General features: G+C 56.6%; 46 protein-coding genes and 1 tRNA gene (2 of these 47 only partly in view). 30 read left to right on the plus strand and 17 right to left on the minus strand.

Annotated elements, in window-relative coordinates:
* The 3 genes from PQU98_RS09030 to PQU98_RS09040 all read left to right on the plus strand — a co-directional run.
* Nucleotides 1-552 carry the 3' portion of an LLM class flavin-dependent oxidoreductase gene (locus PQU98_RS09030; RefSeq protein WP_272744617.1) on the plus strand. 600 nt of this gene lie to the left of the window's left edge, so only the last 552 of its 1,152 coding nucleotides appear in the window; its start codon lies beyond the left edge, outside the window; its stop codon occupies nucleotides 550-552.
* A gap of 12 nt (nucleotides 553-564) precedes the next feature.
* Entirely contained in the window at nucleotides 565-1,269 is a 705-nt protein-coding gene (locus PQU98_RS09035) for a class II aldolase/adducin family protein (protein ID WP_272744618.1), read from the plus strand.
* 208 nt (nucleotides 1,270-1,477) lie between these two features.
* A complete protein-coding gene (locus PQU98_RS09040; protein ID WP_272744619.1) occupies nucleotides 1,478-2,941 on the plus strand; it encodes a glycosyl hydrolase family 28 protein in 1,464 nt (487 codons plus the stop codon).
* A 42-nt stretch (nucleotides 2,942-2,983) separates the two neighbouring features.
* Here the strand turns inward: PQU98_RS09040 and PQU98_RS09045 are convergent, their stop codons facing one another.
* The 10 genes from PQU98_RS09045 to PQU98_RS09090 all read right to left on the minus strand — a co-directional run bounded on the left by PQU98_RS09045 (nucleotide 2,984) and on the right by PQU98_RS09090 (nucleotide 20,230).
* Entirely contained in the window at nucleotides 2,984-3,646 is a 663-nt protein-coding gene (locus PQU98_RS09045; protein ID WP_272744620.1) for a putative 2OG-Fe(II) oxygenase, read from the minus strand.
* Between the two features lie 12 nt (nucleotides 3,647-3,658).
* Complete coding sequence (locus PQU98_RS09050) at nucleotides 3,659-6,043, minus strand: heparinase II/III domain-containing protein (RefSeq protein WP_272744621.1); 2,385 nt, start codon at nucleotides 6,041-6,043, stop codon at nucleotides 3,659-3,661.
* A gap of 107 nt (nucleotides 6,044-6,150) precedes the next feature.
* Complete coding sequence (locus PQU98_RS09055) at nucleotides 6,151-9,036, minus strand: TonB-dependent receptor plug domain-containing protein (protein WP_272744622.1); 2,886 nt, start codon at nucleotides 9,034-9,036, stop codon at nucleotides 6,151-6,153.
* Between the two features lie 309 nt (nucleotides 9,037-9,345).
* On the minus strand, nucleotides 9,346-12,291 hold the full coding sequence (locus PQU98_RS09060; protein WP_272744623.1) for a TonB-dependent receptor: 2,946 nt from the start codon (nucleotides 12,289-12,291) through the stop codon (nucleotides 9,346-9,348).
* A 240-nt stretch (nucleotides 12,292-12,531) separates the two neighbouring features.
* Complete coding sequence (locus PQU98_RS09065; RefSeq protein ID WP_272744624.1) at nucleotides 12,532-13,371, minus strand: alpha/beta hydrolase family protein; 840 nt, start codon at nucleotides 13,369-13,371, stop codon at nucleotides 12,532-12,534.
* Between the two features lie 88 nt (nucleotides 13,372-13,459).
* Nucleotides 13,460-14,512 carry a LacI family DNA-binding transcriptional regulator gene (locus PQU98_RS09070; RefSeq protein ID WP_272744625.1) on the minus strand — a complete coding sequence of 351 codons (1,053 nt, stop codon included), beginning with the start codon at nucleotides 14,510-14,512 and terminating at the stop codon, nucleotides 13,460-13,462.
* Nucleotides 14,513-14,680: 168 nt separating this feature from the next.
* Nucleotides 14,681-16,423, minus strand: a complete 1,743-nt coding sequence (locus tag PQU98_RS09075; protein WP_272744626.1) for a glycoside hydrolase family 43 protein — start codon at nucleotides 16,421-16,423, stop codon at nucleotides 14,681-14,683.
* Entirely contained in the window at nucleotides 16,420-18,378 is a 1,959-nt protein-coding gene (locus PQU98_RS09080; protein ID WP_272744627.1) for a glycoside hydrolase family 97 protein, read from the minus strand. The genes PQU98_RS09075 and PQU98_RS09080 overlap by 4 nt, the downstream gene beginning before the upstream one ends.
* A complete protein-coding gene (locus PQU98_RS09085) occupies nucleotides 18,375-19,457 on the minus strand; it encodes a glycoside hydrolase family 43 protein (protein ID WP_272744628.1) in 1,083 nt (360 codons plus the stop codon). The genes PQU98_RS09080 and PQU98_RS09085 overlap by 4 nt, the downstream gene beginning before the upstream one ends.
* A gap of 2 nt (nucleotides 19,458-19,459) precedes the next feature.
* A complete protein-coding gene (locus PQU98_RS09090) occupies nucleotides 19,460-20,230 on the minus strand; it encodes a formylglycine-generating enzyme family protein (protein WP_272744629.1) in 771 nt (256 codons plus the stop codon).
* Nucleotides 20,231-20,682: 452 nt separating this feature from the next.
* Between PQU98_RS09090 and PQU98_RS09095 the strand changes: the two genes are divergently transcribed.
* The 11 genes from PQU98_RS09095 to groL all read left to right on the plus strand — a co-directional run bounded on the left by PQU98_RS09095 (nucleotide 20,683) and on the right by groL (nucleotide 32,928).
* On the plus strand, nucleotides 20,683-23,070 hold the full coding sequence (locus tag PQU98_RS09095) for a hypothetical protein (RefSeq protein WP_272744630.1): 2,388 nt from the start codon (nucleotides 20,683-20,685) through the stop codon (nucleotides 23,068-23,070).
* Nucleotides 23,071-23,086: 16 nt separating this feature from the next.
* Nucleotides 23,087-24,541 carry a glycosyl hydrolase family 28 protein gene (locus PQU98_RS09100; RefSeq protein WP_272744631.1) on the plus strand — a complete coding sequence of 485 codons (1,455 nt, stop codon included), beginning with the start codon at nucleotides 23,087-23,089 and terminating at the stop codon, nucleotides 24,539-24,541.
* Nucleotides 24,542-24,850: 309 nt separating this feature from the next.
* A complete protein-coding gene (locus PQU98_RS09105; RefSeq protein WP_272744632.1) occupies nucleotides 24,851-26,173 on the plus strand; it encodes an oligosaccharide MFS transporter in 1,323 nt (440 codons plus the stop codon).
* The gene (locus PQU98_RS09110; protein ID WP_272744633.1) at nucleotides 26,170-27,390 is read left to right on the plus strand and encodes a glycoside hydrolase family 88 protein; all 1,221 of its coding nucleotides are present in this window, start codon (nucleotides 26,170-26,172) and stop codon (nucleotides 27,388-27,390) included. The genes PQU98_RS09105 and PQU98_RS09110 overlap by 4 nt, the downstream gene beginning before the upstream one ends.
* Nucleotides 27,390-28,322, plus strand: a complete 933-nt coding sequence (locus PQU98_RS09115) for an ROK family protein (protein WP_272744634.1) — start codon at nucleotides 27,390-27,392, stop codon at nucleotides 28,320-28,322. The genes PQU98_RS09110 and PQU98_RS09115 overlap by 1 nt, the downstream gene beginning before the upstream one ends.
* A 187-nt stretch (nucleotides 28,323-28,509) precedes the next feature.
* On the plus strand, nucleotides 28,510-28,992 hold the full coding sequence (locus PQU98_RS09120; protein ID WP_272744635.1) for a hypothetical protein: 483 nt from the start codon (nucleotides 28,510-28,512) through the stop codon (nucleotides 28,990-28,992).
* Between the two features lie 27 nt (nucleotides 28,993-29,019).
* Nucleotides 29,020-29,529: a hypothetical protein gene (locus PQU98_RS09125; protein WP_272744636.1), complete on the plus strand. Its 510-nt coding sequence runs from the start codon at nucleotides 29,020-29,022 to the stop codon at nucleotides 29,527-29,529.
* The gene (locus PQU98_RS09130) at nucleotides 29,529-29,765 is read left to right on the plus strand and encodes a helix-turn-helix domain-containing protein (protein WP_272744637.1); all 237 of its coding nucleotides are present in this window, start codon (nucleotides 29,529-29,531) and stop codon (nucleotides 29,763-29,765) included. Before PQU98_RS09125 ends, PQU98_RS09130 begins: the two co-directional genes overlap by 1 nt.
* 39 nt (nucleotides 29,766-29,804) lie before the next feature.
* A complete protein-coding gene (locus tag PQU98_RS09135; RefSeq protein ID WP_272744638.1) occupies nucleotides 29,805-30,761 on the plus strand; it encodes a TraB/GumN family protein in 957 nt (318 codons plus the stop codon).
* A 130-nt stretch (nucleotides 30,762-30,891) separates the two neighbouring features.
* A complete protein-coding gene (gene groES, locus PQU98_RS09140) occupies nucleotides 30,892-31,182 on the plus strand; it encodes a co-chaperone GroES (RefSeq protein WP_189485402.1) in 291 nt (96 codons plus the stop codon).
* A 99-nt stretch (nucleotides 31,183-31,281) separates the two neighbouring features.
* Complete coding sequence (gene groL / locus PQU98_RS09145) at nucleotides 31,282-32,928, plus strand: chaperonin GroEL (RefSeq protein WP_272744639.1); 1,647 nt, start codon at nucleotides 31,282-31,284, stop codon at nucleotides 32,926-32,928.
* A 64-nt stretch (nucleotides 32,929-32,992) separates the two neighbouring features.
* On the opposite strand, the gene PQU98_RS09150 is transcribed toward groL, so the two are convergent.
* Entirely contained in the window at nucleotides 32,993-33,931 is a 939-nt protein-coding gene (locus PQU98_RS09150; protein WP_272744640.1) for a retroviral-like aspartic protease family protein, read from the minus strand.
* A gap of 170 nt (nucleotides 33,932-34,101) precedes the next feature.
* Here PQU98_RS09150 and PQU98_RS09155 point away from each other — a divergent pair, with 170 nt between their 5' ends.
* Together PQU98_RS09155 and PQU98_RS09160 are read left to right on the plus strand one after the other, a co-directional pair.
* Nucleotides 34,102-36,555, plus strand: coding sequence for a PhoX family protein (locus PQU98_RS09155; protein ID WP_272744641.1), 2,454 nt, complete (start codon nucleotides 34,102-34,104; stop codon nucleotides 36,553-36,555).
* A gap of 415 nt (nucleotides 36,556-36,970) precedes the next feature.
* Nucleotides 36,971-37,768 (plus strand): hypothetical protein, encoded by a 798-nt coding sequence (locus PQU98_RS09160; RefSeq protein ID WP_272744642.1) that lies wholly within the window; start codon nucleotides 36,971-36,973, stop codon nucleotides 37,766-37,768.
* A gap of 252 nt (nucleotides 37,769-38,020) precedes the next feature.
* Here the strand turns inward: PQU98_RS09160 and PQU98_RS09165 are convergent.
* Nucleotides 38,021-38,097: transfer RNA gene (locus PQU98_RS09165), tRNA-Arg, on the minus strand.
* Between the two features lie 181 nt (nucleotides 38,098-38,278).
* On the opposite strand from PQU98_RS09165, the gene ggt reads away from it, so the two are divergent.
* On the plus strand, nucleotides 38,279-40,015 hold the full coding sequence (gene ggt, locus PQU98_RS09170) for a gamma-glutamyltransferase (protein ID WP_272744643.1): 1,737 nt from the start codon (nucleotides 38,279-38,281) through the stop codon (nucleotides 40,013-40,015).
* Entirely contained in the window at nucleotides 40,012-40,722 is a 711-nt protein-coding gene (gene cobB / locus PQU98_RS09175; protein WP_272744644.1) for a Sir2 family NAD+-dependent deacetylase, read from the plus strand. Before ggt ends, cobB begins: the two co-directional genes overlap by 4 nt.
* 106 nt (nucleotides 40,723-40,828) lie before the next feature.
* Here cobB and PQU98_RS09180 read toward each other — a convergent pair whose 3' ends face one another.
* A complete protein-coding gene (locus PQU98_RS09180) occupies nucleotides 40,829-41,359 on the minus strand; it encodes a hypothetical protein (protein WP_272744645.1) in 531 nt (176 codons plus the stop codon).
* Between the two features lie 11 nt (nucleotides 41,360-41,370).
* Nucleotides 41,371-43,041 (minus strand): sensor histidine kinase, encoded by a 1,671-nt coding sequence (locus PQU98_RS09185; protein ID WP_272744646.1) that lies wholly within the window; start codon nucleotides 43,039-43,041, stop codon nucleotides 41,371-41,373.
* A 204-nt stretch (nucleotides 43,042-43,245) separates the two neighbouring features.
* Here PQU98_RS09185 and rpmH point away from each other — a divergent pair, with 204 nt between their 5' ends.
* From rpmH to yihA, 4 genes are all read left to right on the plus strand, one after another.
* On the plus strand, nucleotides 43,246-43,380 hold the full coding sequence (gene rpmH, locus PQU98_RS09190) for a 50S ribosomal protein L34 (protein ID WP_013479320.1): 135 nt from the start codon (nucleotides 43,246-43,248) through the stop codon (nucleotides 43,378-43,380).
* A 149-nt stretch (nucleotides 43,381-43,529) separates the two neighbouring features.
* On the plus strand, nucleotides 43,530-43,922 hold the full coding sequence (gene rnpA / locus PQU98_RS09195; protein WP_272744647.1) for a ribonuclease P protein component: 393 nt from the start codon (nucleotides 43,530-43,532) through the stop codon (nucleotides 43,920-43,922).
* Nucleotides 43,923-43,977: 55 nt separating this feature from the next.
* Complete coding sequence (yidC, locus tag PQU98_RS09200) at nucleotides 43,978-45,903, plus strand: membrane protein insertase YidC (protein ID WP_272744648.1); 1,926 nt, start codon at nucleotides 43,978-43,980, stop codon at nucleotides 45,901-45,903.
* Entirely contained in the window at nucleotides 45,904-46,551 is a 648-nt protein-coding gene (gene yihA / locus PQU98_RS09205) for a ribosome biogenesis GTP-binding protein YihA/YsxC (RefSeq protein ID WP_272744649.1), read from the plus strand.
* An 86-nt stretch (nucleotides 46,552-46,637) separates the two neighbouring features.
* On the opposite strand, the gene PQU98_RS09210 is transcribed toward yihA, so the two are convergent.
* A complete protein-coding gene (locus PQU98_RS09210) occupies nucleotides 46,638-47,618 on the minus strand; it encodes a glycoside hydrolase family 43 protein (protein WP_272744650.1) in 981 nt (326 codons plus the stop codon).
* A gap of 192 nt (nucleotides 47,619-47,810) precedes the next feature.
* Between PQU98_RS09210 and argB the strand changes: the two genes are divergently transcribed.
* From argB to PQU98_RS09240, 6 genes are all read left to right on the plus strand, one after another.
* Complete coding sequence (argB, locus tag PQU98_RS09215) at nucleotides 47,811-48,758, plus strand: acetylglutamate kinase (RefSeq protein ID WP_272745484.1); 948 nt, start codon at nucleotides 47,811-47,813, stop codon at nucleotides 48,756-48,758.
* Nucleotides 48,755-49,402: a pyrimidine 5'-nucleotidase gene (locus PQU98_RS09220; protein WP_272744651.1), complete on the plus strand. Its 648-nt coding sequence runs from the start codon at nucleotides 48,755-48,757 to the stop codon at nucleotides 49,400-49,402. The genes argB and PQU98_RS09220 overlap by 4 nt, the downstream gene beginning before the upstream one ends.
* An 88-nt stretch (nucleotides 49,403-49,490) precedes the next feature.
* A complete protein-coding gene (locus PQU98_RS09225; protein ID WP_272744652.1) occupies nucleotides 49,491-49,841 on the plus strand; it encodes a hypothetical protein in 351 nt (116 codons plus the stop codon).
* Nucleotides 49,838-50,650, plus strand: a complete 813-nt coding sequence (locus PQU98_RS09230) for a DUF2145 domain-containing protein (RefSeq protein ID WP_272744653.1) — start codon at nucleotides 49,838-49,840, stop codon at nucleotides 50,648-50,650. Before PQU98_RS09225 ends, PQU98_RS09230 begins: the two co-directional genes overlap by 4 nt.
* Nucleotides 50,651-50,727: 77 nt before the next feature.
* Entirely contained in the window at nucleotides 50,728-51,576 is an 849-nt protein-coding gene (gene dapD / locus PQU98_RS09235) for a 2,3,4,5-tetrahydropyridine-2,6-dicarboxylate N-succinyltransferase (protein ID WP_189485366.1), read from the plus strand.
* A 245-nt stretch (nucleotides 51,577-51,821) separates the two neighbouring features.
* A complete protein-coding gene (locus tag PQU98_RS09240; protein ID WP_272744654.1) occupies nucleotides 51,822-52,931 on the plus strand; it encodes an aminotransferase class I/II-fold pyridoxal phosphate-dependent enzyme in 1,110 nt (369 codons plus the stop codon).
* Nucleotides 52,932-52,986: 55 nt separating this feature from the next.
* On the opposite strand, the gene PQU98_RS09245 is transcribed toward PQU98_RS09240, so the two are convergent.
* On the minus strand, nucleotides 52,987-53,778 hold the full coding sequence (locus tag PQU98_RS09245) for a SapC family protein (RefSeq protein WP_272744655.1): 792 nt from the start codon (nucleotides 53,776-53,778) through the stop codon (nucleotides 52,987-52,989).
* A gap of 279 nt (nucleotides 53,779-54,057) precedes the next feature.
* A complete protein-coding gene (locus PQU98_RS09250; protein ID WP_272744656.1) occupies nucleotides 54,058-56,139 on the minus strand; it encodes a TonB-dependent receptor in 2,082 nt (693 codons plus the stop codon).
* 133 nt (nucleotides 56,140-56,272) lie between these two features.
* On the opposite strand from PQU98_RS09250, the gene PQU98_RS09255 reads away from it, so the two are divergent.
* A complete protein-coding gene (locus PQU98_RS09255) occupies nucleotides 56,273-56,761 on the plus strand; it encodes a transcriptional repressor (RefSeq protein WP_272744657.1) in 489 nt (162 codons plus the stop codon).
* A 131-nt stretch (nucleotides 56,762-56,892) separates the two neighbouring features.
* Nucleotides 56,893-57,671, plus strand: the 5' portion of a protein-coding gene (locus PQU98_RS09260; RefSeq protein ID WP_272744658.1) for a pentapeptide repeat-containing protein. Its footprint extends 424 nt past the window's final position; the window shows 779 of its 1,203 coding nt (coding positions 1-779); its start codon is at nucleotides 56,893-56,895; the stop codon falls past the right edge of the window.

Genomic DNA, 57,671 nt, shown 5'->3' on the forward strand with positions numbered 1-57,671 from the left:
TCCTCGGACGCGGCGTTGCAATCAGCGTCAAAGCACGCCGACTATTACCTGTCGTGGCTGGAACCGTTTGAGCAATTGAAGGCCAAGTTCGGTGCTGTAAAGGAAAAAACCGACGCTTTAGGCCGCAAGATCAAGTGCTCCGTACGCGTCGATCTGATCGCCCGCCCCACCGAAGAAGAAGCCTGGGCCGACGCCAAGGCGGGGTTCGAGGCCACCGCCCATAAACGTTCCGACAGCTTTAAACAGGCCTCCGATTCCGTCGGTGCCGCCCGTCAGGCCGCCTTCAAGGCCTCGGACGCCAAACACTATGATGAGCTGATTATCGGGCCGAACCTGTGGACCGGTTTCTCCCTCCTGCGCGGCGGGCCTGCGCTCGGCATAGTTGGTTCGTACGAACAGTGCGCCCAGAAGCTGGACGAGCTGATCGCGCTCGGCACCGACAGCTTCATCCTCGCCGGCACGCCGCACCTCGAAGAAGCTTACCGCGTCGGCGAAGAAGTTCTCCCCCTCGTCCGGGGTCGTCAGGCCTCATTATCCATTGCTGCTGAATAAGGAAACACCCTCATGACCACATTATCCCAAACCGTGCTCGATTTCGTCGCACAGGTTAAAACCGATGCCGCGATTGCCTTTCGGGGCCTGCGCGACACCCACACCATTTCCCCCGCAGGCACCGTCAACTTTGTCGAGCGCGTACCGGGTGAAAAGCTGATCGTCTCGATCGGCTATCCCGGCCCGTTCGCCCCTGATGCCGAACTCAAGCCCGCCGTCTATGACTTTGAGGGCAACCTGCTTTTGGGTGAAGTTAAGAATTCCGGCGGCGGCGGGCGTTACCTGCCGATCTTTAAGAAACATGACGACATCACCACCGTCAGCCACGTCCATTCGGTTTACTTAGGCGCCTGGTCGCAAAGCCACCGCACCCTGCCCATCCGCTATGTGCCGGTGCAGCGCTGGACCCGCATCCGCGAGTTGCCGGTCTATATCGACCGCCGCCAGGGTGAGGCCAACTACATCCTTGAGCGCCTTGAGGAAGACAACAGCCATTTTGCGATCTTAGAGGCCAATGGTGGCTCAACCGTCTGGGGCCGCAAGGGCATTCTGGCATTGGCCAATACCATCGTGAACCTTGAGGAAGGCGCACGACTGCAAGCCATTGCCGAAACTCTGGGCGGCTCGAAACTGTACGGCCCCGGCGTGCTGGAGCAACAATGGAAGATGAGCGGTCTTTGGCGTCCCGAAGACGACGTGGCAGTCGCCGCCGAGTAATCCCACCTGGCCGTCTGGGATAAAACTCAGGCGGCCAGGTCAAATCTTTCTTTTCTGATTCCCAATCCTGGACCTCCAGGCTCTATTTTCCATAGAGCGCTTAAAATCGACCCAGCACCTTCATGTGAAGGCAGATAATGCTTTTCCAACGACCATGAAAATGATATCGATATCAAAAATAAACCAAGAATCGAAACTGGGAGCACACATGAAACCTTTTAAATACTGCCTGACCACCGCTCTATCCTTAATCGCCATAAGCGGGGCGGGTCATGTCACAGCCTCTGAACTTCAGGTCTTTCCGTTCCCCCAACCTGTGCGTTACGCGCTGCATAATGATGACTATACGGTACGGGTTCGTGTCCCCGGAGGGCGCTGGAATGACCTGTTTGAGTATAAGGCCAAGGTGGACCTCGACAATCCGGACAGCGAGGCTTCCATGACCTTCTTCAATTTTGAGGGGCCAGTGGAAGTTTCCGTTCAAAAGAACAAAGGCAGCTTTCGCGACGTCACCATCCGCCCCACCTCAAAAGGGATAAAACCTAAAATCGAAGACGGAACCGTCTATTTCACCCTGACGAAACCGGAAAACCTGTCGATTGAGTTCGACAAAGACACCCTGAATAATCTGCATCTGTTTACCCAGCCGATCCGCAAAAACCTGCCGGTTAAGCGCATAACGCCCGCCTCTCCTTACGACATCGGCAATGTTGCTATTCCGGATACGTCCACGCCCGTCGTCTATTTCAAGCCCGGTGTCTATACGGGCGATATCCGCCTGAAATCGAACACAACCGTCTATATCGATGGCTCTGCCGTCATCAAAAGCCCCGTTTTGATGGAAAACGTAGAAAACGTCACGGTCATCAGTGATGGTCTGTTCGTCGATGCCGGTCAGACGATCATCCGCAATTCGAAAAACATCACAATCGATGGCACCATCCATATCAACCAGAAACACGGCACTCTGGCCTGCTTTAACTCAGTGAATGTCAAAGAAATCGGCATACGCTCGATCGGCGGTGGTCAGTGGTCAGACGGTCTTGGGCACTTTGCTTGTCAGGACGTCGAAATCCGTAATGTATTTCTGCGCACATCCGACGACAATATCACCATCTATAACCATCGCTGGGATACCTGGGGCGACAGCCGCAACATTCAGGTTAGTGAGGCGACTCTGTGGGCCGATGTGGCTCACAATGTCATGATCGGCATTCACGGAAATACGCCTTCTGCGCACCACCCTGATGCCGAAGTGATCGAAAACGTCACCTTCCGCAACATCGATGTGCTTGATCATGATGAGGATGAGCCCGATTATCAGGGCGCCATCGGCCTTATGGTCGGGGATGATAATCTGGTGCGTAACATCACCTTTGAGGACTGGCGCGTTGAACGCATCGAAGACGGTAAACTATTCAGCCTTCAGGTGTTGTATAACCAGAAATATAATACCAGCCCCGGACGCGGCATCGAAGACATCACATTCCGCAATATTCACTTTACCGGCAAAGGTGCCTTCGCGCCCTCATTGATCCGGGGCTATTCCCCAGACCGAAAAGTGCGCGGCATTTCCATAGAAAACGTCACGGTCGGTGGCAGAAAACTGACCGGCGCGCAGCCTGATTTACTTGAAATCGGCGATCACGTTGAGAATGTCTCATTCAAATGACAAAAACCCTGCCGCAGACGCCCGTCTGCGGCAGGGCCGCCATTAGGCCAGCGCCATATTGACGCTCATACTGCGCCGGACGCCCGCACCGCGAAACGGATAAACGCAGTGCAGCATCCATGATGGCCACAGGTAAAACTCCCCGACAACAGGCTTGACCATAAACAGGTTGCGAGTGCCGACGGCGGTGCGGCTGTCGATAAACTGCAAACAACCGACACTGTTCTGGCGGTGTTTATCCGCCTGAAATTCGGCCTCATAACCCTGCGGCACCTTCAGAAACAGGACACAGCTATAGATGCAGCCCTGATGGTAATGCACCGGATTGAAATCCCCTGCATACATGTCATTGACCCAGCCTTCCTTGATCTGGATCTCAAGTGTCTTGTCCTTCAGCTCTTCGGTTTCGCTGTAGTTGCCATAATTAAGAAGGGCATTTTCGCACCGGTAGGTATAGGTGCGCGCAACATCATAAAGAAAGTCCGTCAGTTCCGGCATCTGGCGGATAACGTCTGTCATCCGCACTTCGGTCGTCAGATTACCGGCGAGATGCTGCGACCAGTCGCGCGCCCGACGCTCCCCCTGCGCGCCCAGTATCTGATCAACGCGGACATTCAGTGCGGAAACCACCGCGTCAGGAGCCGTCGCCTTGATAATCAACGGGCTGAAGGGGGCTACAACCTGCATGCTATAGTCTGCGGCCATAATAAGCCCTCCTTAGCAACACTTCAGGCGCACAAAGCGATCCTTGCCGGTCACGGATATATTCTGATCATTGACCCTGATCTGGCCGGACAGGCGTGGCAGCCACAGACCCAGTTCGGCATCGCTCTGGCCCTGAACCCAGAATGCCGGCGCCCGTTTATAATCTGCGATCACAAAGCGCTTGGACAGGCTATCGAGCATAAGTTTATCACCATGCCGCAGATAGCTGCCATCGGCGATAAACAGGCGCTCAATCGTCTCAGGCGCAGGCTGCGCACCATCCTTATAGGTTACCGACAGCATATAGGCGTCGGTCTGCCACCCCATCAAGGTCGTGGTGGCGTTGCGGTGCTTGATACTGCCATCAGCTTTGAGGTTGATGTAAACATCCGTGATCCGCCCGTCCCGACGGATACGGGCACCGATCATATCCGGCCCGCTTAAGCGTTCGATCTGCGGCACAGGCCCGTCGTCCTGAGGGATAATGGCCGTGATGAATTTTTGCCGCTCTACCTTATCCTGAGGCCGAAAGGCATAGTAGGTCGTGCGCGTATCCGGGGCATGGTCTTTATAGCCCGACAACTCCTCAAGGCGCATATTCTCCGGATAATCCGTCGGCAGTCCGGCATCCGGGAACGGCGCGGGAAACAGCGGCCTGACCTGTACCGAAGCCTCACCATTTTTTACGATCAGGTTCTGGCCCTGACGCTTGGTTTCGCCTTCGGTGTGGAGTTGGAAGGCGAACTGTCCAGGCTCTCGGGCTTTAAGATCATCATAGATAAGGATCACCCCGTCGACCCAAAGAAAATGCCTGAAATTGCGCGCGAAGTTGGCCGACGTCGGCCCCGTGGCGTCCGCGAACACATAGCGAAGACCTGCCCCATCCAGCATGTTCGGAATCTGCCCCGATAAATGCGAAGAGATATAGGTATCCTCAGCCGGCTCGGCCTTACCATTAAACGTGGCGACATTGTGCGCCTGCGTCTGCCGGTAGTATCCGTCATATTCCTTGCGCCCATAGGACGAATTACCGGAATCAATCAGCAGGGGCTTGCCCTTATGGAACAGCACAAACGAACCGGCATCGGCATGGCTGTGATTCCACGTATAGCCGGATCTGATAGCCAATAAGGTCGCATCCGCGTCCCATGACGTCCGAAGCGTCGCCCAGCCCATACCGCGATACCAGGCACTGAGCGGCAGGTCAGGCTGCCGCCCCGCACCGTCCTTTTCCGTCGCCAGAGGCATCTGCACAAGATAGCGCGGCCGGTAGCGTATATCGACACCATCGCCTGCCGTTGCCGACTGCGTCATGTACCACAGATCCTGCGGACGCTTTTTACCCGTGAGCCAGTAATTGGCCGCTGTGCGCGAATAGTTCTTGTCGATATTGCCGTCGCCAAAATTGACGTGCAGCAATTTGGTGCGCGTCGGATAGGCGTTGTGGATCAGGAAATCGACGGATTTTTCCAGCACCGGAATATCGGCAGGTGCCTCTTTGAACATCTCCTGCCAGGCCAGACGGAACTCCAGATAGGTGCCGACCGCCAGTTCGGCATAGTTCACGCTCTCAAGGTTTCCGCCATCCGCATCAAAGGTCTCAACCTTGGATTCGATGCGGCTGCCCTTATAGCTCCACCACTCACTCCCGGCCGTTTCCAGCCGGTCAAGATAGGCCGCAGCGCGAGGATCATCGCGGGAAATAGCGACAAGACCTACCCCGGTGCCGAACACAATATGGGCCCACCAGTTATGCCCCATAGTATCGAGCGTATGGATGCGCTGACGGCCATCGATCCAGTCGTTGAACACCGGCGTGACCAGCTTTTGAATATAGCCTGAGGTCAGTTCGCGCCGTTCAGCCGGCGACAGAGACCCGCGGATCGAGTCATAGATCAGACCGAACATCTCTCCGGAAAAACCCATGCCCAGATCCGAATTCCATACCGGATCACGCTTCAGGAGCGGCGCATCGGTAACCAGATTTTGTTGCGCACAAAAGGCCCGCAAAACCTCATGCAGTTTCTGGCTATAGCGTGCCTCTCCGGTCATGCGATAGGCCAGTATCAGCGGCTCCAGCGTATCGGGCAGTCTTCGGCCATCACGGATCAGGTCTTTCAACGGTAAAGCGACCTGCCGGTCCGCCTCGGCCTTGATCTTTTGCCACTGACCGGCAACTTCTGCGTTATTAGCGATGCGCCCCTTAAACGCACCTATCGCGTCATCGGAAAAGCTGAGATGAACCGCGCCCGGTTTGACCGTGAAGGTACGCGCTTTGACTTCCACAGCCGGCGCGGTGTCTGCGGCCTGCAAGCTCACCGGCAGAGCGCCAATAAGCACTGCCGCCACGGAGGTGGATACAATCCATGTGGTCAGCCGGGCGTGCACGCGTCTCATGAATTTTCCTCACACAGTCATTTTGTAGTTTGCCGTCATGATAAACAGCGAAAGGGCGGTCTGGCCATAGACCTGACCGCCCAATATCTATGACGCCGTATGTATGGCTAGAAATCGTACCTGACCGTCAGCCAGACCGAACGTGGGGCATTCCGCTTCAGCAGGAAGCCGGAATCCGGCAATTGAGCCACAACGTCATAAAGCTGGACATTGTTCGTCAGGCCGGTCGTGATCATGGTGTCGTAGGCCGAAACATACTGGGTATCCAGAGCATTGCGGATATCCAGCATGATGCGCGTCTTCTTGATGCCTTCATACTGAACCGAGATATCCAGATTGTCCTGCGTCGGCAGCCAGCGGGTGTCGACCGGATTGGTGTTGATTTTACGCTGATCCATCCAGCGATGACGCAGGTTGATGCGGAAGTCGTCCCATTTGTAGGAAATCGTATTGCTGACCGTCCACTTGGGCGTACGGCTTAGGATACCGGAGTCAATACGCAATATATCATCAGAGGCACCATTTCCGTTCGCACCCGTATTAAGCCAGGTATAGGCTTCGGTCGTTTTGCCGTTAAGGTAGGTAACCGACGCATCCCATGACAGCTTACGCGTCACCTTCCACTTGAACCAGGATTCAACACCACGGGTAAAATAGGTATTGAAGTTTTCAGGCAGCAGATAGGTTGACACATTGTCCGTATCAACGGCGGTCGGATAGTCGTTGATCGCAAAGCTCTGATAGAACAGGGTCACCTGCCCGTTGAACTTACTGTCCCCAAACGTATAGGCCGCTTCATGGGATTTCACATAGCCCGTCGGCCCAAGCGGACGCGCCAGAGTAGCGACTGTCGAATAGCGGTTGATGATCCCCATGGCCGGCTGCTTACCATCCATGTAGCGGTAATAGACCTTGTGCTTAGGATTAAAGTTATAGCCCACGGCCGCACTGACATTGACATTGGTGACGTTCTTATCAGCCTCGATGATCTTTGAGACGTTCCTGATCATATAAACATTGTCATAGACCGTCAGCGGATTGCCATCCAGCCCACCGTTCGCCAGGGAAGCGGCTCCGGCATTGCGGGTATCCCACGTCTCGGAATAGGTTTTGGCACTGATCTGCTGTTGCTTTACGCTGGCGCTTAAGTCCCAGTGCTCATTCGGCGACCATGAAATACCGATATAGGGTGAAATCTCTACAATCTTCGCCTTCTGGAATACCGTCGTAAACAGACCGGAACCGTAAGCCCCCCAGCCGCCGGAATCCGTCAACTGATAGGTGGTGCCGGTATTGGTGACGTAGCGCACATTCAGATTTTCAACCTGACCGTCGGCCCATGCCGAAACCCCAAGCCCGTTAGCCCAGTTGTTATTCGTCTGTTCGGAGCGGGCGACATAGAGGCCCATATTGATGCTGTAGGTATCCTGACGGTACGTCGCCGTCAGATTGCCGATCACGTCATCGGATGAGCGCTCATTGTCTTCGGCGCGCGTCAGAAGAACAAGATCGCGGTTAAGACCCTGCGCCGGATAAACCGTAGACCCGGTACCGGTCGTTGCCGTGACCGTCCCGCCACGAACATCGACTTCGCGGTTGGGCAGATTATTGGCCACCAGACAGAGACTGTTCGTGGTCCAGGCTGCGCCCGCAACCACCGGACACGGATTACCGGTGCGGTAGTTTGTCCCAAGCTGTGAGCCGCCTACATTGTTGGCGACCCGCGCCCGCAACGCACCGGTCGAGTCATAGAACTCATAATAGCCGGGGGTACGATCCAGATTGTTGATATTCAGGCCATAGCGTTCCCGCGTGGCGGCGGCCGAGCCTATCGATGACAGGCTCTGAGGCTTATAGGACTGCCCGTCATAAGTGGAGTTCTGAAGCCGCAACGCACCCGTATAGCTCCACGCGCCGTTGGTTTGATGCTCCCAGCGCAGCCACACCGCATCCTGCTGGTACTGATATCCGGCCGAAGGATCAAGTGAGTGCGTGCCCGGCTTATTATAGTTCGGAACGTTCTGCTTACCGCCATTCATAAACAGGTTCACATCGCGCGGGAAACCGGGAATGGCTTCTGAATCTTCATAGCCATAGGCAGGCTGCTGGAAGGTCGTCAGTTCGGCATTGGTATCATCAAGGTGCTTGAACGTCACATTGATCGTACCGGAGCCATTTTCACTTTCATAGCTTTTGTACAGATTAAACTTTAACTGACCGCCGTGGTTCAGATCCCAGCCCGGATTAACCTGACCATTTGAGCGGCGGTAAAAGCCGCTGGCGCTGTAGCCAAAATCACCCGCCTTATTGAGCCAGCCATAATAACCATCCACCTGCTTCCACGACAGATGCAGATCCTCGCCCTCGAAACCGATCTTGGTCTGTATAGACGCGCCGGGACGAACCTTACCGGTGATGTAGTTAAAGGTTGACCCAACCGAGGTGGTCACTGCCGTGGCCGATGATCCACCCCGGACGGATTCCACCCGGCTGGTATTCAGGTCAGAGCGGAAGAAATAGCCATCCTGAAACCCGCTGAATTTGAACGGCACCGTCGGCAAGCCATCTTCCAGAATGGTCGTCCAGAAATAGCCCGATGTGTTCGAGCCCGTGCCGATCGTCATGCCGCGGGTGAAGACTTCGTTGCGCGCGACCCCGTCGTTGGATTCCACAACCACCCCCGGCATATCGCGGAGCATGTCATCGGCGCTGATTGGTGTGAACTTCGACATATCGTCCTCAGTGAGGACCGAATAGGACACGTTGGCCTTCTTCGCCTTGGTATTGGCCAGAACACCGGTCACGATCACGGTTTCAGTGCCATCATCACCCTCATCCGGTGCCGTCTGTGCCTGAGCCTGAACCGCGGCCTGTGCCGGTTCTTGTGCCAACGCCTGGGTGGACATAAGCCCGACGCCCAAGGCCACCAGCATCGCCGGATACGAAATCTGCGCAGTGGCGCAACGCCCGTTACGGGCCTTATCCTTTTCCATCTGTTTCTCCCGCCGGCTCTGTAACCCGGCCTGTTGTTTTAATTGCCTGACCGCCACCCCTTAGAGGCCACCATAAAAGTTATCGATAACAAAAAATGGCGTAAAAGGATTTCGATGTTTTGATATCGTTATCAGAAAATTTTCCAAACTGTCAAGCCAAACCCGCCCGCACAATCACAACGCCAACCACCGTTTCCAAATTACCACAGCAAGACAGAACTACGCCAATCAATTGAAATCATTAAATAAAAAAGGCTGCGACATATGATGCCGCAGCCCCTGCTCTCAATAAACTAAAACCGCTCGACACTACCCGCCAAACTTATAGCGCACCCCAAGCGAGAAGTTGCGGCCATTGGCAAAGTGTTGACGCTCAATATTAGTTTCATAACCGAAGGGCTCGCCGACATTGCGGTTAAGCGCCTGATCGGTCAGGTTCATAGCATTGAAGCTGACCGCCACCTGATCCGTCAGATTGTAGTTGAGCGACAGATCGAGAATCCCGTACTCACGGATATAACGGCCATCGATCGGATTAACCGACGCACCAAACAGAATGGCATCCGAGCGATAGGTGTAGACCAGTCGCGCCGAGAATTTTTCATCCTCATACATGCCGGTCAGGCTGTAATTATGCTTTGACTGCATCGGCTGAGGCATGATGACAAAGCGCGGTGCAGCGGCGGTACCAAAATTGATCGGCAGGGCCGTATCCACAAAGGTGTAAGACCCGGCAACGCCGAAATGGCTCCAGATACCTGGCAAGGCATCAAAGAAATACTGGCCTGACAGCTCCACACCCTCAACCCAGCCCGGCTCGGCATTCACCGTGCGCGTCACCAGATATTGCGGCGATGCACATCCGGTTGGCGTTACAACGCCGCTGGGTGCCGGAGCGCCCGCAATGGTTTCACAGCCTGCGATGCCGAAGAAAAAGCTGTCAATTTCCTTACGGAATACGGCCACCGAAGCATAGTTGGTGCTGGAGAAGTATTTTTCCAGCGACAGGTCATAGCTGTCGGCCACCTGCGGCTTCAGATCAGGATTGCCTGCACTCCCCGTCCCCAGAGATGAGCTATAGGACAGGGTCGGATTTAGCTGCCCCAGATCCGGACGGGTCAGGCCACGGCCATAACCAAACCGCACAAGCAGATCATTGTCGCCCGTCAGATCATAGGTCACATTCAACGAAGGCAGGGTGTTCTTGTAGGACGACGACGCCTCAATGGCAGACGCCCCCGCACCGGAGCGGAAGAAGCCTTCCGTCTTCACCCAACGCACACCGACATTGCCCTTCAGACGATCACTGAAGAACCCGAACTCACCCATGAGAAAGGCGGCGGTGGTATCTTCTTCGCTGTAGCGGCGGTTCGCAGTTACCTCAGGCAGTGAAGCCTCTGCCGCAATACCCGCATTGGGGAAACGGTTGCGGACATTATCGCCTAGCAAGGCGTCGGAATCGAACACCAAGAAGCCGCCGGAATAGCCTGTCTCACCGCGCATGAAATTGCGCGGGGCATTGACCAGCAAGTCCGCCATCGCCGATCCGTAAATCATATTGGCAGTCGTGCGCACCCCGCCATCCGTCGTCAGGCGTCGGCCGGAGAAGTTATAGGTGCGGTAATCATCCTGCTGATGCGCAAAGCGAACGCCGAACTTGACGGCTGAGAACGGCCCGGCTTCCGGCATATATTTACCAGAGAAAGCCGCCGCCCAGGCACTGTCGTCCCACTTCTGGTTCGTGCCGTTATTGTAGTCGCGGAAAATCCAGTTGGCCGCGTCATCCAGCCGGGGGCCCGAAATATCAAAAGTATGCGGCTCACCGGTTGTGGTGCGCACAATATTCCAGGTCAGGCCGGGCGCGGAATCCATATTCACCGACCGGTTATCCTGAGAACGCGTGGTCTCCAGATACATCAGGTCAGCCCTGAACTCCAACTGAGCCGTCGGTTTCCATTCCACACCGCCGGCCAGAGACGCCGTGTCATATTCGTGATGCTCATCACCACCGACCGTGGTCAGCGTTGAATTGAGGAAGGTCGCCCCCGCCAGACGTTGATCAACAACTACATCATCTGAGCCGCCATTGCTGTTACGGTTGGCCAGTCCTTCGGTGTAGTCGAACGGCGTCGTCGTCAGATTTTGAACTGTGCCGCCATCAACGGCGTTCAGACCGCGATAGTTCTGATGGTACAGATAGTAGTTATAATTATATTCGGCATAGAAACGCAGGCTGTCATTTACCCGGTAATCGCTGGCAAGGCTTAAGCCCTTACGGGTGCGGTAAATGCTTTCCTGGAACAGATTATTGGTCAGCGCAGGCGCCACCATAATATTGTCCCGTTGCGCACTGGTCAGGGGCGCACCTGTGAACGAGGTCAGATTAGCATTCGGGACGTTGGCCGTGTTCGGTACACTGGCCAAAAACCAGGTATCGTTACGTCCGGCATAGGCCTGATTGGCGCCCGCCGCAATCGCACCGGCACTGGTATATTCAGCATCATCGGCACGGATAGCACGCTTGAAATTGGCCCCGCCATTGGCCGGATTATTATCAGAACGCCCGCTGCTTTCGCTGAAGGTACCCGCCGCCATTACACCGATGCGCCCGCCATTGGCCAGATCCCAGCGGTTTGCTACCAGACCGAAGATTTCAGGATCAGCCTTTTTGATCAGGTCATTGTAACGGGCCGTCGCGCCCAGAGAGACCGTAGGCCCTTTGAAGTCGCTCGGGTTACGGGTGCGAATATTCACCAGACCGCCAATACCGCCTTCGATATGCTCCGCCGAAGGGTTCTTATAAACATCGATACCGGCAACCATGCCTGGAATAGCGCTTTCGACATTGAACTCACGCGTCCCGGCGGTGAAAAATACCCGACTATTGAGCTGAGAGGCCGTCTGTCCCGACAGACCGCGGATAGTCACACCGGAACCGGAGCCCGCAGGGGACGCCCCTTCACCGCCATAGCGATAGCCCTGCACACCGGGAATGCGGGTCAGGGTTTCCGAGACGTTGGTGTCCGGCAGCTTACCAATGTCTTCGGCGGTAATGGAATCGACGACCTCAAGCGTATTCTTCTTGATCGAGACCGATGAGCGCGCCGAAGCGCGAATACCGGTGACCACCACCGTGGTTGTGTCGGCATCTTCCGCAGGGGCGGCGTCTTGTGCATTAGCCGCAGTCGCCACGCCCAAGGCCAACAGCAACGCGGCCCCCGACACGCACGCGCGCATCCGTGTGTATCTTTTCATTTTGTTTCCTCCGGCGCTTAACGTGCATGTCGTCATTATATTGGCCCCTGCATATCTCTATGCCGCACCGGACAACTTTGCCGTCAACCTTTTTTGATATCGTTATCAGAAAGCGGCATCAATTTGATATCGATACCACAAATAAGTCTTACGCTTGTATGACAAATGCGTCAATATATATTCAGCTCATAGCGGCTAACCTGACGCCTTTATGCCACATATTTTGACACAACCGTCGAATTACAGCGCTGTCATAACCCGGCCGATCCAACGCGCTGCCAAAAACGGCCATTGATCATGCGTTCCGGCGAGGTCACGTAACGCGAATCCGTGGGGTGCCTGCGGAAAAATATGGGCCTCGACATCACCCCCATTCCGGTGCATGGCCCTGACAAAATTCAGTGCATGATCGACTGGCACCGGCTGATCATGAAGCGCATAGACCAGAAAGACCGGCACCTTGGGCAGGCCATGCGGTTCTTCGGCAATCCCAATGGGCCAGGCGTCATAAAAGTCCTGCTTCTCAACCGGCGGATAATCAGGCTTTCCCGCCGGCGCCTTATATTGACGGTGATTGGCATTGACCGGCGCATAGCCGATCATAAGGCCTGCCGCACCAACCGTATGCTCCTGACAGGCCATGACACCGGCCAGATGGCCACCGGACGACAGGCCAAAATGCAGGAGGGGCAAATCATCGCGGGCCTGCAGAAAATCCAGACACAAAAGACCGTCGGTCAGAGCGATGTCAAACGGCCAGACCTCACCAGTCTCACCCCGCGCCGCGCCGGGCAGCCGATGCACCACCACATAGGCATCAATACCCAGCCCCGACAGCCATACGGCGATTTCAATGCCTTCTTTGTCATGAACCAGATCAAGGTAACCACCGCCCGGATACACCAGCGCTCGCGCGCGTGGCTTTGAAGTCGCCCTGTAGAGATGCAGTTCCAGACGATTGACAGCGTAGTACCGGCGATCAGGCCATACCCCCTCAAGGACATTAGGCGCACCATCCGAAAGGACAAACACTTCATCCGGCAGGATGGGAGTCTCAGCGTTTAAAAGTGCTTGCGGCATAACGGCTCCTCTAACTTCAGCCCATAAACGACAAAATGATATCGATATCAAAAATGCAAGATATTAAAGCCCTGACTGGCCGCCCGGATTATTCCGGCGCAGGCCCCGTCGAGTCGCGATCCATCAGGGTGAATTTCATCAGTTGATGGGCAGGCCGTGATGGTTCACCCGATTTCAGCTCTTTGATGCGCTCGAAAATTGTACTGACCGAACTGCGCCCCATAGCCACAATCGGCTGATGCACCGTAGTCAGTTGCGGCCAGATAGTTGATGCCACCGGCGTGTCGTCAAATCCGCACACACTCAGTTGCTCGGGGATTGAGATCTTTAGCCCGTGCGCGACCGCCATGACCCCGGCGGCCATATCGTCATTTGAGGCAAATATAGCTGTGGGAGGGTCTTTGCGATCCAAAAGCTCGCGCCCGGTCTCAAGCCCTGATTTGTAGGTAAACTGCCCCTGCACGACCAGCGCCTCATCCAGAGCAATGCCAGCCTCCGACAGCCCTTTTAGAAAGCCCTCATAACGGACTTCGGTCGGCGTGTGGGTCGGATTACCCTTGATGAATCCAATGCGCTTATGCCCCAGCTTGATCAGATGGCGGGTAAGGGCCAGAGCCCCCTGAAAGTCATCAATACGCACTGCTGAAACTTCAGGCAAAGGCCGCGCCGTGGCCAGCGCCAGAACCGGAATCCCCACGCGGGTCAGCATCTGCACGGTCGGCGCGGAATCACACAGAGGCGGCGGCAAAATCACCCCGTCCACGCCCGCTTCGACCAGGCGATTGACGGCATTTTTCTGCGATTGCAACCCACCGCATTTTTCCAGCAACAACTGCGCGCCCAGACGCGCCGCCTGATCCAGTCCGCCCAGCATGATTTCATTCAGATATGACGCTGACGGGTGAGAATAAAGAACACCGATCCGCACCCCCCCCATGCCGGCGCGGGTCGAGCGCGCCGCCATGTTCATGGTATATTTCAGGGCCTTGATTGAGGCCATGACCTTTTCACGCAAAGGCTCACGCACATTAACGTTCTTATTGATAACACGCGATACGGTCATAGAAGAGACACCGGCGTGTCTGGCTACGTCGTGGATCGTTACCGTGCCGCCCTGATCGTTCATACGCTGACGTTTCATTTCAAATCCCTGGCGATTCAGCTAACGCAAAAGTAGACCAGCTATTTACTAAAGCAAATTTCGATCATATTGCATCGTAAATTTGCTCTAATTTTTTAGTGGTCGCTCTCATCTATCCATCAAGTGATTCCACTTGATGGGAAAAACGCTCTGGCTGCGCAATAAGGCTCAAGGCGTCACGCTGAAACTATCAAATTGCGCATATCCTACGCGAGTCGCAACAAACGCCGATGTACCTGAGGCGCTCTGCGCAAACAAGCCGATCTGAGTCCCGACCCAACGCCCCGGCTGCGTCATCATGCCGGGCCCAACCGGCGTAAAGACGACCCCATCCAGACTGTAGCTGAACGACACCTTCGCGTGGGTTGAACGCAGCATGGACGGCCAGTAATGGGGAAACTGCGGCACGGGGTCAGCCACGGTTACCGGCTCAAAGCGCGCACGCACCCATACCGGCCCGTCAACACGCACCGGTGCCGTTAAAGAGGTCTCGCTCCCGCCGGCATTGGCCCGCAAACGTGTGACCTGCACCAGCTTTACACCATCGGCAGTGCTTTCCAGTCCAATCCAGCCATAATCATAGCCAAGCACCAAAAGTCCCGCGCGCTCCCCTGCCAGATTGGGCGTCAGGCTCAGTTTCATCGTCGCGCTGAAACTCATGCCCGGCAGTTTCTGAGTCAGCAGATTGCCCGCCTCCCATAGATTGACCGATGACGACACGGATTTCAGACGCAGCGCGCCTTTGACAGATGGATCGACCCAGTCTTCGGACGGATTGGCGCTCCATTGCCAGCCCAAATGATAGCCGTCAGCAAAATCGTCATCCACAGGCAGTCGGGCAATCGGTTGCGACGGTAAATTCGGCTTTTTGTGACGCCACACCGGCTGGCCGTAGACCTGCCCTTTTTGACGCTCGCCAATAAGGGGCCAGCCATCTTTTTGCCACTGCATCGGTTGCAGCATGACGCGTCGGCCATAGGAATCCGTGTCCTGAAAATGCAGGAACCAGTCTTCACCAGAGGCTGTATCAACCCACGCGCCCTGATGGGGGCCGTTCATGGTGGTATTGCCCTGATCGATAACACTTCGCCCCTCATAGGGGCCATAGATCGATTTCGAGCGAAATACCCCCTGCCAGCCGCCCTTAACAGAACCCGACGGCGCAAAGATATAATACCACTCACCGCGTTTATAGAGCTTGGGCCCTTCGGTCGTGAACCACGGCATCAACCCTTGCGAGGTTTTGACCTTGGGCAGTTTATCGCCTTCGATGATACGCACACCCTCATCGACCGTTTTTGTGCCGTCGGCATTGAGCTTTTTAAGCGTAATGATGTTCTTTATGCCCGCCCGTGATCCGGCAAAACCTATCACCAGATAGCCCTGCCCGTCCGTATCCCAGAACGGAGCTGGATCAATGGCGCCTTTGGTACTGTCGACCAGTACCGGCGCACTCCACGGCCCCTTTGGGTCTTCGGCGGTCACCAGAAATATCCCGAAATCCGGATCGGGATAATAGATCATGAACTTGCCATTATGGTGGCGAATGGCAGGCGCCCAGACACCGCCCCCACGACGGGGCACCGAATGGTGTGCGTCCGGCACATTGCGCGTCAATGCGTGCCCGATCAGAGTCCAGTTGACCAGATCTTTGGAATGCAGAACGGGCAGGCCTGGCACATTGGTGAAACTGGACGCCGTCAGATAATAGTCATCCCCAACCCGCACCACGTCAGGATCGGAATAATCGCCCTGAAGCACCGGATTGATATAGGTGCCATCGCCCTGATCCGACACCCAGATACCGGCCGGCATTTGTGTATCCGGCACGACCCGCGGCGGCTCGGCAGCCTGAGCCATGACAGGTAAAACCAGCCCCGCCAACCATAACACTACTGTTGCCTTCATCATATTGTCCCTGTTCCTGTGCGCACGAACCGGATCGCCTGACCGCCTGCGGCATTAAGCTGCAACTTAAGCCGCGTTGTGGCCTCAACCTCCGCCGTTTCAATTTTTACCGCCGTCTTATAGGCCGGACGGCTCAGGGCACCATCCATATACCGCGTCGCCGTCCATCGTCCATCACCAAGGAAGGACAGATCCAGCTCCAGACGCCGCTCCATCTCATTGGTAATGACCCCCAGATACCAGTCCTCACCCTTGCGACGGGCAATGACGACATATTCGCCGATCTCTCCGGCAAGGGCACGCGTTTCATCCCAGGTTGTCGGACAGTCATCGAACCACTTCAACTCCGGCCAGGACTTTGCCGCATACTTCTCCGGCTTGTCGTACCAGTAGAGCAGGGTCAGTGGGCTGTAGCAGGTGACCGCCAGCGCCAGTTGGTGGGCATTAGTCGTCTGATTGCGTTCCTGAGCATAGCAGATGGTGTAGTCGATCGGCCCGGCAATCGGACGGGTATAGGCCAGATTAACGTGATGGCGAGCAGCCGGAAACTGCTCATTGCCCTTAACGCCTTCCAGCGTCAGGTAGTTCGGTAAGGTGCGCTCCAACCCCGCAGGCCGCAGATTATCATGCAGATTGACCACCATCCTGTGCTCGCCGAACGCCTTGACGACCTTATGGATGAAATCAACATCGGATTGGCGACCTTCCCACATGAAGCCCAGTTTAACACCGGCCACGCCCCATTTCCGATAAAGCTTACACATGGCATCCAGCGCCCGCGTCACCGCTACGCGGTCGATATAGAGCATGACGCCAATCTTTTTCGTTTTGGCATAATCTATGACCCGTTGAAGATCCAGGGCCTTGATCGGATAGGTCGGCTCAGACGCATCCGTGCCATCGCCATACCAATGGGCATCGAACAGAACATATTCGATTTTATGCTGATCGGCGAAATCGACCGCCTTTAATGAGGCCTCGGTCGAATAGGGCTTCATGATGCGAAACGCCCGGCCCGGCCTGACCCAGGATACGTCTTTCAACTGGCTAGGTGTGGCCAGTGTCGGTACGATATGGTGCTGCTCAATCAGGCCTTTGGCGCTGTCGGACACCAGCAGCACCCGCCACGGGGTCTTCTGGCCCACCTCAATATCGAATTCAGCCTCTTCCGGCGTTTCATCCTCACCACCCCAGCCGGTCGCCCGTCCCGGATAGCGCATAAGATAGGTCACCAACCCGCCCTTATCGTGGGGCTTTACCATGCAGCGCGGATAGTGCAGGCGATCCGATTCCGCCACATAGGCAAAGGCGCCATTGCCGACATCCACCGTCAAGGGCAGATCAGCATAGGCCCCGCGATCTGATGAGATCGTCAGATCAGGGTGCTCCAGCGGTGTCAGACGGCTCTGGGTAGAGACATGGATATCCCCCTCATCACGGCTGGAATAAAGGCGTGCGCGGTCCGGAAAGCGGAACTGGGTGCGCTCCCCCATCAGCCTAAGGCGCTTTCCTTTTGGCAGGCTGACCAGTTGATAGCGCAGGGCCGCCGCGCCGTTAAAGACCCGGATGATGATATTGAACCGGATAGAGGATTTGGGATCGGTAAGCTCAAGCGTCACTTCCTGAGAGGTCGTGTCATAGGTGCTGGATTGCCCAAACACCGGCGCCCAGGTTCCGGAATGCGATTTTGGGGTCATGCCTATAAACTGCGCCCCCTCCCCCAACAACCGACCTTCAGCCAGCCATAGGCCCAGATCCGACGGCAGCAGAATATCGCGGCCATCAAATCGAGCGCTCCAGTTCGGCACGGCTCCCGACGCATCGATGACCACCTGCAATCGCTTATCCGGCGACTCCACAATCGTTTGCTCATAGGTTTGCGACTTGGCGGCAGTTGTACTCAATGAAGCCACACCGGCGGCGGTCAGGCTCATAATCTGGCGTCGGTTCGGGGTCATTGAGGCGTCTCCAATGTTTTTAAATTCCAGGTGTCATACCAACGGATCACCGGCTTATCGTTTTCCCATTCAATCGGCAGCCACAGGTAACGGCCATCGATGGCATCCTTCGGCCGCCAGATGTCGCCCATAAAGATATGGCCATCACCATAGGGCAGCACGAAGGTCGATTGCCCGCCAAAGGTCACAGCCTGCTGCTCAGGCGTTCCGCGCACCGGATTGCCTAGCGCCGTCCACGGGCCGAAAATATGATCGGCCACATAGGACTTTGCCGGGTTCGGTGCCCATCCGGTCAGGCCGGACGTGATCAGATAATACCGGCCCTTGCGCTTGAAAATGGCCGGCGCTTCGTCATCGCCCATCGGCAACATTCGCGCATAGTCACCCGCCGGACGCAGATAATCATCCGTCAGCCGGGAGATATGAAGCGTATGGTTTTCTTCTGAGGCATAGAGGTGATAGGCGGCACCATCATCATCGACAAACAGCGTCATATCGCGCGCCATCTGCCCGGTCTCAAAGTCACGCGCCACAACGGTACGGGCAGGGTCTTTATCTCTGTCTGGCAAATTTACAGGCCATACACCGGCATTCGGACGGAATGATCCAGTATATCGGTAAGGCCCCGTCACGGTGTCGGCCACCGCCACCGCTGAGCGAGCGGCCTTATAGCCCAGTCCCTTCAGTTCCAGATGGAACCACATCACGAACTTTCGGGTTTTGGCGTTATAGATCACCTTGGGCCGCTCAATGACCGATCCGCGCACAATGTCGCTCATCGGATCATCAACCACCTTAAGCGCTACACCTTCGTCCTTCCAGTCAGTGAGATTACGGGAACTATAGACATGCACACCAACATGGGCGCGATTGCCAGCATCACCGGCGATCTTGTGCTCACCGAACCAATAATAGACGCCGTCATGCTGTAAAATGCCGCCGCCATGCGCGTTGATATGCACGCCTTTATCGTCCGGCCAAAGCGCCCCCGGCGCAATCGCATCAGACCGGATCGGCGTTTGCGCCACCGCAACCGGCGCCATCAGCAGACACAGGACAGAAAGACATAAGGATTTCATATTCAAGGCTCCCGTGCGATACGCAAGCCCACACCGGGACCGCCAAACTGAGCGCGGAACCGGTAAGCACTTCTTAGCTGTTCCGGCCGCGTATCAAAGGCGCCGCCACGCAATACACGCATGTGGCAATCGGGCTCCGTCACCGCACTGCCATCGGTCGGTGCCTGATAATAGCCGGATTCCCGATAACAGTCGGCCACCCACTCCCAGACATTACCGTGCATGTCATAGAGGCCAAAGCCGTTGGGCCTATATTGCCCGACTTGCCCAACGCGCCCCAGACCGGATGCGGCATAGTTGGCCTCAGCCGGTGAGATCCTATTGCCCGTATGATAGAGCGTATCGGTACCGGCACGCGCCGCATATTCCCACTCGGCTTCGGTCAGAAAGCGGTACTTCAGACCGGTCGTTTCAGACAACCAGACCACATAAGCTTGCGCCTCTTTCCAGCGCAGATCCCAGACCGGATAATCCGGCCCGGCCGACTGACGCAGAGATTTACACACTCCGGCCACCACACAGGCGCTCCACTGGGCCTCCGTGACCTCATATTTTGAGACATAAAACCCCTTGAGAACCACCCGGTGACGCGGCGCCTCATCGCCCTCACGACCAGGCTCTGCGGCTTTGGAGCCCATGTCAAAGGCGCCGCCCGGCACCAGCACCATTTGCGGCAGATGGCCTGAAGCCTCTGAGCGTGGCGCCGCCCAGCCCGCACCCGCCATCGCGACGCCCAGCAGGCCCGCACTCAGGGTTATCGTTCGGATACCCATCTCAGCATTTCCTCTGTTTTATTTTTTATCGGCCCAGACTACACATTATGATATCGATATCAAATAAAAAAAAGCGGCTGAACCACATATGGGTCACAGCCGCTGAAAGGTCCCAGGGAAGGATGCTTCAGGAGGGAGGCCTGAAGGCTCCGGCGAAAAGAGGGACATTCCGCCGGGATGCGCAGACATAAACATATTGGCCGCGCGCACGTAAGACTTAAGGACAACGCCTCACACGCTCACCCTATACCAAACTGTTATCGATATCAATGATTATTTTCAGGCCAAGCCTAGAACCTAAGCCGCATAAGGGATACGCCTCATCAAAAGCCTTCACCACCACCAAAGCTACCGACATACAGACTTGACAGTTGCAAAAATTCAGCCCCTTTATGATATCGATATCAGAAAATCATCCATGCCCATCCGGGTTAAATGGAGAGGAAACACAGATGCACACTTCAAAAACACCTGCGCACAGGAAAGGTTCCGTGCTGGCTGCAGCATTGCTGTTGGGAGCCTCTCCCCTGCCCGTTCTGGCGGCGGGCCATACCGATACGTTGATTTTCGGCGACACAAACTCAGAGGCCGAACATAAACTGACCGCCGAAAACAGCGACATCATTACGGGCGGCCTCGGGCAGTCCGCGCGGCGCCTGCTGCCGTTAAAAGCCGGCGCCACAAATACTGATGAATGGCGCGGCGGCACAGCCGCGTTTCAGCTTAAGGTTAAGGGGGATGAGCAAAATTACCTGACGGTTCGCCTGTGGGGCTCAGACATCTCAACCAACCGTACGACTCTTTATTGCGATGGCAAGCAGGTCGGCTACCGCCAGCTCAGCGATATCGATATTCTGGATCAGGGCACCCACGGCCAGATAAAGCCGGGGCAATTTCACTACGTCACCCATCCCCTGCCGACAGCTTTGACCCAGGGCAAGTCCCTGATAAATTGCCAAATGCGCGCTACCGGCCCGATCTGGCGTTACGGCGGTGAGCTTGCCAAATTTCAAAAACCGATGACGGAACCATCCCGCGGTTTTTATGCGCTTATCGTCCATTCCGATAAGATGATCGAGTTTACGGGCAATGACGGAGCCCCTGTGAATTTTCCGGTTAATCCGGACAAGGGTGGTGACGTCTTGAACCGGGTCAAGGCCCGCGTAAATGATCAGGTCGTTAAGTCCTTGTCGCTTAAGGGTCGCGCCCCGCATCAGATGGAAATCTCCTTTCTGGCCCGGACTTTTGAGACAAAATGGACGGCCGGTTACCATAATCGCGATAGCCTGACAGCCATTATCAAAGGCGCCGACGCCTATTATGAGCAGTTTAAAACCAATCCCGATATTGCCATAAATGATGTCAACACGCCCAATCCGGGATGGTTTGGCCTCGGCCTTCTGGGGGAGGCGTTAAAAATCACCGCCCCCTTTATTCAAGAGGATCTGGACGGGCTTCTCATGGGGCCGGACGGCAAAAACATCAGCCGGCGTCAGGCCTATGAGGCCATGTTCGTCTATAGCCGCGAGTGGAACAAGAAGAACCGCAGGCTGTACACCAACCAGTCGATGATCAAGGATCTTTATGGCATCTGGAATAATAACGAAGGCCTGATTGCCATAGGCAGTCCAAAGGCCGAGCCACGCGCGAGACTGCTGCCGTTTTTCTATGAATCTGTGGGCCTTATTCCCTGGACCGGCAGCCTGAATGACAAGGGTGAGCCCACCTATGCGGCTTCGGAATCAGACGCAAAATTCTCCGTTCCGAAAAACTACTTTGAAACGACCACCACAGGGCTGACCAAGGAACTGGGCTATGTCGGCGGATATGGCGAAGTCCTTGATTGGGTTGCGGCCCTTTATGAGGCCACCCGCCCCGCCAAAGGCCAACCGGGCGATGTCAAAATCCGCGATCAACTGGTGAAAATCGCGCAGGCCCGCGGATATTTCCGCGTCCCGCAGGCCGACGCGAAGGGCTATAAATCCATGCGTCTGGAGACTGGCATCGGCTGGCGCGACATGTATTATCCCGGTGACGTCATGTACGGACAAAAACCGTCCTGGGAATCCTCCCCGCTTCAGGTCGCCGTGGCGACACAAGACCCCAGACTGATATCCTACGCCCAGCAGCAGATCGCTGAAAACCAGTTTTTCTCCAGCGTCGAACACATGATGACGGCCAAGACGCTGCGTGCCACGATCGGGTTGATCGACGTAATAGACGAATTTGAAACCCTTTCCAAACTACCACCACAACCCTATAAGTTGCCCATGTCAGAGGGTGAGCCCGACTTCGTCTTTAGCGACGAAGAAAATGGCGTCGTCGCCGTCAAACACGGCAAGGATATCTTTTATGCGTCCCTGTACTGGCGTGCCAACTATGGCATCAGCGGTGTCGGTCGTGTTCACTACATTACCCCGCAAACCGATCGGCTGGCGACCGTAGCTCTGGACCGGCAGGCATATGCACCCAGCGGCCTATACTATACCCGCCCCAATAACCCTCATATCAATGGCACACGATTTACGGTCAAATATCCTGATGACGCCGATGTCTGGACGGCCGGTGAAAAAGACCCTGTCGCCAAACTGCCGGAGGGTTCGAAATATGTGCCGGGCGAAGACAACCCCTATGCCGGACGGGCAGATTATTATCAGTTGACCTACGGCCCCTATCTTGTGGCCATTAACGGATCGACGCAAAAAAGCTTTGAGCTTAAATTACCGACGCGCACGGCGCCCGTTAAAGACCTCGTATCCGGCGCTCTTGTGGCCACAGACAAAGCCACGCTCACTGTACCGCCCAGTACAACCACCGTCATCTATCTTGGCAAAAACTGAGGCGCGGAGATAAAAGATGAAACTGAATATTGCCTCCCTCACCTGCCTTAGCCTTATAGCGCTGGCCCCATATACATATGCCGACAGTTTAAGGGCCTATCCCGCACCGCCCGTGCCTATGGTCTATGCCGCGCACAACGACACCTACACCGTGCGCGTCAGGACACCCGGCGGCGAATGGCAGGACCTGTACGAATATAATATCCGCGTGGACTGGGACGAGCCTCAGGACGCATCGATGGTCTATTTTGATTTCACAGGTACGGTCGAAGTTGAGGTGCAGAAAAACAACGGCAATTTTCAAACCGTTGACGTGTTGCCCCGCACGCCTGCAACCAAACTGACCCGAAAGGGCAAGATCATCAGCTTTACTCTGGATCGGCCTCAGCGGTTCTCACTGCAATTCGATGATGACCGTCTGCACAACCTGCATATTCTGGCCGGCGCACCACCACCGCCCCGACCGGAGGGCGAAAATGTCCGTTATTACGGCCCCGGCATTCACGCCCCGGATGATGGCGGCAAGATTTTCAGGCCGCGCTCCGGTGAGACAATCTATCTGGACGGCGGCGCCATACTGAGCGGCAATTTCGATCTCAGAGGCGTTCAGGATGTCCGCATCATGGGGCGCGGCCTGATTTACAACTCCGGACGCGCCATTGAAATCGACGGCTCAAAAAACATCACGATTGAAGATCTGATTGTCGTCAATGACGATAAGGAGGCCGCTGCGCGCATCTCCAATATCCGCCATTCCGTCAATGTAAAAGTCAACGGACTGACCGGCTTTACCTCAGGCAAATGGTCCGATGGCTTCGGCATTTCCACATCCCAGCACATTGCCGTCGACCGGGCTTATCTGAGAACCTCAGACGACGCCGTCGTGGTGTATGCTGTCAATGACTGCCCCATATGTGCGACGAAAACCGATACGGCGCCTTCGTCAGAGTCGTTTGACACCTATGATATCAAAGTAACGAATTCGACCTTCTGGAATGATGTCGCCCACGCCATGTATGTCGGCCATTTCGGCGACAATTCAAATCCGCGCACCATACGCAATGTCACCTTTGACAATATCGACGTTCTCAACCTCGACGAAGATGACGAGCCCTGGGAAGGGGCTATGGCCATTTTTTCCGGAGATTCCACCCTTATCCGTGACATCTCGTTCTCCAATATCCGCGTAGAGCGCATCGAAGAGGGCAAGTTAATCCATATTGTTGCCGGCAACAGCTCCCGTTACAACAAAGCGCCGGGCCGGGGCGTGGAAAATGTTACCCTGCGCAACATCACCTTCACCGGAGAGGGGATGCCCAGCGCTTCCGTTATTTCCGGCCTGTCGCCTGATACGGCCGTCAAGAACATCCGCATCGAAAACCTGGCTATCGGCGGGCGCAAAATCCGCACACCGGCAGATGGCGATATTAAGGTCGGATCATATGTTGAGGGCTTTGAAATCGCTAAGTAACCTCACTTAACAATACTGGGGGCAGACAGTGCCCTCAGTCTGTTTAAGAAAGGTTAGAGCCGCCGCATCGCACAGCGCATCCCGCACCATAGGCTTGCCGTCCTGTGCTCCGGACATAGCGTCAAAATTTCAGAACCCAACACATCTGACAGATATTTTGCCTGTACAGGCTCATTTAATTTTGATATCGATATCAGCAAAGCAACGTATGATCGATAGTTTTTGATCTGAAATATAAATCAAAATACGCAATTGCTCAAAAAAGCGCCGGCGTTGACCCACGACGGTGACAGAAACAGGGTAGAAAACATGGCTTTAGTATCATCAGGCAATAGTGCACCTGTCATCGACCGGCCGGGCAGGCTGAAAGTTCAGATCGCCTTAAGCGCTTTCGTCTTTGCCTATTTCGCCTCGCAGGCCATGAGCATTTCCCTGCTCTCCAACTGGCTGAAATCGACCCTGTCCCTGACCGGAGAGCAGACCGGAACCGTCCTTGGGGCCAATTTTGTCGCCGCCCTTTTGTTTCAGCCGCTGTACGGTTTTATCTCCGATAAGATCGGCTTTAAGAAACACGTCCTGTGGTTTCTGGCGATCATGGTCGCCTGCTGCGGGCCGTTCTTCTATTTTGTTTATGAGCCCCTGCTAAGATCCAGTCTGTTGTTGGGGGCAGCCGTAGGCGGCGCCTATCTGTCGCTGACCTTTATGGCCGGGTCTTTTGCGCTGGAGTCCTATGTGGACCGCATGGGTCGGCACTACGGCTTTGAGTATAGCCGTGTGCGCATGTTCGGTGCCTTGGGCTTTGCCTGCGCCGCGTTCTTCTCCGGCAACCTGTTCAACATCAATCCGCACATCAACTTTTCGATTGCCTCGGTACTGGCCATTGTCCTGATTTCCGTTCTGTTTCTGTTTAAGAACGAAACTGTGGCCGAAGAGGCAAGCTCAGCCAGCCGCGTCACCCTGAAGGACTCGCTTGCCGTTTTGAAACTGCCGAAGTTCTGGGGGTTCATGGTGCTTATTCTGGGTGTGACCAACCTCTATCTCGTTTTTGATCAGCAGTTTCCGGTCTATTACGCCTCGCAGTTTGAAACCGAAGCGATCGGTCGCGTCATGTTTGGCCGCCTGAATTTCGCACAGATCTTCCTCGAAGCCGGGATGCTGTTTATTGCGCCGTTTATTGTCAACTATACGGGCATCAAACGCGGCCTGTTGCTGGCGGCGGGTATAATGATCATCCGTATCACCGGCTCAGGTCTGGTCGAAGGCCCGATCGCTATTTCGGCCATGAAAATGCTCCACTCCATCGAACTGCCGATTCTGGCCGTATCCATTTTCCGCTATATCGCCGCGCATTTTGAGGCGCGCTTCGCATCGACACTTTACATGGTCGGCGTTAGCTTTGGTCACAGTCTGGGGCTGGCTATTTTGTCCAATCCGGTTGGCCGCCTTTATGACCTGTTCGGTTTTCAGCATACCTATCTGATCATTGGTCTGGGCGCATTGATCTGCTGGATAGCCTCTATCTGGACACTTGCACCGGACCCTCAGCGCACCTCGATGAACAGCACGGTCGCCTCTCCGGATGCGCCACTTGTCGACCCCGTTCTTAATTCCGTTCCCGATGTAAAGTCATGACGACCAACCTTATGACACCCAGACAAAGCCATTCACCGTCTACCGCCCCCGCGCGGGAGCCGCTCCCCAGGCGTAATCTTCCGACCGGCCCCAACAAAGACCTCATAGACCAAGCGATTGGTACGGCGCTCGCCCGTATTGATAAGGGTCTGGCTGTCTATGGCGATCAGTTCCCGGAACCGTCTTCCGTGGGCAATGTCTATCGCACTATGGGCAATACCGAATGGACAAACGGCTTCTGGACCGGGCAACTTTGGCTGGCTTATGAACTTTCGGGCGATGAGAAATACCGCACGGCGGCTGAACGTCACGTCGAGAGCTTCCATGCGCGCATTTTTGATCAGGTCAATGTCGATCACCATGATCTCGGGTTTCTCTATTCACTATCGTGCGTCGCCGCCAGCAAGCTGACCGATTCAACACTGGCCCGTGAGGCCGGACTGGAAGCCGCCCGTCTGCTCCTGACACGCTACCTGCCCAAGGCTGGCATCATTCAGGCCTGGGGCAACCTTTCCGATCCCGCCGAAGCCGGCCGCATGATCATCGACTGCAATCTGAATCTGCCGCTGCTGTACTGGGCGACGGAACAGACCGGCGACCTGACCTTTGCCGATGCCGCCGACACCCACATCCAGCAGGCGCTGAAATATATTGTCCGGCCGGATGCCTCGACTTTCCATACCTTTTACATGGACCCCGTAACCGGCGCACCGCGCCACGGCACCACCCATCAGGGCTATGCTGACGATTCCTGCTGGGCGCGTGGTCAGGCCTGGGGCATTGCCGGTTTCCCGCTGGTTTATCGTTACTTCCGCAAACCGGCCCTTATTGAAACCTCGGCGCGGCTGGCTAACTATTTCCTGAACCGCCTGCCGCAGGACCTCATCTGCTGCTGGGATCTGGTGTTCACTGATGCGCCCCATGAACGGGACTCATCTGCCGCCGCCATCGCCGCCTGCGGGCTTCTGGAACTGGGCAAATCACTGCCCCTGTCCGACACGGATAGCCCCGCCTACCGCGGAACGGCCATTGCCATGGTTGAAAGCCTTATCCGGCTCTATGCCGCCACCCCTGACGATGAGGGCGCAGGCCTGCTCAAGCACGGCGTCTACCACATGCCCAAGGGCATTGGCGTGGATGAGTATTGCCTGTGGGGAGACTATTTTTATCTGGAGGCCCTGACCCGCCTCACGCGTATTTGGGAGCCCTACTGGTAATGCAGATTGGTCTTGATTTCGGAGGCACAAAGATCGAAGCCGCCGCCCTTGATGAGGCGGGTAATTATCTGCTGCGTATCCGCAAACCGAACCCCGGCAACTATGATGATGCCTTAGAGGCCGTCTGTGATCTGGTGGCCTATGTCGAACGTGAAACCGGCCAGACCGGCACGGTGGGCATCGGCACACCGGGGTCGATTTCGCCCACGACCGGCCTGATGCGCAATTCAAACTCCCTGTACCTGAATGGCCGGCCTTTCCGCGAAGACCTGACAACCGCCATGGGCCGCGAGGTGCGTCTGGCCAATGATGCCAATTGCTTTGCGCTATCCGAAGCCGTCGATGGCGCCGGTGCCGGCGCCACTGTCTGCTTCGGCGTCATACTGGGCACAGGATGCGGCGGGGGCGTTGTTATTGACGGGAAACTGGTCGAAGGGGCCAATGGCATTGCCGGTGAATGGGGGCATAACCCCCTTCCCTGGCCGGAAGCGTCTGAAACTCCCGGCCCGAAATGCTACTGCGGCAAACGTAACTGCCTTGAACAATGGATATCAGGCACAGGGCTGCAACGTGACTACCAAGCTCAGACCGGAACCGTACTTTCGGCTGAAGAGATCATCAACCGGGCCCGTCTCGGCGAAGCTGTGGCCAATGACGCCTTCAACCGGCTGATCAACAGGATTGGGCGCGCCATTGCCACGGTCTGCAATATGATTGACCCTGACGCCATTGTCATTGGCGGCGGCCTGTCCAATGTGCCGGAAATCTTTGAGCGCATCCCGACAATCATTTCCGAGAATGTGTTTGCCGATTCCTGGTCGGCTAAGATTGTGCAGGCCAAGTGGGGAGATGCCTCTGGGGTAAGAGGCGCTGCACGTCTGTGGGCTGTGGGCGAAGTTCCGCGCGCCTTGCCCCAGACACGGATCGCCTGATTTCCGGCATGGCAAAGTCCAGTTTCGCCAACGTCACAAAGGCCAGGCACCCATAGGGTTTGTCCATCGGGCATTTGCCAGCCGGGCCGGCGCAGCACGACACGCACAGACCACATAACAAAGCCCCTTGACTTTAAGTTTTAATTAAACTTATATGCACCTAACATAAATAAATATAGGTGCGATTATGGGAAATATTCGTATTCCGCACGGCCCGCTGAGTCTGGTGATCAAGGTCGTGGTGGTCGTTCTCGCTCTGGCCCTCATCAGGGAGGTTGCCGTTCATCTTGGTGAGTTGCCGGTAATTGATCGCACCAACTGGCGTGAGATGATCCTGATTCCCGCCTTCTGGCTTGGCCTGTTGGCGCCCGGATTTTACCTGCGCGCGGCCTGGGCGGCATCCGATGTCTTTGCCCGCATGGATAAGGGTGATCCGTTTGGCCCGGCCATGATCAGGGGCCTGAAAAGCATGGGCTCAAACCTGATGCTGGGGGCCGCCTGCGCCATTGTGATCGCCCCCACCCTGTCCCCGCTGTTTGACGACCGGTTTCGCGGCGTGCGCTACGATGCCGAGATCGAAAGCGTGACCATTGGCCTTTTGGGGCTGGTGCTGTTCCTGATGGCGCAGCAGGGTCAGGCGCTGAAATCGGAAATGGACAGCTTTGTCTGACCTCCCCCAAAGTCACTGGAGAACGCCATGAAAAAAATAATGAATTTTACTTACTGGCCGCTGAAACTGATAGTCGGTGTGCCGCTGGCGCTTTATGCTATAGTAACCGCGGTTCAATTGCCCAAGCTCTGGCGCCTGCTGGAAGGTGATCCATACCGGCTTGGCTTGGCGGCACTTCAGGGCGGGCTACCGGTGCTGCCGTTTGTGTTTTATGCGCTGGCGATCTGGTTCGGGGCGGATATGATTGCGCGGGTAAGGCCCGATACCGTGCTGGAACCCCTATTAATCAAAGGGCTAAAACGCAGCGGACTATGCCTTGGGGCCGGCTCGATAGCACTTTATGTTGAATCAAGCCTGTGGGCCTGGCAGACGATTTATGGTAACGACACGCCCCTGCCGCAGGGCCATTCCATCGACTTTTTCCACGCGACCACAACCTTGTTTATCGGCCTCATTCTTTATGGTTTGGCGCAGCGTATCCGCCTGATGCAGGTCAAACGTGAAACCCTTGCCATAGAACTGAGTAATTTTGTCTGATGCCTGTACGCGTAACGCTTGATGTCATGCTGGCGCGCCGAAAGATGCGCGCCAAAGACCTGGCCGCACAGGTCGGCATATCTGAAACCCAGATGTCCCTGCTGCGCACCGGTAAGGTCAAGGGCATGCGCTTTGATACCCTGTCGAAAATCTGTCTGCTGCTGGAGTGCCAGCCCGGCGATATTCTGGAATATGATGCCGATAAACTGGATTTGAACACCACCGATCCGGACTAGCCCTATTCCGGTCACGGTTTTAGCGACTATATTTGGGCCATGACCAAAGCCATCCTCATCGCTGCTACCCTTATGACCTTGCCGCTCACCGTGTCCGCGCAGGAAACCGTGTCCGAAAGGGAGTTTGTCAATGACGGCGCTGAATGGATTACCGAGGTCACGGTCACCGCCAACCTGCCCGGCCCCGCGATCTGGCGCGTCAAAAAAGGCAGCTCCGAGGTTTATATTCTGGGAGCCATGCCGGTGATGGTTAAGCGCATCCCGTGGGACGATGCCCGTATCCGGCGCGTGCTGAAGCAATCCAATGTCCTGCTGACTGCCCCCGAAGCCGAGGTCGGGCTGATCGGCCTGACCAAGCTTCAGATGAACAAACGCCTGCCGCTAGGTAAAAAGCTCGACGAAGTATTACCCGCCGATGTATCGCAGCGGTTCTATGCTCTGGCCGATGCTCACGGCCTTGACCGCGACAAGTATAAAAAGGCCGCGCCCCTGTGGGCCGTAGCCGCTCTGCGCGCGGACATCTATGAAAAGGCGCAGATCGCCACGCTTGATCCTGAGAAAACCCTGAAACGGTTTGCCAAGGAAGACCGGCTGAAAACCCGCCCTGTGGGTTCATATAGTGCGGCCAAAATTATTTCCCGCGTCGGCCAGTTCTCAAAGGCACAGGAAATGTCCTGCGTGCGCGCCACGCTTGATGAGATCGAATTTTCTACGAAAAATGCCCGCACTGCCACCGAGGCATGGGGGCGCGGTGATCTAAGAACCGTGCAAAAACTATCACCGGACTCGGCCCTTCTGGCCTGCCTTGAAGGCGCGCCTTCGACCTCAGCCATGCTTGGTCGTACCATCGATCAGACGGTAGCATCGATCAATAAGGCCCTTGAGACACCGGGAAAATCCGTCATTGTCCTGCCGCTCAGCGCCCTTCTCAGTCAGGGCGGCGCGCTGCAAAAGCTGAAATCTCAAGGACTTGAGATATCTGAGCCCGCTTTATAAAAATTTCACACACAAAATCCCAATATCGCGCCTTGACTCTACGCCAGCGCGATCCTAACTCAAAGGCGCATTAGCACTCACACACATCGAGTGCTAACAGACCTTTTTATAATTGAATCGGAGACATCTCATGAGCTTTCGTCCGCTGGGCGACCGCGTTGTGGTCAAGAGAGTAGAAGAAGAAGCCAAGACCAAGGGTGGGATCATCATCCCCGATACTGCCAAGGAAAAGCCACAAGAAGGCGAAGTCGTCTCCGTAGGCCCCGGTGCCCGTAACGACAAGGGCGACATCGTTGCTCTGGAAGTCAAGGCGGGCGACCGCGTCCTGTTTGGTAAGTGGGGCGGCACCGAAGTCAAGATCGACGGCGAAGACCTGCTGATCCTGAAAGAATCCGACATCCTGGGTATTGTGAACCGCTAGTCTTAGCGAACGACTGCCCCCTCCGGCGGGACTTCGCCCGCCACCTCCCCCGTAAACAGGGGAGGAGATAATTCACGCAACCAAATAGGATAACTAATCATGGCTGCTAAAGACGTACTTTTTGCTTCCGACGCGCGCGACAAGATTTTGCGCGGCGTCAACATTCTCGCCAACGCCGTTAAGGTAACGCTCGGCCCCAAGGGTCGTAACGTCATCCTCGAAAAATCTTTCGGCGCGCCGCGTTCGACCAAGGACGGCGTTTCCGTCGCCAAGGAAATCGAACTGGCTGATCGCTTTGAGAACCTCGGCGCTCAATTGATCCGCGAAGTGGCTTCCAAGACCAACGACAAGGCCGGTGACGGCACCACGACCGCGACCGTTCTGGCGCAGGCGATTGCCGTCGAAGGTCTGAAGTCGGTATCGTCGGGCCGCAACCCGATGGATCTGAAGCGCGGCATCGATAAGGCCGTTGCGGTCGTCGTGGCCGAAATCAAGGCCTCGTCGAAGAAGGTCACGACCAACTCCGAAATCGCGCAGGTCGGCACCATTTCGGCCAACGGCGACAAAGAAGTCGGTGAAATGATCGCTAAGGCGATGGAAAAAGTCGGCAACGAAGGCGTCATCACCGTTGAAGAAGCCAAGACCGCTGAAACCGAGCTGGATGTCGTCGAAGGCATGCAGTTTGACCGCGGCTACCTGTCGCCTTACTTCATCACCAACCCCGATAAGATGGAAGCGATCCTCGAAGATCCTTACATCCTGATCTTCGACAAGAAGATCTCGTCGCTGCAGCCGATCCTGCCGGTCCTCGAAGCCGTTGTCCAATCGGGCAAGCCATTGCTGATCGTGGCCGAAGACGTTGAAGGCGAAGCCTTGGCAACGCTGGTTGTCAACCGTCTGCGCGGCGGCCTGCGCGTTGCTGCGGTTAAGGCACCGGGCTTCGGCGATCGCCGTAAGGCCATGCTGGAAGACATCGCCATCCTGACCGCCGGTCAAGTCATCAGCGAAGACATTGGTATCAAGCTTGAGTCGGTCACGCTCGACATGCTCGGCCGCGCCAAGAAGGTCACGATCACCAAGGAAAACACCACCATCGTTGATGGCGCCGGTGAAAAGTCCGAGATCGAAGGCCGCGTCGCTCAGATCAAGACCCAGATCGAAGAAACTACCTCTGACTACGACAAAGAAAAGCTGCAAGAGCGTCTGGCGAAGCTCGCCGGTGGCGTTGCCGTGATCCGCGTCGGTGGTTCGACCGAAGTCGAAGTCAAGGAAAAGAAGGACCGCGTTGACGACGCCCTGAACGCCACCCGCGCCGCGGTTGACGAAGGTATCGTCCCCGGTGGTGGTACGGCGCTGCTGAAGGCTTCGCTGGCCCTGACCGACCTTAAGGGTGACAATGATGACCAGACCGCCGGCATCAACATCGTCCGTCGCGCCCTGCAGGCCCCGATCCGTCAGATCGTGGAAAATGCTGGCGTCGAAGGCTCGATCGTGGTCGGTAAGGTTCTGGAAAATGCCTCGGCCACCTTTGGCTTTAACGCTCAGACCGAGCAGTATGTTGACCTCGTCGCTGACGGCGTGATCGACCCTGCTAAGGTTGTGCGTACGGCTCTGCAAGACGCGGCTTCCGTGTCGGGCCTCTTGATCACGACCGAAGCGGCTGTGGTTGAATCGCCGAAGAAAGACGCAGCTCCGGCAATGCCGGGCGGCGGCGGCATGGGCGGCATGGGTGGTATGGATTTCTAATCCACACCTTCGATACTCTGCTGAAAATAGAAAGAGCGGGTCGCAAGGCCCGCTCTTTTTGCATTTAGGGTTGGGGCGCGGGCTTACCGAACAGTAACTGCACATCATCGAAATAGCGGTTGGGCTTCACATAGATGCCATCTGCGGCAAACACATGGTTGAAGCGCCCGATAGCGCCCATGCCGACAATGCCATCGACACCGCCAAAACTGCTGTCCACCTTCGGATCATAGAGTGTCAACGGCGCGCCCTTAATCGGGAAATCCCCGATCGTGACGGTTTCGGCGTGGACGTAGCGGGTCTTGACCTGATCGCCATGAATGCCGCGCGCCATACGATCCTGATAGGGTTTATAGCGATCCCAAAGCTTATGTTTGCGAACGAAACCGGAAGCCAGATTGACCGCGGCCCCGGCGCCGGTATCCAGAAGACAGTTGGCCTTAAGGCCGTCGACCATAACATCAACATAGATTTTCTCACCCGCCCCGGCCTGCTCGCGGCGACTGGGCCACAGATGATAGCCGCTGAGGTCAAGTCCGCGCCCACCGGGATAAAAGGTCAGTTGCATAGTGTCGAGATCCAGCCGGCTTGGTACACCGGTCAGGAACCCCGCCGCCAGAAGTCCGTCGAATTCAAAGGCTTCAAAAATATCAAACCCGGCCATAGCCATCGCTTTGACCCGGAAAGCTTCTCCGAAGACGACATCATTGGCCTGATAAATCGCCGTATGGTCTGATCCGCCGATGCCATAGATTTTTTCATATTCGACCAGCCGCATATTGAGCTGTCGCGCCAGACTGGGCTTGATGCCACTAACGGACGCGCCGGTATCCAGAATGAAATAATAAGGCCCCTTGCCCCCTATTGTCAGGCTGGTGACAATCCGCCGCGGTGGCGCCAGCGCAATGGGCACGGCCACCGTTTCGTCGTCTGCCGCAAATGCCTGTGCCGACCACAGGCCCCCGGATGCAGCCGCAGCTTGCAGCCATTGGCGTCTGTTCATATTCCCCTCCTCTTAAAATTGCTTCAGATACCGGTGTCATCCCGTTTGATAACTGTCAATCTTGCGGTGCAACACCCATAGCTTTCATAAATCCGATACACAGATCGCAAAAGACCTACACACAACAGGGTCATTAGTGACCGTCCACATCATTTGGAGGGAGCGGCGCTGTGTCCGATATCAAACTTACCGGTCGTCACGATGACGGCAATTTTCAGTTAAATACATCGAACAACCCAAGCCTGAGCGATGTTATCGAACAGCGTAATTCCCGCCGTCAGATTCTGGGCGGGATGGCGTCAGTGGCGGCCCTGTTCGGCATGAGCGCCTGCGGCAGCGATAATGACGACAAGGCTCCGCTGGCCGTCGTATCGGCGGGCAGTGCCGGTGCCACCACCTCGGGCCGTATGGTCACCCTAACCGGCACAGCATCCGGCTCCTCCAGCGTTGCCTGGACACAAGTGTCCGGCCCGACGGTTGCACTATCTGGTGCTGATACCGCCACCGCCACCTTCATGGCCCCCAGCGTCACAGCCGCCACCCCGCTGGTATTCAGCTTTACGGGTAAGAACGCGGCGGGCTTCCCGTCGTCGGCTAATGCTACAGTGACCGTTAGCCCCGCCGTTCTGGGCTTCACGGCTGTCGCCAGAAATAAGAATGACATCGTCACCGTGCCCGAAGGCTATACGGTGTCGGTTCTCTACCGTCTGGGCGACCCGATCCTTTCAGGCGTTTCGGCCTATGCCAATGACGGCTCCGACACCAACTTTGCCGGCCGCGCCGGCGATCACCATGACGGCATGGCCTATTTCGGTCTGGCCGCTACGGGCACTGCCCGCGATGACAACAGCTCGACCCGCGGGCTTTTGGTGATGAACCACGAAAACATCACCGCCCCTTACCTGCACGTGAACGGCGTTACCGCCGGGTCCACACGACTGGAATCCGAAGCCGTCAAGGAAATCGAATGTCACGGTGTCGCCGTGGTCGAAGTCACTCGCGCGGCAAACGGCGGCTGGAGCTACGTTCAGGGCGGGGCGCTCAATCGCCGCATCACGCCGAATACACCCATGACCCTGCATGGCCCGGTACGCGGCGACGATCAGGTCAAGACTGTCTATTCGACGGCTGGTACGGCTGGTCGCGGCACGATCAACAACTGCGCCAACGGCGTCAATGCGTGGGGCACCTATCTGACCTGCGAAGAAAACTGGGCCGGTTACTTCCGCCGCGCCGCCGGTGACAATGCCAACCGCAGCGCTAAGCAAGTGACCGCGCTGAACCGCTATGGCATGTCGCAAGGGGCTGCCGGGGCCAATAACTGGGCCAGCGTCACCGCCGCCAATGCCGCCGATCAGGCCAATTTCTCCAAGTGGAATGTCACGGTCGACACCACCAAGGCCGCTGATGGCACCGGCGATTACCGCAATGAAGCCAACCAGTACGGCTGGGTGGTCGAAATCGATCCGTATAATGCCAGCGCCACACCACGCAAGCGTACCGCCCTTGGCCGCATGGGCCACGAAGGCGCCTGGCCTGCCAACTTCGTCGCGGGCCGTAAGCCGGTGTTCTACATGGGCGACGATTCGCGCGGCGAGTATTTCTATAAGTTCGTCTCGGCAACCCCTTGGAGTGCCGCCGATGCCACCGCCACCGATCGTCTGGCGATCGGTGATAAGTACCTCGATAACGGCACACTCTATGTGGCCCGCTTTGATGCCACGGGTCAGGGCGTTTGGTTGCCGCTGGTCTTCGGCACCGGCGTGCTGACTGCCGCCAATCCGACATACGCCTTCGCCAATCAGGCCGATGTGCTGATCAACACCCGTCTGGCCGCCGATGTTTTGGGCGCCACCAAGATGGACCGTCCGGAATGGGCGGCCGTCAACCCCGCCAATGGCGAGGTTTACCTGACGCTGACCAACAACAATGCCTCGAACCGTCCGCTGGCGGGCACCAACGCTGCCAACCCGCGTCACTATAATGATCCGGTAGGTGCCACAAACAACTTTGGTAACCCGAACGGCCACATCATCCGCCTCAAGGAAGCCGCCAATAACCCCGAAGCCACCACCTTCCAGTGGGATATCTACCTGTTCGGAGCCGGGGCTGATCTGGATGCCACCAACATCAATATCTCCGGCCTTGATGCTACCAACGATTTCTCCAGCCCCGACGGTCTGTGGTTCTCGCGCCCCAGCAATGCCGCCGGTCTGGTCAATCCGCTGCTGTGGCTTCAAACTGACGACGGCGCCTATACGGACGTGACCAACAACCAGATGCTGGCCGCTATGCCCGGCACGGTCGGCGATGGCGCTGCGCGCACCATCACCAATACCGGCACGGGCGGGGCTACCGCCACGCAGGCCACCTTTGTGGGTAAGGCACCGGGGATGCAGCTTCGCCGCTTCCTGGTGGGGCCAAAGGAATGTGAGATCACCGGTATCGACTCGACGCCGGATGGCCGCACCCTGTTCGTCAATATCCAGCATCCGGGCGAGAATGGCTCACCGGCCACGCCGACCTCCAACTGGCCCGCCAGTCAGGCTGGCACCGCTGCGGGTCGTCCGCGCTCAGCCACAGTCGTCATCACCAAAAATGACGGTGGTGTGGTGGCGCTTTAGGGTAATCGCTCGAAAGTCCTTCGGCCTTGCGGCCTCAGTGTACTTTCTTGCGGAACAGATACGGAAAGAGCGGGTCGAAAGGCCCGCTTTTTTTCATTCCGTCATTTTCTTTAAAATTTGGCTCATTACGCAAAATGATCACCCTATTGCCGCCTCGGCCTTTCGAGACAATAATTCAGTACTACATTGCCACAATGATCGCACGTAGTTGGAATATGGAGTGGTGAAAGTGACGGCTGAGTTTACAAGGAGAGTGGTTGAAATCTTGTCCAAGCGCGCTGGAAACCATTGTTCTGCTCCAGATTGCTTCGCGCTAACAATGGGGCCGGCCAGCAATGATAGGCAGTTCAGCACAGTCGGAGAGGCGGCTCACATTTACGGAGCCAACGAAGGTTCGGCACGCTATTCTCAGAGAATGACCGACGCCGAACGGAGTCAAGAAGCCAATGGAATATGGCTTTGCCGGACTTGTCACAAGAAAGTCGATGATGATCCTAATTCTTTTTCGGCCGAATTGCTCTTCGAGTGGAAGCAATCCCATACTAGGAAGATTGCGGATGGCCTCGGAAAAACTGACGCAGGTTTTCGAGAACGGGCAGATAGAGAACGGCTGAAAGGCTTTGAGGCGAGTTCATCGCTTGCCCGCCAGATCGTTTTGGATAAGCCGCTGTTTTGGGAATATAACCTCACCGCAGAGCTTTTGCGGAGCGGCTTTGCCCACATTAAATTCAAATACGAGGCATTGAAACAAGGTTTTTACGCCCTCCCTGTCGCCCGAATTGACAGCGATGATTTTGCCGATTGGGCTGATGTACAAATGCGCAATATTGTCAACCAGATTGAAGCGATCAAACTTGCGGGCACGGTCGGCCTTCTCGAGGCTTGGGGGCCACCCGGCCAACCAGGCCAAGAAAGAGACATCTTACAGATAACGCAATTTATCATCGATGCCGCCGAGCATCTCCTAAAGACCGAAGAGGTCGTTAGATTCTTGAAACCCCCTTCCCATTTCGAAAAGGTTCAAGAGCTTTACATCGGCATAGCGGGGCGTCAACTAGAGGAACTGTTCAAGATTCCAGATTGGATCATATCGAAAACAAGTGATGAGAATTTGGCGCCAGGAGATCATATTCTTAAGCTCGTGTTCGACATGCCGGACGGGTGGGTAGAACAAGTGATCAAAGCCTATAACGAGGCTGTCGATAGCGCGTAAGCGCACTCTAGAATTCTGATAATGATCATTATGCGAAATCAGCATAGGCCACTCAAAGAAGGCCTAATAAAGAGCCGCAGACTCCTTTTCAAAGAGCCTCAGACTACCAATAATCTGGAAAAATTCATATAAAACAGAAACATAACAAATTCACTATGTTTGAATTTGTAACACATAGGGTTCAAAACTGTAAAAAGTGTAACACACTTCATACATCGAAATTGATTATGTTATTGATTTTATAGGAAGAAATGGCGCACTCGAAGAGATTCGAACTCCTGACCCTCAGATTCGTAGTCTGATGCTCTATCCAGCTGAGCTACGAGTGCGCACTTTTCATGTCGCGTAACAGGCTTACCCGTCAGCGAGGGCGGACAATTAGTCGCTTAGACGCGCAAAGGCAAGATCAAAATGACTGCGAATGCGCTATTTTTTTGGTTTTCCTGTTGATCAAACAGGTAGCGCAGATTTGGGTTTGTCTTTTAGCACCCGCGTCCTTAAGTTTAGCCCATGCAAAGTCATCTGTCCCGCCGTACCGCCCTCACCTGCGTTGTTGCCCTAAGCCTTCTGACCGGCGCTTGCGCCCACAGGCCCGCTACGGACGCCGCAAAAGCCACCCCGATCGTGGTGGCGGCCAACCCTCTGGCCTCAAAGGCCGGGATGGATATTCTTAAATCCGGAGGCACCGCCATTGACGCAGCGGTTGCCGTGCAGGCGACGCTGGGACTGGTTGAACCGCAAAGCTCCGGCCTGGGTGGCGGGGCATTCATGACCTATTATGACGCGGCCACCGGCAGGGTTATCGCCTATGATGGTCGCGAAGTCGCACCGGCTTCAGCCAAAGGCGACCTGTTCCTGCGCGACGGCCAGCCGCTATCCTATGCCGAGGCGGTCACATCCGGTCGTGCCACCGGTGTGCCGGGGGCGGTTCTGATGTTGGCGGCTGCTCATAAAGATCACGGAAAACTGCCCTGGCATGACCTGTTCGGATCATCGATAACGCTGGCGGAAACCGGCTTTACGATTTCGCCGCGTCTGGGCAATTACCTGAAAAGCGAGCGCTTCCCACAATCCAAGACCGAGGATTACCGCACCTATTGGGGCAATGGTCAGGGCGGGCTGAAAACCACCGGCGATATTCAGACCAATCCGGCCTATGCCGAGACTTTGAAAACCCTCGCCGAAGACGGAGCCGCGATTTTCCAGTCCGGCCCTCTGGTTGATCAGATCATTGCCCGCACCCATCAGGGGCCCCTGCCCGGTGATTTACAGCCCTCGGATTTTGCCAATTACCGCCCCCTAGAACAGGCACCGGTGTGCGGGCCGTACCGCGTCTATATAGTGTGCGCACCACCGCCCCCCTCCAGCGGGGTGTCACTGATTCAGGGCCTGCAACTGCTGGAGCGCTTCCCTATGGCTGCGTGGGGCAAGGATGATGCCCGCGGCTGGTCGGCCCTGATCGAAGCGGAAAAGCTGATGTATGCCGACCGTGATCAGTATGTCGCCGATCCGGCGTTTGTGCGCGTGCCGACCGAGGGGCTGATTGATCCTGCCTATGTGGCAGAGCGTGCGGCCATGATCACGCCCGGAACGCCATCGCCGGCACCTAAGGCCGGAACGCCGCCTTTGAAGGATGAAGACGTAATAGTGGTGATGGCCCCCGACAATACTCATGAACCCGCCGGCACCTCGCATTTTGTAATCATGGACGCCTATGGCAATGCGGTCAGTATGACCACCACGGTTGAAAGTGTTTTCGGTACCGGCCGGATGGTCGGCGGTTTTTTCCTGAACAACCAACTGACTGATTTTTCGTTCTCGCCCGTCATGGCGGACGGTCAGAAAGCCGCCAATGCGGTGGAGGGCGGTAAGCGTCCGCGCTCATCCATGTCGCCGGTGATTGTGCTGGATAAGGATCGCAAAGTCGTGGCCCTGATTGGCTCCCCCGGCGGATCGAATATTCTGGGTTATAATTTAAAGACTCTTGTGGCGACCCTCGACTGGGGGATGACGGTTCAGGACGCCGCCGCCCTGCCCAATGTGATTGCCCGTGGCGACAGCCTGCGTATTGAAACCGGTCGGATGAACCCGGAGGTGGTCACCGCCCTGACCAATATGGGTTACACAATCACGCCGTCTGCGGGTGAGGAATCCGGCATCCACGGCATTATGCGCGCACCCGATGGCACCTTCGACGGTGGTGCGGATCCACGCAGGGAAGGTGTTGTGCTGAAAGGTCAGCCATGAAAATTGTCATCCTGACCGGCGCGGGAATTTCGGCGGAATCGGGTGTGCCGACATTTCGCGCCTCAGACGGGCTATGGTGCGGCCATCGTGTTGAGGCGGTCGCCACCCCCGAAGGTTATGCGGCCAATCCGGCGCTGGTACAGGATTTCTACAATCAGCGCCGCCGCCAACTGGCTGAGGTTGCCCCCAATGCCGCCCATGAGGCTCTGGCGCGACTGGCCGCTGTGTGGGACGACGATATCCTGCTGGTGACCCAGAATGTCGATGATCTGCATGATCGCGCCCATGCGGCCCTGCCTGCCAAGGCCGGTTTCCGGCTGATCCACATGCACGGCGAACTGCGCAAAGCGCGCTGCACCGTGACGGAACGGGTGACTGACTGGGCCGGCGATATCGACCCGAACGCACCCTCGCCGTTTGATGATCGCGGATTTTTAAGGCCGCATATTGTCTGGTTCGGGGAGATGCCGCTTGAGATGGAGGCGATCTATGATGCGCTCTCGGCCTGCGATCTGTTTATCTCGATCGGCACCTCCGGCAATGTCTATCCGGCGGCCGGTTTTGTGCAGGAAGCGCGGGCAGCCGGTGCTCATACGGTTGAGTTAAATCTGGAACCGTCGCAGGGACATAGCCTGTTTGACGAGAAAATCCTGGGGCCCGCGACAGAGGTTGTGCCGGCATTTGTGGCGCGGTTGCTGAGAGAGTAATTACCCCACCTTCCGGTTTGATAAATCAAACCTCCCCATGACTTACAAACGATTCACCGGATCGTTTGTTAGCGTCAAACCCCTGCAACAGGGGAGGTTCTTAAGATTAAGACACCGTGGCCGCCTTAATACCGGCTTCTTCGATCAGGACAAACAGGTCAACCAGAGCCTCAACCGGCGCCGTGCCGAAATCGACATGGATATCGTGTCCATCGAGCAGCAGTGAGTGGACGTGGCTGGAAAATTTCGAGTCCCAGTCAGTATTGACGTCTTCCGGGTCGAACCAGGTTTCAAACCACTCAGCAAACGCATCGGGCGGCAAGGCTGCCCCCTCCACAGTCAAGGTCACATCATGCCAGCTCAGGCGCTGAACCGTCATTTCCAACTCACCCAGCGACACCGAAATCGGGTCAAAACTGACCTCTTCGTCGGGTGTCATTTCGACAATCTGCCCGCCTTCGCCACCGGAGGCATAATCAGCACAATACAGGCGGCGATAAAGGCCGCTTTGATCGGAGAGTTGAAATTTGACCTCGGCAGAGCCTTTGTCATGCAAGGCCTGCTGCTTTTCAACAAAGCTGGCAAACTGCGAGACATAAGAATCCCGCGACAATTCCATTAGATCTTCAAAATCCAAAACAGATACCTTTAACTTTTGAGCGGCAGCCTGATCTCAAATGCGGTGCCGTCCGGGCCGGTTTGCCCCAGATGCACATCGCCGCCATGAGTTTGCGCCAGTTCACGCGCGATCGCCAGCCCAAGCCCGGTGCCATCGGACTGAGCCGTGGCCGAAAACGGCCGGAAAAGCTGCTCGCGGATTTTCTCAGGTATGCCGGGCCCATCGTCAGATATGGTCAGGATCACCTCATCGACGGTCTTTGTGGCCGTCAGGGTCACTCTTCCCAGCGGGCCTTTGCGGGCTGCGGAATCATAGACCTGCCGGTTCGGCTGGCGCTCAATGGCCTGACGGGCATTACGCATCAGATTGACCAGCAGGCGGTGCATGTGTTCAGGATCGGCCTCGAAGTAAAAGCCCTTGGGGGCTTTGAGCGCAAACCGCACCGGCTCCGGCGATTTGGGCGTCAGGCCAAGGCCGGCATCTTCGGCCGCCGCATAGGCCATATCGCGCAGTTTCAGGATCTGGAACCGAGGGGCCACTTCGTCGGATTTACCGTAGTTGAGCACGTTTTGCGCCAGATTAAGCGCCCGGTCGAGCGACCGCTCCAACCGCGGCAGGGCCTTGGCCACCATCGGATCAGGTGATGCCGCCAGACGGTCAGACGCCATCTGGGCCGAGGTCAGCATATTGCGCAAATCATGATTGATCTTGGAGACCGCCTGCCCCAAGGCGGCCAATCGCGCCCGTGAGGTCAGGGCGTGACGCACCTCCGACTGCATGGCGGCCAGTTCTTCTTCGATATGGCCAATCTCATCACGCCGCCCGGATAGTTTTGGCGCATTGGTCATGTCTTCAGGGTTGGCCTTGAAGGTGGCGATCACACGGGTGAGGTTCTGAATGGGGCGGACAATAAATATAGACAGGCCCACAAACACCAGAAGACCCGCGGCCAGAGAGATCGTCATGGACATACGCAGCATCGACCCCAGATAGGTCTTCAGTTCCTGTTTGAGCGGCTCCGCCGGGACGATGATTTCGATCAGTTCACCGCCCTTGCGCACCTTAGGGACGGCTTCGGTATGTATCAGCCGGTCAGGCTTACCCATCAGCGTGCGCCACGGCCCCCACAGATAGGCGATGTCACTGCGAATATCTGTGCGGCTGGTGCGCTGATCAATCACGTCAGGGATGACGCTGATATTAAAGTCCGACAGCACATAATCGCGCGTGCCCCTGCTGTTCTGAATGGCCAGATATTTCGCCCCGGCACTGGTCAAAAGCTGACGCGACAAATCCTCAGTTACGGTCTTTTCGCTGGAGGCATCCAGAGCCAGCGACGCGATTTCGGCCTGGCGGATGCGGTCGATCAGCCAGCGTTCCTGAAACGACGCCAATGACGGAATAAGAATAAGGACTTCGACGACCACCACGAAAATGGCGCTGATGATCAAAAGCCGGCCCGACAATCCGGTAAAAAATGTCCGCAGACGTTTGAGTATTCTGGCGCTCCAGTATCCGGCAACGGTCAGCATCTTATAAAGCCGCTGCGCCCACTGGCGGCTGGCATAGGATGTATCCCGCGCGCGTAAGGCCCAGCCATCGGGTTTCAACGCCGACGGCAAAGGTGATGAGCTGCCCCTGCGGTCAGTGATGCGCCCGGTTTTCGTTTCCGGTTTTTTGGGACCTGCGAGATCGAACACCCGATATAAGACCTTTGGGTTGCGCCCTGCCGGACTTTTGGCGGTGAGGCTTTGAATCCGTTTGAATTTTCATAATACATCATAGATTCTTATGGCGTAAGGGCTAAATGGCGTTGACAATCTCAGTCCGTTGTCATATCCACGCGCCTCTTTACTCAGGTAGCTCGTTTTATTAGGGGCTATCGTCCTTAATCGGAGCAGACCATGAAACGCACCTACCAGCCGAGCCGACTCGTGCGCAAGCGCCGTCACGGCTTTCGCGCGCGCATGGCCACCAAGAACGGCCAAAAAGTTGTCGCGCGTCGCCGCGCCAAGGGTCGTAAGCGCCTGACTGCCTAAGTTTGAGCGCATCCCGAAAAGTGTATAGCGGTTTTCGGATTAAGATGCGCGTTCTAAAGACTTAAAGCATCTTCGCTTTATACCTCGCATAATATTCAAAGAGCCCTTGGTTTAACGACTTTGGGCTCTTTGTGCATCTGGGCCTTATCATGATTAAGCGTTTGACCGATCGCGCCGATTTCCTTGCCGCCGCCAAGGCTCCTTACCGGGCGCAAGGCTGCGTGGTGGTGCAGATGCGCGCCCGTGAGGATGGATCGGATGACATAAGGGTGGGTTTCACCGCCACCAAAAAGGTCGGCGGGGCCGTGGTGCGCAACCGGGCCAAGCGTCGACTGAGAGCCGCCGCACAACAGCTTATTCCCGAATTTGGGATATCCGGTCATGACTATGTGCTGATCGCGCGCGCCGATACGCCCGCCAAAGATACTAAAAGCCCAGATGCTCCGCCTAAGCCCGGCACCTGTTCGCGTGATTGGCAAGGTTTGCTTGACGATATAAGACGCGCCCTGATAAGGCTGTCGCCCAAACAAAGCCCGCGCTGATGGCGGGCCGCTCCACCGGACAATTTGTACCTTAACCTTGTGAAAAAGACTGTCGATGACGCCCAACAAGACCGCCGACAACCGCAATATGTTCCTCTTTATCGCCCTGTCGATGGTGATATTGTTTGGCTATCAGTTCTTTGTCCTGAACCCGCAGATGGAAAAGGAACAGGTGGCCCGCGAGAAAGCCGCTGCCGTCGCCAAGGCCAACACGCCTGTGGCCGGTGCAGCCCCCGCGCCGGTAACGCTGGCCGCCCCCGTGGCGCGCGAAAAGGCGGTAGGTTTGACTGAGCGGGTACAGATCAATACGCCGTCTCTAAAAGGGTCATTGTCGCTGACAGGCGCGCGCTTTGATGATCTGTTCCTGACCAAGTATAAGGAAACGATCGACAAAAACTCTCCAGCCGTTGAACTGTTCCGCCCGGAAGGGGCCAAGCACGCCTTTTTTGCCGACTCCGGTTGGTTGGGTCAGAATATCAATGGTCTGCCGAATGCCTCAACCCAATGGACACTGCAATCCGGCACGGTTTTGAGCGTCGGTAAGAATATCGTTTTGGGTTACGACAATGGTGCGGGTTTGCGCTTTGAGCGCACCTATGCCGTTGACGAAAACTACATGATCACCATTACCGAAAAGGTCATTAATACCTCCGGTGTGGCGGTGACCGTTGCCCCTTATGCCAGCGTGACCCGTCAGGGCGTGCCTGATCAGCTCGGCACCAACATGATCCTGCACGAAGGCGGGGTCGGTGTGTTTGATAACAAGCTGAAAGAGTTCAAGTACAAAGACTGGCAGAAGAAAAAGACTTTTGAAGCGGAATCAACCGGCGGCTGGCTCGGCATCACCGATAAATACTGGATGGCCAGCGTTATTCCGGCCCAGAACGAAAAGGTGAAGGCCGCCTTCCGTGCGTCGGAAGTTGAAGGCGTTCAGGTCCTGCAGGCCGGTTATGTCGCCGCTCCCGTGACCATTGCCCCCGGCACGCAGATCACCGAAACCCACCACCTGTTTGCCGGTGCCAAGGTCGCCACGATCCTTACCACCTATCAGGAAAACTTAGGCCTGCCATCGTTCGATAAGGCCATCGACTGGGGTAATTTCTGGTTCCTGACCCGTCCGATGTTCTGGGTTCTGGATCAGCTTTATCAGTTCATGGGTAATTTCGGTCTGGCCATTCTGGGCCTGACGGTTGTGGTCAAGCTGATCTTCTATCCGCTGGCGCACAAGTCATACGAATCCATGACCAAGATGAAGATGCTTCAGCCCAAGGTCGAGGAACTGAAGAAAAAATACGAGGGCGACGCCCAAAAGATGCAGATCGAAATGATGAACATGTATCAGAAGGAAAAGGTCAATCCGATGACCGGCTGCCTTCCGATGCTGCTGCAAATTCCGGTCTTTTATGCGCTTTATAAGGTGCTGTTCGTCACCATCGAAATGCGTCATGCGCCGTTCTTTGGTTATATCAACGATCTGTCGGCCCGCGATCCGTCGACCATTTTCAACCTGTTTGGCCTGATCCCCTACGATCCGGCCGCCGTGCCGCTGATTGGCTCGATCCTGGGCGGGCCGCTGCATATCGGCATTGTGGCCATTCTGTACGGCTTCACCATGTGGCTGACCCAGGGCATGAATCCGCCGGCGCCCGACCCCATTCAGCGCAAGATCTTTGCCTTTATGCCGCTGATGTTCACCTTCATCATGGCCCCGTTTGCGGTTGGCCTGCTGATCTACTGGACCTGGTCGAACGTGCTGACCATTGCTCAGCAATATTCGATCATGCACCGCCTTAAGGTCGAGAACCCGATCGATACCTTTATCGGTAAGTTCAGAAAACCGACAGCTGAGACGACGCAAACCGCGGCCGTTACGGCCATCGCAGGTGACGATGACGGTAAGGTCATCAAGGGCGAAGTCATCTCAGGCGGCACCTCCGCAAGCGGCACCAAGCGTTCGCGTAAAACCAAGAAAGATATCTAGTTGACCGAACCACTCTATAGCGAAGACGTTCTGGAGGCCGCGCGGATACAGTTCGCGCGGCCTGTCCGCTTTCTCATGGGGGCGGCCCAGATTGAACAGTTGCCGCCCGATGACCTGCCCGAAGTCGCTTTTGCCGGACGATCCAATGTCGGCAAATCCAGCCTGATCAATGCGCTGGTGGGGCAAAACCATCTGGCACGAGCCTCCAATGAGCCCGGCCGGACACGCGAGGTCAATTTCTTCGTGCTTGAGGAAAAACTGCGTCTGGTCGACCTGCCCGGCTATGGCTGGGCGCGCGCGTCCAAGACCACGGTTAAGAAGTTCCAGAATCTGGGCCGTGATTACCTGCGCGGTCGCCCTAGCCTCAAGCGCGCCTACCTTTTGATTGACGCCCGCCACGGCCTGAAAAGCGTGGATAATGAGCCGATGGATGCGCTCGATCTGGCCGCCGTCAGCTATCAGATCATCCTGACCAAGGCCGATAAGATCAAGCCCGCCGAACTGGAAAAGGTCGTGGCCGCAAGCCAGAACGCCATCAAAAAGCGCCCCGCCGCCCACCCGCTCGTGATCGCCACATCCTCTGAAAAAGGCTTGGGCATTCCCGAACTGCGCGCCGAGATCATGCAGGTGTGCGGCGTTACGCTTTAAAAGTGGCGTGATTTTGAGGAAATCACCCCACTCAAGCCGCCATTGAGGCGGCGGCCAAGGTGGCGTAGCCACCGCCCGGCGAGGGACTAAGGCAATGCCGATACGCCGGCCTTGGTCTGTTCAATCGGCTTAATCGTACCATCAGCATTATAATAGAGCAGCTCAACCCTGACCGCACGGCGATAGCTGCCGCCCTTTTGATCGCCAATCGACCATGCACCGTCGTGGTAGAAGAAATAGGACTGGCCCTTAAAGTCGATGATCGCCGGATGAATGGTGGTGCTGTTCTCGGCCATGCCGGTCAGCTTGCCGCGATAGGTCCACGGCCCCTGAACCGATGGCGCGGTGGCATAGGAGATGTACTCACCACGATCGCCCTTATCCCACGACGCATAGGACACATAGTATATATCGCCGTGCTTATGCAGCCACGGCCCTTCGGTGTAGTGGGGCAGGCTAACCTCTGTGATCGGGCCGTCCAGTTCAATCATGTTGGGTTTCAGCTTGACCAGATAGGCCTTTTCATTGCCCCACATCAGCCATGAGGTGCCGTCGTCATCGGTAAAGACGGTCGGGTCGATATCGCTCCAGTCATGCTTGGCGTCCGGCGTCATGGCGTTGGTAATCAGGGCCGTGCCGCGGGCATCAATGAACGGGCCGGTCGGGCTGTCCGATACGGCCACCCCGATGGCCATAGCCGTGTCCGGCTTATTGTGCTTGGCGGTGGCGTAGAAATAGAACTTGCCGTCCTTTTCGACCACCTGAGACGCATAGGCGTCGCTGCGCGCCCACTTGAAATCAGTCGGTTTCAGCACCGGGCCGTGCGACGTCCACGTCTTCATATTCGTGGTCGAATAGGCCAGCCAGTCGGGCATATTGTAGCGGTCATTGGTCGAGATATCGCGCCCGACATAGAGATAGACCTTATCGCCCACGACCAGCGCCGCCGGGTCAGCCGAAAATATGTCGCGGATAATGGGGTTTGAACCCGGCATATCGGTTTCGGCAAGCGTAGGGTGCGCAACGGCAAGCGCAAGGATTAAGGTAGATGCGCGCAACGTGATCATATCGAACTCCCGTGTCTGTTTTTATTTGTCTGACTTATTAAGCCAAATAGGTCAAGCCACATTGCGCCCGTATAAATCGCCGCCCGGCTCAATCAAATAATGACACGCACCTCTATATATTGTATGCGCCGCCGTAATCTCAGTGTTGCCGTCAGGGCAGCACGCTCCGGTAAGGCTCACATACAAAGTCTGATGATCAAGCAAACCCAATCCGACACCGAACTCGAAGAAAAAGGCTGGGCGACGGCAAAGACCCTGGCCGAAGCCCTGCCCTATATCCAGATCTATGACCGTGAGATCGTGACCATTAAATACGGCGGTCACGCTATGGGCGATGAGGCGGTAGCCAAGCTGTTCGCGGGCGATATTGTGTTGCTGAAATTGCTCGGTATTTCGCCGGTTGTGGTCCACGGCGGCGGGCCGCAGATTTCGGCCATGCTTAATCGGGCGGGCGTCAAGTCGACCTTTGTTGACGGTCTGCGCGTCACCGACGATGCGACCATGGAAATCGCTGAAATGGTGCTGTCCGGCGCGGTTAATAAGGAAATCGCCAACTGGATCACCCGTGCCGGCCGCGAAGCCGATGTGCGCGGCGTCGGCCTGTCGGGTAAGGACGCCGGTTTGCTGATGGTCGAAAAGGCCACGCGGATCAAAAAAGACCCGGATTCGATGATCGAGCAGGTGGTTGATCTGGGCTATGTCGGTGAACCCAAGGTGGTGGACGATAAATTGCTCCGCACACTGATCAATGACCCTGAACATGACTATGTGCCGGTGATCGCCCCCATTGGCGTGGCCGAAGACGGCCTGACCTATAACATCAATGCCGATACGGTCGCAGGCGCTGTGGCCGGTAAGCTCAATGCCAAGCGCATGTTGCTGCTGACGGATATTGCCGGTGTTCTGGATGCTGACAAAGACCTGATCCGTCAGATGACGGTGTCTGAAGCCCGCCAACTGATCGAAGACGGCGTCGCTGTTGGCGGCATGATCCCCAAGCTTGAGACCGCCATCGGCGCGATCGAAGCCGGGGTTGAGGCTGTGGTTATTCTTGATGGCCGCCGCCCACACGCCATGCTGGTCGAGTTGTTCACCGAACATGGGGCGGGTACGCTGATTACGCGCGATCCGGTACAATGAGCCTGAGCGCAGTCAAACACGCCGATATCTGGCTGTTTGACCTCGATAATACGCTATATCCGCCCGAAGCCGAGGTCATGGCGCTGGTCGAAGGCAAGATGACCGCCTTTGTAATGCGCCAGACCAGTCTGTCGTTTGATGAGGCTTATCAGCTTCAGAAAAAATACCTCTATGAGCACGGCACGACTCTGGCCGGGTTGATGGCCTATCATCAGATCGACCCTTACGCCTTTCTGAACGAAGTGCACGATGTCAGTCTGGACGGCCTGCTGCCGGATGAGGCGCTGAACGCCGCGATTGCGGGGCTTGAGGGCCGCAAGCTGGTCTTCACCAATGGTGATGCGCCTCACGCCTATCGGATACTGGATAAATTGGGCATGACGCATCTGTTCGAAGATGTGTTTCATTTGGGCCATGCCGACCTGATCCCGAAGCCTAATCTGGCCACCTTTCACCGCATGATGCAAAAGCACGCCGTGGTGGCCGAGCAGACCGTGTTTTTTGAGGACAGCCCGAAAAACCTCAAACCCGCCGCGGAACTGGGCATGACCACGGTTCTGGTCGGGCCCCATGCGGCGGACAATGTCGATGAGTTTGTTCATCATCGCAGCCCGTCGCTAAAAAGTTTCCTGCACACAGCCTAAAAATTGAACGGCGTTCAAAATATGAATTGACTCCGCGAATAAATTGAACAATGTTCACATTACGATATGACATCGCACGGAGATCATTATGTTCAAAGCCCTTACCCCCGCTTTCATTGTTAGCGCCGCCCTGCTGACCAGTCAGGCGCAGGCTGCCGACAGCCTCGATAACACCTCAAAAGCCGCCGGTGAGTCCGTTATTGCCACCGCCAAACTGGCCGCGTCCGGTGTTCAGGTCGTCGCCGGTGTTGCCGCCATTCCGGTGATGGGCGTGGGTTCTGCCGCCCAAAGCACCGGCGAAATATTACAGGACTCCGGCGAAGCGGTCTGGACCGCCGCCAACACGCCGCTTGAGGTGTCAGATGAGACCGTGGTCGCCCAACCGGCACCAACGGTGCCCTATGATGCGCAAGCCACGAATAAGGCAAAACCGCAATGAGACGGATCGCGTTTTGCCTTGCACTGACGGGAGCAGCGATAACCGCGCCCGTTCAGGCCGCAGATTCCGGATTCAGCGCTCAAGGCACCGCAGGGCGGTTCGCCCCCGTTGAAGTTGCCGATTTTGCCAAGCAGATCGAACGCGATCTGGCCTCAAAACATGCTCGTCTGGCTATCGTCTATCGGGCGGGGCGCCCGCGCGATAAACTGCCAGACGGGATTTCATACACCCACGGCGCGTTCTGGATTTACGGCGATACCCAAACGGCGGATGGCCGCACAATTAAGGGCTATGCCGTCCATAACCTGTATCATAGCGACGGCAAGACCCTGCCTATGGATCAGTCCCTGCTGAAACAGGACTTCCCGTTCGACTTTATTTCCGGCTCGACCGCCGATGATGTGGCGGTCATCATCCCAAGCCCTGAAATGCAGCAGCGCCTGATCGCCACCATCATGTCGCCGACCTATATGAAGATGCACATCCCGCGCTATTCGACCGTCTCCAATCCGCACGATGCCAGATACCAGAACTGCAATGAGTTCATGCTGGATGTGATCGCATCGGCGGCCTGGCAGACCGATAATTACACCCAGATCAAAGCCAACCTTAGTGCCCATTATCAGCCGACCCTAGTGAAAACCAACGCCGTCATGCGCCTGTTCGCGCCGGTGGTGGACTCACGCCTGCCGATGGATGATCACAAGGGCCAGATCCGTACCGCCACCTATGAAAGCATGGCGACGTTTATGCAGGATCAGGGGCTGATGCAGGAAACCTATGTGATCAACCGAAAGGATGCAAAATAGCTTGATCAGCGGGGCCTATACCCTTAAGTCGGGGCAACGTTTTTGACGCGCGTCTGCGCCCGCCTAAGGATACCGCCATGTCTGATCTTGCCGCCTTTCACGACGATATCGAAGCCGCCTGGGCGGTTCGCGATACGCTGACGCCTGCCTATCACGGCCCTTATCGTGAAGCGGTCGAAAAGGCGCTCGGCCTGCTCGATAATGGCCGTTTCCGCGTGGCTGAAAAGATCGACGGCGTTTGGGTCACCCACGAATGGCTGAAGAAAGCCGTCCTGCTGTCGTTCCGCCTTAGCGCCAATCACCTGATGCACACGGGCCGCGGCCTGTTTGAGCAAGCCCCGATCGGCCCGTTCTGGGATAAGGTGCCCAACAAATTCGCCAAGTGGAAGGCCGACGACTTCACCGATGCCGGTTTCCGTGCCGTGCCGGGTGCCATTGTCCGCCACGGTGCCTTTATCTCCAAGAACGTCGTCCTGATGCCGTCGTTTGTAAACATCGGCGCCTATGTCGGCGAAGGCTCGATGGTCGATGGCTGGTCAACGGTCGGTTCCTGCGCCCAGATCGGCAAGAACGTCCACCTGTCGGGCGGCGTCGGCATTGGTGGGGTCTTAGAGCCCTTGCAAGCCACCCCGACCATTATCGAAGATGACTGCTTCATCGGCGCGCGCTCCGAAGTGGCTGAAGGCGTGATCGTGGAGCAGGGCTCGGTGCTGGCAATGGGAGTTTACCTGTCGGGCTCAACCAAGATCGTCAACCGTGAGACCGGCGAAATCCATCGTGGCCGTGTGCCCGCCTATTCGGTGGTGGTCCCCGGTACCTTGCCTGACCCCAAGGGTGGCCCGTCGCTGTACTGTGCCGTGATCGTTAAGACCGTCGATGCCCAGACCCGCTCCAAGACCGGCATAAACGAACTTCTGCGCGACTAGATCATTTATGTTTTAAAGTAAAAACATAATGATCTAGTTTTATTTTCAGTCCCTCGCCGGGCGGTGGCTTCGCCACCTTGGCCGCCGCCTCAGTGGCGGCTTGAGCGGAATAGTATCATTCCGCTCTAATCTTTTGCTATTCGCATAAATTATGCCCGCCGCGCCCCCGTGGCGGGCATTTTCGCATTTGAATAAAGGTTTCAAATGCGCCTATGCTCATCATCTGGGATTCACCGGAGGTGGGCATGGCTGACGATATTCACGAACCTTCGCGCAGAGCGGTCGCGACCATTCTGGCGCTGGGGGCCAGTGCCGCACAGTTTATAAGGCCAGCTTTGGCCCAGCCGGTAACGGTTAAGGCCGATGTGCGCATTGACGCCAATGAACATCCCGAAGGGCCGATCGCGCAGGCCGTCACTGCTGCCACGGCTGCCCTGTCGAAATCCAACCGCTATGCACCGGGGACTGAGCGCGAAGACCTGATTAAAGCCATCGCCGCCATAGATGGCGTAGAACCGGATATGGTCGTGCCCTGGCCCGGATCGTCCGACCCGCTGTACCGCCTTGTGCGCGCCTATAGCTCACCTACGCGCGGGCTGGTGGTGGCCGCGCCGGTGTTTGAAATGGCCGCAGGTATTGCTTCTGATGCCGGTTACAAAGTTACCCATGTGCCGGTGCGACCGTCAGATCACGCCCACGATGTCAGGGCCATGCTGGCCGCCGACCCCGATGCCGGGCTATATTATATCTGCAATCCCAACAATCCGGTCGGCACCTTAACGCCGGTAGCCGACATCGAATGGCTGGCCGCCCATATCAAACCCGATGCCATATTGCTGATCGATGAGGCCTATATCGACTATACGCCGACGCAGAAATCGACGGCCCTGCTGGCCAAGCACCCCAATGTCGTGATCCTGCGCACCTTCTCAAAGGTCTATGGCATGGCCGGGATGCGCATGGGCTATACTCTGGCCCGACCCGACCTGATTAAGCCGCTGATGGATTGGGGCAGCCCCTCGCCCTACATGTTGCCGGTGCCCGCGATCGCAGCGGCCACGGCCTCGCTGAAAAATTACGGAGAGATCACCAAACGGGTCGAGGCGATCACCATCACCCGCGACTGGACCATCGCCCGTCTGGAGGCACTCGGTTACAAATCCACCAAGGGCCTGTGCAACTGCTTTATGGTCGACTGGCGCACTCCCGCCAAGCCGGTGCAGCAGGCCATACTGGCCAAAGGCGTGGCTATCGGCCGGAACTGGCCGGTCTGGCCAACCCAGAGTCGGATCACGGTTGGCACACCTGCTGAAATGAAGGCCTTTATCGCCGCAGTCGAGGCGGTGAAGCCATAAAAAAAAGCCTCCGAAGATCACTTCGGAGGCTTTGTTTATATAATAACCGAACCTGTTAAGAGTTCAGGTTGGCCGGGGCATTGCCGCGCTCGATGGTCAGGGCAATCAGCTTGTCCCAGGCCAGCAGCGAGATCAGGTGCGCATAGATATGCGTCAGGGCACCATTGTCACGCAGGGCGACCAGTTTATCGGCCGGCAACGCGTTGAGCTTTTCTTCGTCGACGCCGAAATATTCAGCGATCTTTTGCGGCTCACCCGGTGTGCCATCCGGATTTTGCGGACGGTAAACGGTTTCGCGCGGCGACAGCAGGTCATATTCCTTCAGCAGGTTGACGAAGGATTCCGTGCGGCGACGCTCGGTTTCAAAGTCCGTGCAGAACTTCATGGCGTTTTCAACGAACGGCGATGCGGCGCCGTTCTCAAAGAACGGCACGTCGGGATTGTTGGTGGTGACCATAGAGGCGCCGGTGTCAACGCACAGGATCATGCGCTCCTGACCTTCGTCATTGGCAAACACGAACGGATAGCGGCGGGCAAAGGCCGGAAGATATGCGTCCGAACGGAACACGCCAGCGTCGGACACGAACACGTTCTGGCCTTGTGTCAGGCCCATAGCGGCGACCGGCATGCGGCTTTCGCCGATGAAGACGATCGGGTAGCTCAGAGCAGCCGCCGGAAATTCGGCCACGGTCAGCGGCACGACATTGGTTTCGGCCACGAAGGCGTGGGGGGTCGATGAGGCGCTGATACCGAGGTTGGCATGCAACTCAGGGCTCAGGGGCTCAGGGGTTTTGTAAAACAGGACGCTTCCGGTCAGTTGGGCATCTGCTAATGGAGTTTGTTCCATAGTCGCTCTTTATCTGGGCTTAAGGTAAAAACAGTAGGAAACCGCTTCTAGCGCATGGCAGGGCTGTGGGCAAGCCGGGTAACAGCCAAGTTGAGTGCCGTGGCGCGAAAACCCCAAAAGGCACCTGCGCAATCAAAACCCCTCCCCTGATTTCAGGGGAGGATGTCACGGAGTGACAGGTGGGGTTAATTTCGCTTGAGTTTAACCCCACCACCATCGTCGCTACGCTTGATGGTCCCCGGCACCGGCCGCCCGGCTCCCCTCCCTGAGGGGAGGTTCTTAAAACCGGTAACTTATACCCGCGCGCAGGTTGCGGCCCGGCTGAACCAGCACGTCCTTATTAACCGAAGCGTGTTCGCGCGCCTCTTCGTCAAAGACATTGCGCACTTCGGCAAACACAGACACACCGTCAAAGCGCGCCACCTTATAGGCCGCAAACAGATTGACCAGAGTATAGCTGTCGGTCGGCAGTTCCTGTTCGGTTAGGCGATCCTGCTCACCGGCGTAGCGGGCCTCAATGTGGGTAGTCCAGCGCGGGTCGGTATAGGACACCTTGCCCGTCACGCTATAGGGCGGGATGCGCGCCACCGACCCCAGATCGCTGTCGCCATGCACATAGTCGTAGGTCGCATCAAAGCGAATGGTCTTATCGCCGCGCGCCCACAGATTGATGCCGCCCTCAAGCTCGAAACCATAGAAATCGGCATCGGTCTGGACATACTGATAGACCGGCAGTTCGTCCTGCTCTGCCCCTGTCGGGCGCAGATCGATAAACCCGTCGAACTTTGAGGTGTAGACATGGGCATCGAAGGTGAAGTCGGAATGTTCATCCATCAGCCAGTGGCCGGTCAGTTCCAGGCTGTAACCCACCTCACTGCCAAAATCGGCATTCCCAATTTCATAAGATCCTGTACCCGCATGAGGGCCATCGGCCAGCAGTTCGACATCGGACGGTGCGCGCTCAGAGCGTGTCAGGCTGGCGCCAAAGAAGCTGTGATCGGAGGGTTTATAGAACGCACCCAGTGACGCCGAGGTGTTGGTGAAATCGCGATTATAGCCCTCAGAGCTGATCTTTTTCTGATCGAGACGCAAGCCCCCTTCGACGCCCCATGTGCCCTTATCGAGGCGAGCCTGAGAGAACACACCCAGTTCCTTAGTGGTGCTGGACGGGACAAAGGCCTCAGCGCCGATGGCTTCAAAATCGCGGGTCAGGCCGTTGATGCCCAGCACGCCGGAGACTTCGCCCATACCCTGACGGACCAGATTGGCGCGGAACTCCTTACCGTCCGACAGGAAGCGGGTGCCAATCTCATCGCCTTCCAGTTCGGTGTGCTCATAGTCGGTATAGCCCGCCGCAAATTGCAGGCTGTTGAACGGGCCGGAATCGATATTCAGGTGTGAGCGGAAATCATAGCGGGTTTGTTTCAGGTCGATGCGGACGGGGCCTTCCTCCTCGTGTTCGTGGTCTTCTTCGGCCTCGCCTTCCTCATGTTCGTGTTCATGTTCGTGTTCGTGGCTGTGGCCCGGCACGCCGTACAGCGAATTGGTCTGCTTGGCGCTGAAACCGATAAAGCCGAAGTCACCAACATAGCTCAGGCCCGCGCCGTAAGATTCGAGATCAGTGGCCGAGTTGACCTGAGTGTCGCCCGTATCAGGTTCTTCACCTTCAGAGTCAGTCAGACGACGCGATTCCGGTCCGACCGGGGTTTTATAATCCTCAGTCTTGCGCTTAAGGCCATCAAGCGTCAGCACCCACGGGCCGTTACCGGCTTTGAGGTTAAACGCGCCCTGATAGCCCTCATCGACTGATGAGGCCTGCGCCGTCACCCGCCCGTCAAGGCCGTCCTTCGCCGGCGCCCCGGCAATTCGGTCATCGATAATATTGACGATCCCGCCGATGGCATTGCCGCCATAGGTCAAGGCCGACGGCCCGCGCAGCACTTCGATGCGCTGAGCTTCCAGCGGGTCGGTGGCCGAAGCATGGTCCGGCGATACGGCCGAGGCATCGACCTGCCCCATGCCGTTATTGAGCACCAGAACGCGAAAGCCATCCAGGCCGCGGATAATCGGGCGCGAGGCCCCCGGCGCAAAACCGGACGACCGCACCCCCGGCAAATCGGACAGCATGTCCCCCAAACCGCGCGCCGGCATTTCATCGATCTGTGCCTGTTTCAGCACATCGACATTGGACATCAGCGCATCTTTGGAGACCGCATAGGCCGAGCCGGTTACCACGACTTCCTTTACCTGATCATCCGCGGCTGGGGCTTCCTGAGCCTGCGATTGGGCTTGGGCCATGCCCGACAAAGCCAATAGCGAAATACCCGCACTCAAAGCGATTTTAAAAGACGATCCGGTCACAACAAATCCTCGTTACAATATAACATTAACTCATCTGTTATTTAATAACATAACCACTGTCAAGCCGTACCGTCAAGTTTCATGCTGCAACTGCACAATTGCGCGACTCTTCGGGAATGATTACATTGCAGACATGAGCCAGCACCTTTGCGACCACGACCATAGCCACGACACCACAACCATCAATGTCGATGCGCGCCTGAAAGCCGCCGAAGCCCTGTGCGCGGCGTCGGGTGAGCGCCTGACCGCGCCACGCCTGCGCACCTATGAACTGATCCTTGGCAATAACGGGCCGATGAAGGCCTATGATGTCATCGACCGCTTTCACCCTGAGGGGGCCGCCAAACCACCGACCGTGTACCGGGCCTTAAGCTTTCTTGAACAGATGGGTCTGATCCACCGGATCGAGAGCCTCAATGCCTTTGTGGCCTGCGCCACCCCCGCCAATGCCGATCACCACCATCCGCACACGGCGGCGTTCCTGCTGTGCGACTGCTGCGGCCAGAGCGAGGAAATCGCGACCTTAAGCCTGGCCGACATCGAGCATCAGGCCCAGCATCTGGGCTTTGAGGTCAAGCACATCACGGTTGAAGCCAAGGGTCGCTGCAAGGCCTGCCGGTAATTCATCCGTACAAGCATTACAGTCTCAACCCAAGGTTGCTTGTTGGTGATTTTTCTTGGTGTCTATATCTGAGATGGAGGCTGTGATCACTTGGGTCGCGGCCAGCCGCTCACCTCTCCAAGAAGGCGTCCATGCCCTCTGCTGTTACCCTGCAAACTGTTGACCCCGCCTCTTTGCGGCACATGCTGGATCTGCACCGGCGCTACAAAGCCTGTCAGGCCGGTGGGCAGATTGCCAATCTCAGCTATATTGACCTGACCGGCATGAATCTCGAAGGCGTCGACCTGTCCGATGCCAATCTGACGGGCGCGTGCCTTTATGAGGCGGTGCTGCGCGATGTGAATTTCATGCGCGCCAATCTGTACGGCGCGGATCTGCGCAATGCCGATCTGCGCTTTGCCAATCTGGATCGCTCAGACCTGCGCGGCGCGTGCCTGCGCGGAGCCAACCTGACCGGAGCCAGCCTGATACGCTGTGACCTGCGCGAAGGCCAGATCGCCTTTAAGGATGACAAAGCGGGCCTGCGCCTGATGAAGCATCAGGTGCGTCCGGGTGAGCTTGATTACGCGATCCTGAGCGGTGCCGACCTGACCGGTGCGCGCATGAATGGGGCGCTGGCGGTCTCGACTGACTTCCGCGACGCCAACCTGTCGGGCGCGATCCTGTCCCATGCCAAACTGCGTAAGGCTTCGCTTGATGGTGCCAATCTGTCCGGCGCCAATCTGTCGGCGGCAGACCTGACCGGCGCGTCCCTGCGCAATGCCGTTATGACCGATGCCAATATCGCCGGTTATAATATTTCCGATGCCGATATGAGCGGCGTTTTGAATACACCGGTCAGTGTCTATGTCGATAATGAACCGCTGGATGCCCTGATCAGCGAGCACGAACTGTGGTGCGTCACCAGTGG

Origin of the sequence: Asticcacaulis machinosus (assembly GCF_028550435.1) — a bacterium.
GTDB lineage: Bacteria > Pseudomonadota > Alphaproteobacteria > Caulobacterales > Caulobacteraceae > Asticcacaulis > Asticcacaulis machinosus.

Coding starts and splice junctions, on each gene's coding strand:
- PQU98_RS09035 (WP_272744618.1), top strand. CDS start 565: ATGACCACATTATCCCAAACCGTGCTCGATTTCGTCGCACAGGTTAAA.
- PQU98_RS09040 (WP_272744619.1), top strand. CDS start 1,478: ATGAAACCTTTTAAATACTGCCTGACCACCGCTCTATCCTTAATCGCC.
- PQU98_RS09045 (WP_272744620.1), bottom strand. CDS start 3,646: ATGGCCGCAGACTATAGCATGCAGGTTGTAGCCCCCTTCAGCCCGTTG.
- PQU98_RS09050 (WP_272744621.1), bottom strand. CDS start 6,043: ATGAGACGCGTGCACGCCCGGCTGACCACATGGATTGTATCCACCTCC.
- PQU98_RS09055 (WP_272744622.1), bottom strand. CDS start 9,036: ATGGAAAAGGATAAGGCCCGTAACGGGCGTTGCGCCACTGCGCAGATT.
- PQU98_RS09060 (WP_272744623.1), bottom strand. CDS start 12,291: ATGAAAAGATACACACGGATGCGCGCGTGCGTGTCGGGGGCCGCGTTG.
- PQU98_RS09065 (WP_272744624.1), bottom strand. CDS start 13,371: ATGCCGCAAGCACTTTTAAACGCTGAGACTCCCATCCTGCCGGATGAA.
- PQU98_RS09070 (WP_272744625.1), bottom strand. CDS start 14,512: ATGAAACGTCAGCGTATGAACGATCAGGGCGGCACGGTAACGATCCAC.
- PQU98_RS09075 (WP_272744626.1), bottom strand. CDS start 16,423: ATGATGAAGGCAACAGTAGTGTTATGGTTGGCGGGGCTGGTTTTACCT.
- PQU98_RS09080 (WP_272744627.1), bottom strand. CDS start 18,378: ATGACCCCGAACCGACGCCAGATTATGAGCCTGACCGCCGCCGGTGTG.
- PQU98_RS09085 (WP_272744628.1), bottom strand. CDS start 19,457: ATGAAATCCTTATGTCTTTCTGTCCTGTGTCTGCTGATGGCGCCGGTT.
- PQU98_RS09090 (WP_272744629.1), bottom strand. CDS start 20,230: ATGGGTATCCGAACGATAACCCTGAGTGCGGGCCTGCTGGGCGTCGCG.
- PQU98_RS09095 (WP_272744630.1), top strand. CDS start 20,683: ATGCACACTTCAAAAACACCTGCGCACAGGAAAGGTTCCGTGCTGGCT.
- PQU98_RS09100 (WP_272744631.1), top strand. CDS start 23,087: ATGAAACTGAATATTGCCTCCCTCACCTGCCTTAGCCTTATAGCGCTG.
- PQU98_RS09105 (WP_272744632.1), top strand. CDS start 24,851: ATGGCTTTAGTATCATCAGGCAATAGTGCACCTGTCATCGACCGGCCG.
- PQU98_RS09110 (WP_272744633.1), top strand. CDS start 26,170: ATGACGACCAACCTTATGACACCCAGACAAAGCCATTCACCGTCTACC.
- PQU98_RS09115 (WP_272744634.1), top strand. CDS start 27,390: ATGCAGATTGGTCTTGATTTCGGAGGCACAAAGATCGAAGCCGCCGCC.
- PQU98_RS09120 (WP_272744635.1), top strand. CDS start 28,510: ATGGGAAATATTCGTATTCCGCACGGCCCGCTGAGTCTGGTGATCAAG.
- PQU98_RS09125 (WP_272744636.1), top strand. CDS start 29,020: ATGAAAAAAATAATGAATTTTACTTACTGGCCGCTGAAACTGATAGTC.
- PQU98_RS09130 (WP_272744637.1), top strand. CDS start 29,529: ATGCCTGTACGCGTAACGCTTGATGTCATGCTGGCGCGCCGAAAGATG.
- PQU98_RS09135 (WP_272744638.1), top strand. CDS start 29,805: ATGACCAAAGCCATCCTCATCGCTGCTACCCTTATGACCTTGCCGCTC.
- groES (WP_189485402.1), top strand. CDS start 30,892: ATGAGCTTTCGTCCGCTGGGCGACCGCGTTGTGGTCAAGAGAGTAGAA.
- groL (WP_272744639.1), top strand. CDS start 31,282: ATGGCTGCTAAAGACGTACTTTTTGCTTCCGACGCGCGCGACAAGATT.
- PQU98_RS09150 (WP_272744640.1), bottom strand. CDS start 33,931: ATGAACAGACGCCAATGGCTGCAAGCTGCGGCTGCATCCGGGGGCCTG.
- PQU98_RS09160 (WP_272744642.1), top strand. CDS start 36,971: ATGACCGACGCCGAACGGAGTCAAGAAGCCAATGGAATATGGCTTTGC.
- ggt (WP_272744643.1), top strand. CDS start 38,279: ATGCAAAGTCATCTGTCCCGCCGTACCGCCCTCACCTGCGTTGTTGCC.
- cobB (WP_272744644.1), top strand. CDS start 40,012: ATGAAAATTGTCATCCTGACCGGCGCGGGAATTTCGGCGGAATCGGGT.
- rpmH (WP_013479320.1), top strand. CDS start 43,246: ATGAAACGCACCTACCAGCCGAGCCGACTCGTGCGCAAGCGCCGTCAC.
- rnpA (WP_272744647.1), top strand. CDS start 43,530: ATGATTAAGCGTTTGACCGATCGCGCCGATTTCCTTGCCGCCGCCAAG.
- yidC (WP_272744648.1), top strand. CDS start 43,978: ATGACGCCCAACAAGACCGCCGACAACCGCAATATGTTCCTCTTTATC.
- PQU98_RS09210 (WP_272744650.1), bottom strand. CDS start 47,618: ATGATCACGTTGCGCGCATCTACCTTAATCCTTGCGCTTGCCGTTGCG.
- argB (WP_272745484.1), top strand. CDS start 47,811: ATGATCAAGCAAACCCAATCCGACACCGAACTCGAAGAAAAAGGCTGG.
- PQU98_RS09220 (WP_272744651.1), top strand. CDS start 48,755: ATGAGCCTGAGCGCAGTCAAACACGCCGATATCTGGCTGTTTGACCTC.
- PQU98_RS09225 (WP_272744652.1), top strand. CDS start 49,491: ATGTTCAAAGCCCTTACCCCCGCTTTCATTGTTAGCGCCGCCCTGCTG.
- PQU98_RS09230 (WP_272744653.1), top strand. CDS start 49,838: ATGAGACGGATCGCGTTTTGCCTTGCACTGACGGGAGCAGCGATAACC.
- dapD (WP_189485366.1), top strand. CDS start 50,728: ATGTCTGATCTTGCCGCCTTTCACGACGATATCGAAGCCGCCTGGGCG.
- PQU98_RS09240 (WP_272744654.1), top strand. CDS start 51,822: ATGGCTGACGATATTCACGAACCTTCGCGCAGAGCGGTCGCGACCATT.
- PQU98_RS09245 (WP_272744655.1), bottom strand. CDS start 53,778: ATGGAACAAACTCCATTAGCAGATGCCCAACTGACCGGAAGCGTCCTG.
- PQU98_RS09255 (WP_272744657.1), top strand. CDS start 56,273: ATGAGCCAGCACCTTTGCGACCACGACCATAGCCACGACACCACAACC.